Here is a 57,671-nt window from a genome sequence, read left to right on the forward strand (position 1 = left end):
CTTTGGCGAACGCATTGCCAGAAACCAATTGTTGTTATTAAAGGAAGAAGGGTATTTCAACGAAGCTGCTGAAATCTCGGAAGGCACCTATTACATTGAATCGTTGACGAAGCAATTGGCGGAAAAAGCCTTGGCGCTTTTCAAACAGTTGGAAGCTTCCGGAGGATTTTTGGATGCGTTGAAAAAAGGGACCATCCAACAAAAAATCAAGGAAAGTGCCGCCAAAGAGCAAGAACTGTTTGATGAAGGCAAAATCATATCATTGGGCACCAACAAGTACCAAAACTCACAGGACCGCATGAAGGATGACCTGGAATTGTATCCTTTCATAAAGACCCTGCCCAGAAAGACCATCATTGTGCCCATTATAGAAAAGCGATTGGCGGAAGCTACCGAACAAGAAAGGATTAAAAATGAACAATATGGATGAGTTTTCACAAAAATACTGGTTCATCGGATTTATTCTCATCAGTATAGGTTTATTGTATTTTGTTTTTGAAGGGAAGAATCTATTTAACTGGCTACAAGACAAAGATTATATACTGGCTTCCAATTCGATAAAAAAATTTGGAGCATCAATTATTTTGATAGCCGCAGGATTAGTGCTAATTAATCAAAAACTCGGATTAATATGAGTAGAAAAGACCTTCAACAATTGGAACTTATCCAAGAGTCAAATACCAGCGAATCCCAAAACCTCGGTCACGAAAACTTCGCCGCCGGAATTTCCCCTTTTCTTAGAGGGCCCTACTCCACCATGTATGTCCGGAGACCATGGACCATCCGACAATATGCCGGGTTTTCCACCGCCGAGGAGAGCAACGCCTTTTACCGTAGAAATTTGGAAGCAGGCCAAAAAGGACTTTCGGTAGCCTTCGACCTTCCTACTCACCGGGGCTATGATTCCGACAATGACCGAGTTGTAGGAGATGTAGGCAAGGCAGGGGTAGCCATCGATTCTGTGGAGGACATGAAAATCCTTTTTGATGGCATTCCGTTGGATGAAATGTCCGTTTCCATGACCATGAACGGGGCCGTAATCCCAATCATGGCCTTTTACATTGTGGCTGCCGAGGAACAAGGCGTGCCCATGGAAAAATTGGCGGGAACCATCCAAAATGACATTCTGAAGGAATTCATGGTGCGGAACACCTACATCTATCCTCCTACCCCTTCCATGCAGATTGTGGCCGATATTTTTGAGTTTACCAGCAAAAAGATGCCCAAGTTCAACAGTATTAGTATTTCGGGCTACCACATGCACGAAGCAGGTGCCCCTGCGGCCATGGAACTGGCTTACACCTTGGCCGATGGTATCGAATACATCCGAACCGGAATCAAGGCAGGATTAAAAATTGATGAATTTGCACCGCGACTTTCCTTCTTTTGGGGTATTGGGATGAACCATTTTTCGGAAATCGCAAAAATGAGAGCGGGCCGTATGCTCTGGGCCAAATTGGTAGAACAGTTCGAGCCACAAAGTGACAAATCGCTGATGCTTCGCACCCATAGCCAGACCAGTGGTTGGAGTTTAACGGAGCAGGATCCCTTCAACAATGTGGCCAGGACCACAATCGAAGCCATGGCCGCCGCTTTTGGCGGAACCCAAAGTCTGCATACGAACGCTTTGGATGAGGCCATTGCCCTACCTACAGATTTTTCGGCAAGGATTGCCAGAAACACCCAGATTTTCCTTCAATTGGAGACCCACATCACCAAAACCGTGGATCCTTGGGCAGGTAGCCATAAAGTGGAAAAACTAACCCATGACATTGCCGAGGAAGCTTGGAAACTTATCCAAGAAGTGGAGAAATTGGGAGGTATGACCAAGGCTATCGAGGCAGGTATCCCCAAAATGCGAATCGAGGAAGCCGCGGCCAGAAAACAGGCCCGAATCGACAGTGGACAGGATGTTATCGTGGGCGTGAACAAATATCAATTGGAAAACGAGGACGACCTCCAGATTTTGGAAGTGGACAACGCCAAAGTGCGCAAACAGCAGATGGAGCGACTTCAGCAAATCAAGTCCACCAGAAATACAAAAGCGGTGGAGCAGGCCTTGGAAGAGATACGGATAGTGGCCAAAAAAGCGACCCAAAATACAGCCGACCGGGAAAATTTGCTAGCTTTAGCCGTACAAGCTGCCAAAGAACGTGCCACTTTGGGCGAAATCAGTGACGCCATGGAAAGTGCCTTTGGCCGATATAAAGCAAAAATCCAATCCTTTACCGGCGTGTATTCCAAAGAGATCAAGAACGACGAAAGTTTTGAAAAGGCCCAAAAATTGGCCGATGAATTTGCCCTACAGGAAGGGCGAAGACCTCGAATCATGGTGGCCAAAATGGGTCAGGATGGGCACGACCGTGGTGCCAAGGTAGTGGCCACTGGCTATGCCGATCTAGGCTTTGATGTAGATATCGGACCCCTTTTCCAGACCCCAGCCGAAGTGGCCAAACAGGCCGTGGAGAACGATGTACACATTTTGGGTATCTCTTCCTTGGCTGGTGGGCACAAGACATTGGTACCCGAAGTGGTACAAGAACTGAAAAAACTGGGTCGGGAAGATATTATGGTCATCGTTGGCGGTGTCATCCCAAAACAGGATTACAAGCACTTATTGGACCATGGAGCAGTGGCCGTTTTTGGACCCGGTACCAAGATTGCGGATGCAGCCATGGAAATCTTGAACATTTTGATGGATTGAACCCGCTTAACTAGCTTGTAAATACAACTTTAACTTTCTTTAACGCATAATAGCGGGTTTATTCACCCACTGTTAACAATTTACATTTTTTAGCATCTTAAATAATCGTATTTTTAGCACCTAACTTACTATGAAATGGGCAAGATTATTGCTATTGCAAACCAAAAGGGCGGTGTGGGAAAAACGACCACTACGGTAAATCTCGCGGCCTCTCTTGGTGTATTGGAAAAGAAAGTTTTATTGATCGATGCCGACCCCCAAGCCAATGCAACATCCGGCTTAGGTATCGATGTGGATTCCGTGGAGCAAGGAACCTACCAACTGCTCGAACATACGATGAGTGTGGATGAAGTCATCATTCCGACCGATTCCCCCAATGTGGACCTTATTCCGGCACATATTGACCTTGTGGCCATTGAAATCGAATTGGTGGACAAAGACAATAGGGAATATATGTTGAAGGAGGCCCTGAAAGGTCTTGGTGACCGATATGATTTTGTACTGATCGATTGTGCCCCTTCCTTGGGTCTTTTAACGTTGAACGCCCTTACCGCTGCAGATTCTGTGATGATACCCATCCAATGTGAATATTTTGCGCTTGAAGGTTTGGGAAAACTGTTGAACACCGTAAAAAGTGTCCAAAAAATACACAACAACGACCTGGATATCGAGGGCATGTTATTGACCATGTACGATTCAAGGCTACGCCTATCCAACCAAGTTGTTGAAGAAGTGAAAAAACACTTCGCGGATATGGTTTTCGATACCATCATCCAAAGAAACGTAAGGCTGAGTGAAGCACCAAGTTATGGGGAAAGCATCATAAAATACGATGCCAGCAGCAAGGGTGCCTCGAATTATCTTAACTTGGCCAACGAAATTTTGAAGAAAAACAAGGAGAAAGTTTAAATGGCGAAAGCAACAAAAAAACAGGCTTTGGGTAGAGGCCTGTCCGCTCTTTTGAAAGACCCCGAGAACGATATCCAATCGGTTTCGGACAAGAATGCGGACAAGGTCATCGGGAATGTAGTGGAATTGGATATCGAATCCATAGAGATGAACCCCTTTCAGCCGCGTTCCAATTTTAATGACGAAGCCCTTGAAGAACTGGCCAGTTCCATTCGTGAGCTCGGCATCATACAACCCATAACCGTTCGCAAGCTCGATTTCAACAAATTTCAGTTGGTTTCGGGCGAACGTAGGTACCGTGCCTCCAAGTTGGTGGGACTTACAACCATTCCAGCCTACATCCGTATTGCCAACGACCAGGAATCCTTGGAAATGGCCTTGGTGGAGAACATCCAAAGGCAGGACCTTGACCCCATTGAAATTGCACTGTCTTATCAACGCCTGATCGATGAGATTCAGATCACACAGGAAAAATTGAGTGATCGCGTGGGTAAAAAACGTTCTACCATCACCAATTATCTGAGACTATTGAAACTGCATCCGATCATTCAAACCGGAATGCGAGATGGGTTCATCAGTATGGGTCATGGCAGAGCCTTGATCAACATCGACAAGAAAAAGGACCAAATCGCCATTTACGAAAAAATTGTTTCCGATGGCCTTTCCGTTCGCGATACCGAAAGGATCGTGAAGGATTATAAGGAACCTTCGGACAATCCTGGTGTAGAAAAAAACAAGAATGGCAAGCCCGCACAAGTGCCCAGCTTTGTTTCCAACGGAATCGATGCCTTAAAAGATTATCTTTCCACCAAAGTGGATGTAACCGCATCCAGCAACGGAAAAGGAAAAATTGTGATTCCCTTCCATTCCGAGGAAGAGTTCAAGCGTATCAAAAAACTATTGACAGGTGAGTAAAAACCTTCTTTTTTGGTTCTTTTCCATATTGTTCCTTCACATTGGCTTTTCCCAGGAAAAACAAGAAAACCCGGAAAAAGAACAACCTCAGACCAAAGAAGTGGATTCCTTGACCCAAGGTTTGAACGGAGAGGGTATCACCTTTGAGGAAGTGAGCAAAAGGGAAAGCGTAAACCCTCTGGCTCCCAGTAAGGCTGCCTTTTACTCCGCTATTCTACCAGGCTTGGGGCAAATCTACAACAAGCGATACTGGAAGGCACCGATCGTGTGGGGTGCCATGGGTACGGCCATTTATGCCTATTCCTACAACAACACCGAGTATAGGAGGGCAAGAAATGCCTTTAAACGTAGGCTGGCAGGATTCACGGACGATGAATTTTATGGCGATGGAACTACACCACGTATATCAGACGATGCCCTCCAAGAAGCTCAGGAAAGCACTCAACGTGACCGAGATCTATCTTTGGTCATCACCATTGCTCTTTATGCCTTGAACATCATCGATGCCAACGTGGACGCCCACTTGAAACAATACAATGTGGATGATGATTTGGTAATCGATTTTAAACCTTATTTGGAATTGAACCCCCTGACCAACCAACCCAACTATGGAATGGCCTTGGTCGTTAAATTTTAAGAAATGAACATTGGTCTTTTTGGATATGGTAAAATGGGAAAAATGATCGAGCATATCGCTCAGGAAAGAGGCCATACCATCGTTGCCAAAATTGATGCCGGTACGGAAAATATCGATTTCAAATCAATGGACGTAGCCATCGACTTCAGTACTCCCGATGCTGCGTTTGAAAATATTACGAATTGTTTTAAAAATGGCGTTCCCGTAATCAGTGGCACTACAGGTTGGTTGTCCAATTATGCCGATGCCGTGGAACTATGCCAAAAGCATGATGGAGGGTTCATCTATGCCTCCAACTTCAGCTTGGGCGTTAATATCTTTTTTGAACTCAATGCCCATTTGGCCAGAATGATGGCCGGGTTGGAACAATACAAGGTTTCCATGGAAGAAATCCACCATACCCAAAAATTGGATGCCCCGAGTGGTACCGCCATTACCTTGGCCGAAGGAATCATCAAAAATTCTTCCTATGAAAATTGGAAGTTGCACGAAACCGCAGATAAGGCCATTACCATAAATTCCATCCGCGAAGGTATGGTACCTGGAACCCACTGTATTTCCTACGAAAGTGCCGTAGACAAAATTGAAATAAAACACGTGGCACACAATCGCGAGGGATTTGCTCTGGGAGCTGTTATCGCTGCAGAGTGGATCAAGGGAAAAACTGGAGTTTTCACCATGAAGGATGTGTTAAACCTAAGCTAAAAAACGTAACAACAATTTAGGCATCAAGTCTAACTAAGAAACTTTTATATGGACGGAATACAATGGATCATTTTCATCTTGGTCATTCAAGTCATCCACTTTTTAGGAACCTGGAGGCTATATGTAAAGGCAGGTAGAAAGGCCTGGGAAGCTGCAATTCCGGTTTATAACGGCATCGTTTTGATGAAAATCATCAAAAGGCCATGGTGGTGGGTACTGTTGCTCTTCATTCCTATAATCAATTTATTGATGTTCCCCGTAGTTTGGGTGGAAACCATCCGAAGTTTTGGAAAACATTCCCTTTTAGATACTTGGTTGGTGATCCTTACCCTTGGGTTTTACATCTACTATATCAACTATTTTGAAGATGTAGCCTACATTGAGGATAGAAGCCTGAAACCACGCACCGGACTTGGGGAGTGGGTAAGTTCCATTGTTTTTGCCATTGTGGCCGCTACCTTTGTCCATACCTATTTTATTCAACCCTATGTAATTCCAACGGGCTCTTTGGAACGCACCTTGCGAATTGGGGACTTTTTGTTCGTGAGCAAGTTCCATTACGGCGCTAGGGTACCCATGACCACCTTGGCGGCACCCATGGTGCACGACACCCTTCCGATACTCAAGACACGTTCCTACTTGGCCGATGTGGACCCCGAGACCTACAAGACCTCATGGATCAACAAGTTGCAACTGCCCTATATGCGTTTGCCCGGCTTTGAAAAAGTCAAGAAAAATGATATTGTCGTTTTCAGTCTCCCATCGGATACCCTGTACCAGTTTTTTAAGGCGCAAAAAGCCGTAATGAAACCTGTCGACAAAAAATCCAACTACGTAAAACGGTGTGTGGGCACTCCGGGAGATTCCCTTCAAGTCATTGATGGGTATGTCTATATTAATGGGCAACAGTTAAAACTTTCCGACCGTGCCAAACCCATGTATGATTATGAGGTTTATGCCCAAAATGGCGTTTCCAGTAAGTATTTGGAAGATGTTGATGCCGCGGATTATCTACGAAAATATATTGCCACCAACATCAGCGAAAGTCAGGTCAATGCCCTTTCCCCTTATATTTTAGGAGGAAATAGAACAAGTGATGGCAAAATTGAACTCATCACTAAAGAAAAAGGAATCCCAACCGATGTTATTCGTCAATTAAGGCTTTCCTTGACAGAAGAGAAACCACGGTTTAGGGTTGCGAACATGACCGATGAAATGGTGGCACAACTCCGTGAGAACCCAGCCATAGATTCGGTCGTGAAGACCGAGGAGCCCAAAGGCGAATATGGAGGTGCATTCCCTCAAAAACCGAACCTATATCCTTGGAACAACGATTACTTTGGCCCCATTTACATACCCAAAGCAGGCACAACAGTAGAGATCAATGCCAAGACCATCCCACTTTACAAGAAAATCATAAGGGATTACGAACACAATGATGTAAAAATCACGGGGAATAAAGTTTACATTAACGGGCAGGAAGCCCATTCCTATACCTTTAAACAGGATTACTATTGGATGATGGGCGACAACCGCGACCATTCCGAGGACAGCCGAACTTGGGGCTATGTACCTGCCGACCACATTGTGGGCAAGCCCGTATTCCTCTGGATGAGTTTTGACAATTTCCAGGAAGGTATAGCCCATTGGAGGCCTCGTTGGGACCGAATCTTTACCACTGTGGGTGGGAGCGGCGAACCTGTGTCCTATTTCAAATATTTTGTGGCCCTGCTCATCGGTTGGTTCGTCTTCGATTTTTTCCGTAAAAGAAAGAAGAAGAAAACGGCATAATTCAAAATCGTTTCACTTTTGAAATTACTGCTTCATCCAACATATCTTCCCAACATCGCTACTTTTGCTGCCATAGCACAGCAAGAAGTGGTTTGGGAGGCGCATGACAATTTTCAGAAGCAGACCTACAGGAATCGTTGCTACATCTGCACGGACAAGGGCAAGCACATGCTCAATATCCCCATACAACATGTGGGTGGCGAGGAAGGTCGTCAAAAATATGCCGACGTGCTTATGGATAACAGCTACCCTTGGAAAAAACAGCATTGGCGCACCCTGGAAACCGCATACCGCACCTCTCCGTTCTTTGAGTTCTATGAGGATGATATCAGGCCTTTGTTCGAAGGTAACGAAGCTTCTCTATTGGAGTTTAACCTAAAGGCCATTGAGATTATAGGAGACTGTTTGGGAGTTCCATTAGCAGGGGAAAGAACGGACAAATATGAATTGAGCCCCAAGGGCGTGGTCGATACCCGTTTTTTGGTAGAGGCCAAAAAGGAAAGGAAAATGAATCTGGAATCTTACCCACAGGTATTTGAAGAAAGACATGGCTTTATTCCGAACCTCAGTATTTTGGACCTCCTGTTCAATGAGGGAACCAATGCACTCACCTACTTAAAAGAACAATCTTTGGATTTTTTGCATGATTAGGCACGGTATCCATTACGGAATCCATTTTATAGTTCCCATCTTCATCGCTTTCTATTTTTTGAAAGGAAACCGGATAGGAGCATTATTGATTTTATGGGCCGGTATTCTCATTGATATTGACCATTTTTGGGCCAATCCACTATTCGACCCAAACCGTTGCAGTATCGGCTTTCATCCGTTGCACTCCTATTGGGCCATTTTGGGATATTGTATCCTTCCGTTTTTTAAACCCACACGATTGATTGGCCTAGCCCTGCTCCTCCACATTTTTGCGGATACAATGGATTGCTTATTGATGTGAATCCAAGCGCAATGTGGCCATGACCGGAAAATGATCGGAAAGTCTTTCGTTGAAGTTTTGATGGGAAAGCACCTCAAATTCCGGGTCGGCTAAAATATAATCTATCCTGATGGGGAATTTGAACAAGTCATAAGTGCGACCAAAACCATTTCCTTTTTCCAAGAAAGTATCCAGCCTATCCCCTTTTATGATTTTATATATGTTTGAAAATTGGGTATTATTAAAATCCCCACAAACAATATTGGTATACGGGCTATTTTCTATATGATCTCTAAAAATTTTTGCTTGCTCCAACTGCTTTTTGAATGTACTTGTTAAGCGTTTAAATGTTCTCTCAGACTTCTCTCCATCAGCAAAAGACTCTGTGCTTGGTATAATACTAAATGACTGTAAATGAGTATTGTAAATCCGAAGAGTGTCTTTTCCAAATGCGATATCCACATAGATAATATTGTTGATCGTACCTGGTAAATCCAAAGAACCCTTTCCTATAATGGGGTACTTCGAAAATATAGCCTGGGTTGTCCTATGCGCCCCGTAAGGTGTTTCACTTCTATATGGATATTGTTGTAACTGTCTATATCTATTCCTATCATACTCTTGGAAACACAAGATATCGGGATCCTCATCTTTTATAAAAGCAATGATTTTATCTCCTACGTCAGACTCCTTTATCCAACCATTTTTGTTGAATCCCCAAGCATTAAATGTCATTACTTTTAAATCAGAAGGGCGTGGGTGTGACACATCAGCTTCATTTCCAACCCCGTAGAATCTTCCAAAGATCAAATACCCTAAAACCAATGCAAAAAAAGAAAGTAAAAATTTCCTCTTTCTTTTGATCAGCCAATATGCCACAAACAAAATATTGAGAATGAAAAGAAATGGAACAAACAAGCTCAAAACAGAAAGTATGGGAATTATTTGAAAGGGTACAAAAGAAAGGACCCCAACAAACAGAAGAAGTATGGCAATCAATAAATTGACTGCAAAAACCACCCTATCAAATATTGAGGTTGATTTATTCATTCATCAGTCTTCCTTACCCGCCTTGAACAAAAAATCCTTTTCTTCCTTGGACAGGCTCTCGTACCCCGACTTGCTGATCTTGTCCAAAATGATATCTATCTTTCGTTGTTTGGCCTGTTTGTCGTAATCCACTTTGTTGTTTGCCGTTGCACCCTTTCTATAAACCGTTTTCATGGGTGCCTTTTTTTCCCTTGGTTTAAAAAGACTTGTGATGGCATTTCTCAATTTGGTAAACCCAGAACCGATATCATTTCCCTTGAACAGCTGACGGGCATAGACATAGCCGAGTAACGCCCCTCCCAAATGAGCCAGCCTACCTCCTATATTTCCTCCATAAGGGATTTGGATCAAATCCATCAACACAAAAAACGCCCCTATATACCACAGTTTGATATTGAAGAAAAATACGCGGACCTCCTGGTTGGGAATATAGGCACAGACAAAGATCAGCACGGCCGTTACCCCAGCAGAGGCCCCTATCAATGCTGTGTTGGTATTCAACAAAGTTGGGAATACGTTATAGCTCAAAAGAAATACCAATCCACCCACAATGACCCCCAAAAAATATACATTGATGAACTTTTGGGCATCAAAAAGGTTCAAAAAGATACGGCTCGCAAAATAGAGCATGATCATGTTCCAAAAAATATGCATCAGCCCTGCATGGAAAAAGGAATAGGTCACCAAGGACCAGGGTTGTCCAATAAACTCCAAAAAATCCTTAGGCAATTGGAACCATGTGGAAACGGAATGCCCAAGTAAAGCCTTGGAAAGTCCATCCAGTAAAAAAACCAATACGTTCAGGGCTATCAACTTCTCCGCAATGGTCAGCCTAGCATATTGATATTGAAGTCCTCCACTAGCCATAGATCAATCCCATCTATTGTTTTTAAACTGGTTCTTTTTCCAGTACCACATCATTACAAATCCGATCAACGCACCCCCAATATGGGCAAAATGCGCCACCCCTGTATTCACGTTGCTAATACCAAATATCAAGTCACTGGCAATCAATAGGGGCACAAAATACTTGGCCTTGATGGGCACAGGTAAAAAGATGAGCATCAGTTTTGCCTCAGAATACATAAAGGCGAAAGCTACCAAAACACCATAAATAGCTCCCGAAGCTCCCACTGCAGGTGTATTGAATGCCGTAAGCATGCTGTCTATAGTACCTTTTGATGCCACATTGTACCAACCTGGACTATATTGTCCATTGGCCAAAATATCCAAAATCTGTGTCTTGGCAATGCCGGCTCCTTCCAAAGCATTGATTCCTTCGGTGAAAAGAAAATAATTGACCCCTGTGTGCAATGCTGCGGAACCCAATCCTGCCGAAAAATAGAAGAACAGGAACTTGTTCCTTCCCCAAATACGCTCCAATGGCGTACCAAATGCCCAAAGAGCGTACATATTAAAAACAATATGCATGAGGCTCCCGTGCATAAACATATGGGTCACCACCTGCCACCACTCAAAATTGGGGTTTTTGGGAAACCAAAGCGACATCCATTGGTACATTTGGTCCCCATATAATTGTGTGGCAAAAAACATGATCACATTAATGATCAACAAGTGTTTTACTGCCTCTGTCATTCTACCCATCTAGCTGAATTTTTTATCGATATCTCCTTCGGAGACAATGGTATACGTTATTTTTTGAAACGGACTAAGGGAAGGCTCCTTGCAGGCGAACAAATTGTTCACCAATGCCAATTGCGATTCTTGGTCCAAAACTTCCCCCGTTCTAATGGCCAGGTTTTTGGAAAGCACTTTGGCCAGGACCTCTGCCTGTGAAAGGGTTCCATCATTAAAACCTTCCATATAATCGGCAATCAAACGATCCAATACCGTGCCAATCCCACTTTCGGGCACTACCAAGGGCACACCTGTCACTTTTACAGTTTCATGCTCCAAACTTTCAAAAGCGAACCCGATATTTGTCAGGCTTTCCTTGATTTCGTTAAGAACGGCCAATTCTTGTTTGTTGAAAGTCAGTTCCAAAGGAAAGAGTAATTGTTGACTTACCCCTTCCTTTACGGTGATTTCCCCTAAAAATTTCTCGAACAAAATGCGTTCATGGGCCCTATTTTGATGGATGACCAACAAGCCCGATCGCACGGTGCTCATTACATATTTCCGTCTTAATTGAAAAGTGGCGGCCAAGCGTTCCTCCACCTCTTCATCGGTATATAATGTCCCTTGTACTTCACTTTCGGATTCGATTACCACACTGCTGAATTCCTCCACATCAATATCCTTGTCCAAGCCTTCATACATGCCTTCCCAACCTTTAACACTTGTTTTCTGAAAGGATTTACCCATTCCCTTGGATTCCGAAGTTTCCTTGAATGGATTGAAGGAAGCATCGACGGTAACCCTAGGCAAAATCGCATCTTTTTCCTTGTAGGCATAAGGCGTATCCAGATTGGGATCATGATCAAAATCCAAGACCGGGGCCACATTGAATTGCCCTAGACTATGCTTTACCGTGGAACGCAAGATGGCATACAAGGTGTTTTCATCATCAAATTTCACCTCGGTTTTGGTGGGATGTATGTTGATATCGATGGACGATGGATCTACTTCCAAATAAAGAAAATAACCTGGGTACATATCCGATTTGATCAAACCTTCAAAGGCGGCCGTCACGGCATGATGCAGATAAGGACTCTTGATAAAACGGTCGTTGGCGAAGAAAAACTGCTCGCCCCTGCTCTTTTTGGCAAATTCGGGTTTGCAGACAAATCCGGAAATTTTCACCACCTCCGTTTCCTCGTTCACGGGCACCAACCGGTCCTCCATCCTGTTGCCGAAAATATGGGCAATCCGCTGGCGGTGTTTTGTTTTGGGCAGATTGAACAGTTCCGACCCGTTGTTATAAAAATGGAATTCGATATTGGGATGTACCAAGGCCACCCGATGGAACTCATCGGTGATATGCCGTAGCTCCACTTGGTGGGATTTCAAAAAGTTTCTTCGTGCTGGAATGTTGAAGAACAGGTTTTTCACGGAAATGGATGTACCCTTGGGAGTGGCCACCACCTCTTGGGAAACGATCTTACTTCCTTCGATTTTGAGCTGAACGCCCACCTCGCTATCCTCTTTTCTTGTTTGCATATCCACATGGGCAATGGCTGCAATGGAAGCCAAAGCCTCACCGCGAAACCCTTTGGTATGTAGATTGAAAAGATCTTGGGCAGATGTGATCTTAGATGTAGCATGACGCTCAAAGGACAATCGGGCATCGGTCTCACTCATTCCCATCCCATCGTCAACGACTTGGATCAACGTCTTACCACCATCCTTGATGATCAATTTAATGGTACTGGCACCGGCATCTATGGCATTTTCCATTAATTCCTTTACCACGGAAGCAGGGCGTTGAACCACCTCCCCTGCCGCAATCTGATTGGCAACATGGTCCGGTAAAAGTTTGATGATGTCCGCCATTAGGAAGTCCAGAATATCGATAAATCGAAGTCTATGATGATGAGGAACAATAAGACCAAGATGGCCACTATTACAAGAAATCGAAGTTTCATGTTCTTGTCCCCTTCGTTTTTCAGGTCATCCATGGCCGAGGTAAACTTGTTCTTGATACCTCTATTGGTCTGTACCGTACTTCGGAATTTATCCAGTTTGTGTTCTATCTTATAAGGATTGCCCTCCCCCTTATAGTATCGCGGTGAATACTCAAAGCTCCTATTTTTCCTAAGTTTCAGGGGGTTTCGCATGATATCCTTCTCCTATATGTCCAAAGGTACTCAAAATAGAAAAAAGGGCTGGGGCGCCGTTCCCAAAAAATGTTAACAACCAATCCGTGGATTTTTGGACTGATGGGTTTTTGGATTGTTAGATTACTGGATTGTTGGAATATTGGAAGTCTGGAAAAACAGAATCGTTAGGCTCACACTTGAATCTCGAACTTATTCTTCGAACTTGAGCTTGAGTTTGATTCTTGAACTTAAGATTGTTCTATTTCCCCAACACCGCCATCTGGATGGCCGCTATGGCCGCCTCGGTTCCTTTGTTGCCGTGTTTGCCCCCGCTCCTATCCAAGGACTGTTGTAGATTATCGTCGGTAAGCACACAAAAAATGACCGGGACATCGTAAGCAACGTTCAAATCCTTGATGCCTTGGGCCGTTGCACTACATACGAAATCGAAATGGCTGGTTTCCCCTCTGATCACACTTCCAATGGCGATAACAGCGTCCACCTGTTGGGTACTGATCATTTTTTTACTGCCAAAGGTAAGCTCAAAGCTACCAGGAACATTCCAACGGATGATATTCCCTGGCAATGCTCCACAATCCAAAAGGGTCTCTTGGGCACCTTGGTAAAGGGCCTCGGTAATCTGTCCGTTCCATTCCGAAACAACAATCCCAAACCGAAGATCCTTCGCGTTTGGGATTTTATTTTTATCGTAAACGGATAAGTTTTTGTTCTCTGTGGCCATGTTTTAGTTTTGGGCCATCCCGATCAAGGCATCGATACCGATTCCTTCTTGGGAGTCAGGATATTTTTCTTTGATCTGTTCAAAATAACCCAATGCCTTTTCTTTTTGTCCAAGTTCAATGGCAACCACTCCGGCTTTGTACAAGAATCTTGGAGTTGTGAACTCGTTTTCGCTATGGGCAATGGCTTTTTGATAGTAATCCAAGGCATCTTCAGGCTGGTTCAATTGGGAAAAAGCATCCCCGATACCCCCTTTTGCCATAGCTCCCATGATGTCGTCATCGGATGAAAAGCTTTCCAATTGGGAAATAGCATCTTGGTATTGCTGAAGGTTCAAATAGGTCATCCCTGCAGAATATTTGGCAAGGTTGGCCGCTTTGGTACCACTGTATTCCTCGATGATGTCTAAGAAACCATATTTACCTTCGGCACCGTTCAAGGCCAAAGTGAACAAAGAATCCCTTTCGGTTTCGCTGTTCAAGGCTTGGTCAAAATATTGTTGTGGATAGAAAAGTTCGTTGGCGGCAGTAGCCTCCTTTGGTTTTTGGATGAACTGATGGTAACCCAAATAGGCCAAAACACCAACAGCAACAGCTCCAATAACGCCCAAAATATAGTTTTGGTTCTTCTGTACCCATGCCTCGGTGCGTGATGCACTCTCGTCCAACGTGTGGAATACTTCCGCTGTTGTACTGTCGTGATCGTCTAATTGAGCTTCCTCTTCTTTATTTTTTGGCTTGAAGCCTCTCTTCTTGTATGTTGCCATCCGTCATTAAATTGGTCGCGCAAAAATAAAGTTTTTATCCAAAACCAAAAGGTAATTTATTCGTTATTTTTGGAATCGCAAATTTGGGCACCAACCTGCAAAAATCCCATTGTTTCTCAAAAGCCATATGTTTTTAAGACATTTATCTTTAGTCAATTACAAAAATTTTGATTCCAAGGACCTGGAATTCGACCCGGTAATCAACTGTTTGGTTGGCGATAATGGTGTTGGAAAGACGAACATCCTCGACGCCATTTACCACCTTTGTTTTGGCAAGAGCTATTTCAATCCGGTTTCTACACAAAACATCAAACACGATACTGAATTTTTTGTGGTGGATGGGGAGTTTGAAAAGGAAGGCAGGAGCGAAAAAATTATCTGCAGCTTTAAAAAAGGCACCAAAAAAGTAATCAAACGAAATGGCAAACCGTATGAAAAGTTTTCGGAGCACATCGGTTTTTTACCCCTTGTGATCATTTCTCCTGCTGATCGCGATCTGATCTTGGAAGGCAGCGACACCCGAAGAAAATTTATGGACGGGGTCATTTCGCAATCGGACAAAGCCTATCTCAACAACCTCATCAAATACAATAAGGTGTTGACACAAAGGAACTCTCTTTTAAAATACTTTGTGGCCAACCATACTTTTGAAAAAGGAACTTTGTCCATTTACAACGAACAATTGCATGCCTTGGGCTCCGAAATCCATAAAAAACGGCTAGAGTTCATTTCTTCCTTTATTCCCATTTTCAAAGAGCAGTACGAGCACATTTCGGATAAAGAGGAACAAATCATGTTGTCGTACGAAAGTCAACTTGATGAAGGTAGTCTGCTTGATCTTTTGGAGGCCAACATCGATAAGGACAGGGCACTGCAATATACCTCTGTGGGCATTCACAAAGACGACCTCAACTTTACCATTGCCGAACATCCCATCAAAAAATTTGGAAGTCAAGGACAGCAGAAATCCTTCCTGATCGCCTTGAAATTGGCCCAGTTCCATTTTATAAAGGAACAGGCCAGCACTACCCCCATTCTATTATTGGATGATATTTTTGATAAGTTGGATGAGAATCGGGTTTCCCATATTGTGGGTTTGGTGAAGAATGACAATTTTGGGCAGATCTTTATCAGTGACACCCATGCGGAACGTACCGAAAATGTGGTGAAAAATATCCATCAGAGCTATAAAATCTTTACCTTGTAGCATCATGAAAAAATTCCTTTTTACCATAATCACTTTATTGATTTTTGCTTGCGAAAGTACCTCCGTCAAGGAAGCAGACCTTCATTATTTGAATGGCTATTGGGAGATTTCAGAAGTGGTTTTTCCCGATGGCTCCATCAAGGAATACGGTGTAAATCCAAGTATCGACTTTATTCAATTTGAAGACGGAAAAGGGTACCGGAAAAAAATGCAGCCCAAATTTGACGGCACATATGACACTTCTAACGACACGGAGTCTTTTACCCTAACAAAGGGAAACCAAAATTTTGTCCTTCAGTACAAAAACGAGTTCAGTGAGTGGGAGGAGAATTTGGTTGCAGTGGATTCCATGGGTTTCTCCGTGACCAACATGGATGGCATCCAATATACGTACAAGCGTTTCGAACCCATTAAAATTCCCAAATAATGGCCAAACGAAACAATGACCATATGGCTTTGGGTGATGCTTTGAGCGAATTCATCAAGGAAAACAACCTTCAAAAGGGTATGGACAAGGTGGATGCCCGCGAAGCTTGGACCAACCTGATGGGCAATGGGGTGAACAACTACACTACATCGGTAGAATTGAAAAATGAAACGCTTTACGTTTCGCTTTCCTCTTCGGTTTTGCGCGAGGAACTCAGTTTGGGAAAATCCAAGATCATCACCATGATCAATGAGGAACTGGGTAGGGAACTGGTCAAAAAATTGGTACTGCGATGATTTTGGCATATCGTTTATCATGTAAGTCATCCTCTCCACGGAACGGCTGATCATTTCTGAAGCGGCACTTTCCGATTCAACCTTTATCCTGGAATTGCTCAATAGTCCGTCATGGCTACAATTTATTGGTGACAAAGGGGTCAAAACCGAGGAAGATGCCAAAAATTACATCCGAAATGGCCTTTTAAACTCCTATAAAACCAATGGTTTTGGGCTATATAAATTAGTCTTGAAGGAATCCAAGGCACCTATAGGTCTTTGTGGCTTTTTGAAACGGGAATATCTAGCAAACCCGGATATCGGATTTGCCCTTTTACCTGAATTTGAAGGAAAGGGGCTTATGTTCGAGGCTAGTAATGCACTGTCGGAATATGCTAGATCGACTTTGGATTTTGATGAAGTTTTGGCCATCGTAATGCCTAAAAACAAAAGGTCCTGTCAACTGCTTGAAAAACTAGGGTTTTCAAGGAAGGACTTAATCTTACCTCCCGGCGGCAAGGAAGAATTGCTTTTATATTCCAACAAAAAAAGCCACTCTTTTGGAGCGGCTTCTTCTTAGTATTTTATTGTCCTTAGAAAATTTCCCTTCCAGAAAAGTGGAAAGCACCTTCAATGGCAGCATTTTCATCACTATCGGAACCGTGGACGGCATTTTCACCGATACTGGCGGCATACAACTTACGGATGGTACCTTCGGCAGCATCGGCAGGGTTGGTTGCACCGATCAAGGCACGAAAATCATCAACTGCATTGTCCTTTTCCAAAATAGCGGCCACAATGGGGCCTCTGGTCATAAAATCGACCAATTCGCCAAAGAATGGACGCTCTTTGTGGATGGCATAGAATTCCCCGGCATCCCTTCTGCTCAATTGTGTGTACTTCATGGCCACAATCTTGAACCCAGCAGCCGTTATTTTTTCCAAAATCGCACCGATGTACCCGTTTTCAACGGCATCAGGCTTGATCATGGTAAACGTTCTATTTCCAGTCATTTTCTTTAAATTTTGCGCAAAAGTACAGTTTTTCGAATAACGGACAAGGTTTAATAGGTTTGTTTTAACTCCTGAAGTACCGCCCCATTATCCCCCATAATTTTCATATCGGCCTCCTTATCCTTAAAATTTAGGTTGATGATCCCATAACTTTTATCAGAGACCACATCCCCTACTCTATATTTGTTTGGTTCCCCGCTATAACTAAAATAGGAATGGGTAAGACCGCTGCTCGTAAAATCAACCAAGGGATAAGCCAATCCCGGAAGGTTCGTTTTAGAGAATTCCGAAATATGCCTATCTCCGGACAAAATGATAACCCCTTTTGCCTCGGACTGCACAATCATATTTTCCATTTTTTCTACTTCCTTCGGAAAGTTGCCCCAAGATTCAAAACCGTGTTCCCCCGATAAAAATTGGATACTGGACATGATCAAGTTAAAGTCGGCATCGGAATGGGTCAACTCATTTTTCAACCACGCCCATTGGGCATCACCCAAAACAGTGGCATCATCAGCTATATTAGGTTTGTACCGTCTATTGGGGTCTTCATCCTTCACCAAGTCGCTTCTAAAATAACGGGTATCCAGTATGATGACCTTCAATTTTCCCGCTTCGGTCTGATAATCATGGGAAGCATAAACGCCTTCACGGGTCCTTCTTTCACTATCTTGAGGAACCCCCATAAAATCAAGGAACACTTGTTGACTTTCCTTTTTAACCGCAAAGCTGGCACCCCCATCGTTGACCCCAAAATCATGGTCGTCCCATGTACCGATAATCGGCACTTCAGTCTTTAATTTTGCATAATCGGATACCGTATCCTGCATGGCATAAATGGAACGTAACCTATCCATATCTTCGGTATCGGCATACACAATATCGCCGCCCCAGATCCATACATCGGGTTGTTCTGCTAAAATATCGTCCCAAAAAGGATTGGGTTCCTGCGGCATGTTGCAAGACCCGAAGGCAACAATAAAATCGGGTTTTGTTTCTTCTTGGATTACGGTCGGTTTTTCTTCCTTCTTTTTACATCCCATAATCAGGGCAACCAAAAGGAACAATACACTAAAGTGTCTCATGATTGGAATTTAGGTCTTCAAAAATAAGGATTATGCAAGTTAGCTCTATATTATATTATTGTATATTTGGCCGCATGAATCCAGAGGACATCACTACAGTAAAGTCGATACTTTCCCAACCTCAAAAAATAGCGATCATCCCCCATAAAAACCCAGATGGAGATGCCATGGGCTCCTGTTTGGCGCTATATGGTTTCCTAAAGGAAATGGGGCAGACCGCCTATGTGGTCGCCCCGAACGATTATCCAAAATTCCTGAAATGGATGCCGGAAAACGACTCTGTCATCAATTTTGAAAGGGAAAATCCAAAAGCCGTGCGATTGCTGGAAGAAGCCACGGTTATCTTTACTTTGGATTTTAATGACCTGTCCCGTGTGGGGCAAATGGAGACCACTCTGAAAGCGGTCACGGCCGATTTTATCATGATCGACCACCATCAGCAACCCAGTGATTATGCCAAGGTAACCTATTCCGATGTTACCATGAGTTCCACCTGCGAAATGGTGTACAATTTCATCCAGTATTTGGGTGAAACGGACGCCATTACCAAGGATATCGCGACCAATCTGTATACTGGGATCATGACGGATACGGGGTCTTTTAAATACCGATCTACCTCTAGTAAAACACACCGAGTGGTGGCCGAACTTATTGACAGAGGCGCGGAAAACATGGAGATACACCGTCAGGTTTTCGATACCAATTCCCCTTCAAGATTACATTTGTTGGGAGTGGCCCTGAGCAATATGGTCATTTTGCCGGAATACCGCACGGCCTATATCACCCTGACCCAGGAAGAATTGGATGCCTACGACTATAAAAAAGGGGACACCGAAGGTTTTGTAAACTACGGCCTTACTTTGGAAGGCATTATTTTTGCCTTGATCTTTATTGAAAACAAGGAAGAAGGCATCATCAAAATATCGTTGCGCTCCACTGGTGATTTTTCAGTGAACGAATTTGCCCGTAATCATTTCGACGGTGGTGGCCATACCAATGCTGCCGGGGGAAGAAGTGAATTGGGTATGGAAGAGACCATATCACGCTTTAACGACATCCTAAAAACCTATAAAAGCGAACTGAACCCATGAGAATTGCTTTCGTTTTTTTCCTGGCCCTTTTGTTCATCAATTGTGGCGGACCCGAACCTAGAAAACCCGTTGAGGTAAAAACGGGTAGTTTCTACAAGGAATCCATTGAACGCAACAAGAAATTGCTGGCAGAGGAAGAAAAGGCCATTCAGGATATCATCAAAAAAGATACGGTTCATGAATATTTGACCAGCCCCAATGGTTTTTGGTATTATTTTGAGACCAAGAACGATACAGCAATCTATTTGCCCAAGACCAATGATCAAATCTTGTTCTCCTACAATTTGATGACCTTGGACAATGACACTATATATACCGCCAAGGACATTGGCCCCGTGTCTCATGTGGTGGACAAACAACAATTGTTCCCGGGATTACAGAATGCAGTTAAATTACTCAAGGTGAGCGAAAAGGCAACCTTCATTTTCCCATCGCTCCAGGCATACGGATACCAAGGCGACAACAATGCCATTGGACCAAGGACCCCGGTAAAATCTTCGATAGAGTTACACACCATCATCATAAACAAGGACAGTTTAAACTAAATTTAAAATACAATGAAAAAATCCCTTTATATCTTAATCCTGATTTCCACGGTTTTCTTCGGATGTAAATCGAGCAAGTATGCCGATTTGGGAGATGGCATCTTTGCCAATATCCAGACGACGAAAGGTGACATCGTCATAAAATTGGAATACCAAAAAACACCCGTTACCGTGGCCAATTTTGTTTCGCTTGCTGAGGGCAACAACCCATATGTGAACGATGAATACAAGGACAAAAAATTCTATGACGGCATCATTTTCCACAGGGTCATCAAGGATTTTATGATCCAGGGCGGTGATCCATCGGGTACAGGAAGTGGAAACATTGGCTACACTTTCAAGGATGAGTTCAACGATTCCCTGAGACACTCCAAAAAGGGAATCATTTCCATGGCCAACCGTGGTCCGAAGACCAATAGCAGCCAATTCTTCATCACCCACAAAGAAACACCGTGGTTGGATGGCAAGCACACTGTTTTTGGGGAAGTGGTAAAAGGATTGGACGTGGTGGATTCCATTGCCAATGTAGAAACCGCCCCCGGCGACAGGCCCAAAACCGATGTGGTGATGAACCATGTGGAAATTGTTCGGAACGGAAAGGAGGCCAAAAAATTTGATGCGATAAAAATCTTGGGCGATTACTTTGAGGAAGAAAAAGCGGTTTCGGCAGCTTTTATTAAAATGAAACAAGATTTGGCAGCGGAGTTTACCGAGCAAATGGCAAAAGCCGAAGAAACCCCAACAGGACTAAAAATACTTAAATTGAAGGAAGGCGAAGGCGAGCAACCCGAAATTGGTCAAATGGCTTTGGTAAATTATGCTGGCTGGTTGATGAACGGGGAATTGTTTGATAGCAATATTCAAGAGATTGCCGAAAAATTCAATCAATTGAATCCTGGTCGTAGAGATCAAGGCGGTTATACCCCCTTCCCGATGAAGTACAGCCCCGATGCGCAATTGGCGGCAGGTTTTAGGGAAGCATTGTTGACCATGAAAGTGGGCGACAAACTTCGTGTGTTCATCCCACCACATCTTGGATATGGAGATTCTGACTATGGTCCTATCCCTGGTGGATCCACTTTAGTATTCGATTTGGAAGTAGTAGGAGTCATGGAATAATACCACCTAAAAGAAAATACAAAAAAGCCGTGCTTTTCCGTGCGGCTTTTTCTATTCGAACATGCCACAGACCTTGAGTTTATTTATGTAAATGGGACAAAGAACAAAAACCATTATCGCCCTCTTACTTCCGGCCCAAATTCTATTGGTCAGATGGTTGGCGAGCTACCCGGACGTAGTGGAAAACTATTACAGCAATGGCCTGTACATCTATATTTCCAGGTTTCTGAGAATACTGTTCGGATGGATCCCTTTCTCGTTTGGGGATCTGCTTTACACGGCCTTGTTTTTTTTGGCAGGCAGATACATTTACAAACATTGGAAAGTAATCAAGGCCAATCCCCTGCTCTTTTTAAAGAACGTGGTCGTGGTCCTCTCCATAGCTTATTTTGCTTTCCATTTGCTTTGGGGCATGAATTATTACCGTCAGCCCATCACATGGAAGTTGAACATCCAAAGGGAATATACCATGGAGGAATTGGTGGATTTTACCGAATATATTGTGGAAAAAACGAACCAGTACCAATACCAAATAACCCAGGATAGCCTTGCCCCGGTACACATCCCCTACTCCAAAAGGGAAATTTTTCAAAAAACCGAGGAAGCCTATACAATACTCAAAAAACAATATCCGGATTTTGAATACAAAAACCCGAGTCTGAAATCCTCCATTTACAGTCTGCCACTGACCATTATGGGTTATGGGGGTTATCTTAATCCTTTTACCAATGAAGCCCAAGTAAACGGGATAACACCTCTCTTTCGATTACCTATGGTAAGTGGCCATGAAGTGGGCCACCAATTGGGATACTCCGCCGAGGATGCGACCAATTTCATTGGCTATCTGGTCACGTCGAACAGTGATGATGCTTACTTCAAATACGCTTCCTATCATCATGCCTTGGGGTATTGCCTTTCCGATCTGTTTTACAAGGATGAAACCCAATACAATAGGATTTTGACCACCATTAATCCCGGTGTAAAGGAAAATTTTAAGGAATTGAACGATTTTTGGAAAAAATATGAGAATCCATTGGAGCCCCTGTTCAAATCCGTGTTCAACACATTTTTGAAGGTGAACAACCAAAAGGAAGGTATCAAAAGTTATAATTCGGTCGTGGGGCTCATGATCAATTACCAAAACAGGGTTTTTCAAGGTGGCTGAAACTTGTGCAATCTATGCACTTAGGTTATATTTAAACCAACTAATTCAATAATAACCTTATGAAAATTAAACTCTTGGCGCTGTCCCTCTTCATGGGCAGTGTTTCTTTGTTTGCACAGGATTATTTTCCCATAAATGACGGTGTAAAGGCAAAGAAGAACAACAATTACACGGCATTTACCAATGCCAAGATCTATGTTACCCCAACCCAAGTTATTGAAAAAGGTACCCTTCTGATCCAAAACGGAAAAGTGGTACAGGTCGGGAAATCCGTGAGCATCCCTAAAAATGCGGTTGTGGAGGATTTGGAAGGAAAATCCATCTATCCATCCTTTGTTGATATTTTCTCGGATTTCGGGGTAAAAAAACCTGAACGCGCCAGTGGTGGTGGACGTTCTGCACAATATGGCCCGGAAAGGGAAGGATTTTACTGGAACGACCATATCATGCCAGAAAATAACGCCATCAACGAGTTTAAATACGACTCCAAAAAAGCAGGTGAGCTTAGAAAGGCCGGTTTTGGAACCGTAAACGCGCACATCGAGGACGGAATTGCCCGCGGCACCGGATTGCTCGTTGCCCTTAATGACGAAGGCAGTGAGGCACAACGTATCCTGTCCGATAAATCGGCACAATACTTTTCTTTTACCAAGAGTGTTGCCAAAAGTCAATCCTATCCTAGTTCCCTAATGGGCGCCATGGCCCTTATGCGCCAAATGTACTACGATATGGATTGGTACAGCAAAGGCAACGTGGACACCAAGGACCGTTCTTTAGAAGCTTTGATTGCCAACAAGGGGTTGGTTCAAGTTTTTGATGCAGGCGATAATGGCAATGTGTTGAGGGCCGACAAAATCGGGGACCTCTTCGGAATCCAATATGTTATTTTGGCAGGAGGAGATGAGTATGAGCGAATTGACGACATCAAGGCCACCAATGCGAAGTTGATTCTCCCCTTGAACTTTCCAGATGCTTATGATGTTTCCAACCCTTATCAGGCTAAGTATATTGCCCTTAAGGATATGAGACATTGGAACTTGGCCCCATCCAACCCCAAAGTATTGGCGGATAACGGCATCGAGTTTACCATAACCCTTCACGGGTTAAAGTCCCCCTCGGACCTGAAAGAAAAACTGATGAAGGCCATTGCATATGGACTTCCCAAGACCAAGGCCCTTGAGGCATTGACCACTATTCCCGCAAGTATTTTGGGAAAATCAGGGCAAGTAGGTTCCTTACAGGCTGGAAGTCAGGCCAATTTCCTGATCACCTCCGGTGAAATTTTCGACAAGGGAACCATCCTTTATGAAAACTGGGTACAAGGAAGTAAGAACATCATCCAGTCCATGGACATTGTGGACATCCGTGGGGATTACAATCTTTCTGTTGGAGCGAATACCTATACCGTATCAGTGACCGGTTCCGTAGATAAACCAAAAGCCGAAATCAAAAAAGGTGATGAGACCTTGGAGTCCAAAATTGCTTACGATGACGATTGGTTGAACCTTGCCTTTTCTGAAGATGGCATGGGATCCTACCGCATGGTGGCCCATGTAATGCCAGGGTCACAAACCATTACCGGAAAGGTGATACTTCCCAATGGGGATGAGTCCACAGCAACCATGACCCAAACCAAACCCTTTGAGGAAAAATCAACCCCTGAAGAAACTGAAAAACCTGAATTGGTCGCCCTCACCTACCCCAATGTAGGATATGGCTACAAGACCAAGCCCAAGCAAGAAAATATTCTTTTCAAAAATGCTACGGTATGGACCGGTGAAGCTGTCCTGGAAAACACCGATGTACTTGTAAAAAACGGAAAGATTTCCAAAGTTGGTAAAAATCTTAAGGCGAGCGGTGCAACAGTGGTGGATGCAACAGGAAAGCATTTGACCGCAGGAATCATTGACGAACATTCACACATTGCCGCTTTGGCCATAAACGAAGGAGGACAAAATTCTTCGGCAGAGGTCCGTATGAAGGATGTTATAGATCCAAAGGATATGGGCATTTACCGAGACCTGGCAGGAGGTGTTACCACCATTCAGTTATTGCACGGTTCCGCCAACCCAATCGGTGGGCGTTCTGCTATTTTAAGGTTGAAATGGGGCGAAAATGCCGATGGCCTTATCTTCCCGAATTCTCCCAAATTTATCAAGTTTGCCTTGGGTGAAAACGTGAAACAGTCCAACTGGGGCAGTTACTCCCGTTTTCCACAGACACGGATGGGTGTAGAACAGGTATACACCGATTATTTCCAAAGAGCCAAGGAATACGATACCAAGAAAAAGAGCGGACAGCCTTATCGCTATGATGAGGAAATGGAAACCTTGGCCGAAATCTTGAACGGTGAACGATTCATTACCTGTCACTCCTACGTACAGAGCGAAATCAACATGATGATGAAAGTGGCGGAGAAGTTTGGTTTCCGCATGAACACTTTCACTCATATTTTGGAAGGATACAAACTCGCGGATAAAATGGCCAAACATGGTGTTGGGGGTTCCACCTTCAGCGATTGGTGGGCCTATAAGTACGAGGTGAACGACGCCATCCCGTACAACGCAGCCATCATGGCCAGTCAGGGTGTTACCGTGGCCATCAATAGTGATGATGCGGAAATGTCACGTAGATTGAACCAAGAGGCCGGTAAAACGGTAAAATACGGTGGTGTTTCAGAAATAGAGGCATGGAAAATGGTTACCCTTAACCCTGCCAAACTTTTGCATTTGGACGACCGCGTAGGAAGCATAGAGGAAGGTAAGGATGCCGATTTGGTCCTTTGGTCAGACCATCCATTGTCCGTATATGCCAAGGCAGAAAAAACAATGATCGAAGGAACTGTTTATTTTGATTTGGAAAAGGACAAAATGTTGCGTGAATCCGCCAAAAAAGAAAGGAACCAACTCATCGGTATGATGCTGAACGAGAAGAAAAAAGGCGGAAAGACCAAGACCCCGGTCCAAAGCAAGAAAGAACAATTTAATTGTGACACCCTATAAACCATACATCATGAAAAAAATATTTTTAATCATAGCCATAGCTTTAGGGGTTTCATTGAACGCACAACAAACCCCAGCGCCTCCGCAAACGGAACAAGTTGCCATTTTTGGCGCTACGGCCCATATCGGTAACGGGGAGGTCATTGAGAACTGTACCATCATTTTTAAAGATGGTAAGATCACCGCCATTGGTGCGGACCTTATGGCTCCGACTATTGGAACCATGATCGATGCCAAAGGAAAACATGTTTATCCCGGTTTTATAGCTCCTGCCAAACCTTTGGGCTTGGTAGAAGTGGATGCCGTAAGGGCCAGTGATGATCAAGATGAGATAGGCGAAATGATTCCCCATGTGAGGAGCATCATAGCCTACAACGCCGAATCGAAGGTAGTGGAGAGCATGAGGCCCAATGGCGTGCTGTTGGGACAGGTAACCCCACAGGGTGGAACTATTTCCGGAACCTCCAGTATTGTACAGTTTGATGCCTGGAACTGGGAAGATGCTGCCGTTAAAACCGATGATGGCATCCATATGAACTGGCCATCCTTCTTTAGGAGAGGTAGATGGTGGATGGGTGAAGAGCGAGGCTTTATTCCCAACAAAGACTATGGCGACCAGGTAGATGACATCAAAATGTTCTTCCTGAATTCCAGTGCCTATGGAAAAGCTGTTGAAAAAGAGAAAAACCTACCATTTGCTGCCATGGAGGGACTCTTTGATGGCTCCAAGCGTTTGTACATCCACGCAGATGGCGAAAAGGAAATGACAGATGCCGTGAACATGGCCAAGGAAGTCGGGGTGAAGCACATTGTGATCGTGGGGGGATATCGTGCCAATAAAATTGCCGATTTCCTTAAGGAAAACAATGTAGCCGTTTTGGTAGGACAGACCCATGCCTTGCCTGAATACGAAGACGACGATTATGACTTGCCATACAAATTGCCAAAACTTTTGGTGGATGCCGGCCTCTTGGTTGGATTACAAAATGAGGAAGCGGCCAACTTCCAGGCTAGAAACATGGCCTTTTATGCAGGTCAGACCGTAGGGCAAGGATTGGACAAGGAAAAAGCCTTGCAACTATTGACCAGTAACACGGCCAAAATTCTAGGTATTGATGACCAATACGGAACGTTGGAAGTAGGCAAGAGTGCCACCCTGTTCATCTCTGAGGGTGATGCCTTGGATATGCGCACCAACCAACTTTCCAAAGCTTATATCGATGGCAGGGACGTTTCCTTGGAAACCCACCAGACCAAGCTATGGCACCGGTATATGGACAAATATGAAAGAGAAAAAGCAGGACAATAGACTCCAAAAAAGAGAGCGGCGTTCAAATGAACGCCGCTTTTTTTAACTCTTCTTGATTTCAACAAAATCCGCTTCCTCCGGTTTTTCATAAAAACTATCGGGTTTGGGCTCCTTGCTCACCGAGGCATCTTCAAAGGTTACTGTATTACGGGCGTCCAAGATATTCCTGCCCTCATAATTATGCCATGTGATGGCTTTGGGCAATACTAGGCCACCAACATTTTGCCATTCACCATAATGTATCCATCTGAAATTATCCGAACTTTCTCCTGTTCGGTACGTGACCGTATAACCTAGCCATGCCATTTGGTGTGTATCTGGATCAAAGTGGATAAAATATTCGTCTTTGGAAGAAGCACCCACTCCAATATTATAAGAAATTTTAATTCCAGGATAATGCTTCCCTTCATACACCAAGTCTTCAGCCTCACCGTACACAATGCCATCATCGGCCAATACAAAGGGCATCCCATAAAAATAGAACATCAGGTTGTGGTAAAAGGCGGCATCTCCTTTATAGTTTTTATCAGTATCCAAAAGCCAAGCACTTTCCCCATCAAAACCCATGGAATACTTTTCCGTATCCACTCTATCTTTTCTTGACCATAGGTCAATAGTGTGGGTTTCGGGCGCATCGGGGTTGGGAAGCACAAAGGAAAGTGTCCGCATGGATTTCCAAAGATCTAGGCCACCGTGCGCCTCAAAAACCTTGGCTAAATTTTCTGGATAATTTGATTTAGGAATGCCCGACCCAATCGGTTCCGGCACTTGGGTCTCTTCTTTTTTTGAAGAAGGTTTGCAGGCCATTAGGGCCAAAAAAATCATTAGGATGGTTGTTTTTTTCATGGTCTATATTTTGGCAATTGGTCGAAAACCGCTTTTTTAGATTACAAGAAACGCTATTTTTACTTCGTGATGGAAGCCAAATCGATCAGCAGTGTCCAAAATCCCTTGGTAAAAAACATACTGCTATTAAAGGAAAAATCCCGTGAGCGGAAGAAGACCGGGCTTTTTGTGGTGGAGGGACACCGTGAGCTGGAACTTGCCCAAAAAGGAGGCTATACCCTGACCACCTTTTTGTATTGCCCAGAGATTTGGTCCGACCATCACCTGAAGGATATACTGATACATTCAAAACCTGAAATTATCCAGATTACCCGACCTGTTTATGAGAAAATTGCCCACCGGGGCACCACAGAAGGTGTTTTGGGTATCATGAAGGTCAAAGAACACGGATTGGAAAACATCCATTTCAAAAACAAAAAACCCTTGGTACTAGTGGCCGAAGCTCCTGAAAAACCAGGGAACATCGGTGCCTTGTTAAGAACCGCCGATGCTGCGGCCGTAGATGCCGTGTTGATTGCCAATCCCAAATCGGACCTGTACAACCCGAATATCATCCGATCCAGTGTGGGCTGCGTTTTTACCAATCAAATAGGGATGGGTTCCACGAAAGAAATCATCCAGTTTCTTCAATCGAACCAAATCAAGATTTACTGTGCCGCCCTAACTGCCTCCAAAAACTATGTGGATTGCGATTTTACAGGGGCCACCGCATTGGTCATGGGCACCGAGGCGACAGGGTTGACGGAAGATTGGCTCCAAAATTCCGACCAAAACATCATAATCCCGATGCAAGGTGAAATCGATTCCATGAACGTTTCCGTATCGGCGGCAATACTTATCTTTGAAGCCAAGCGACAACGCGGATTCTAGTCTATGGAAAAAACTTTACTCTTTTATGTTATTCTCGCCATCCTTGTTGTCCAATATTTGGTTCACCAATTCTTGGAATACCTGAATGCCAAACGATTTAAATCCTCTTTGCCTCCAGAACTTTCCGATGTTTTTGATGAGAAGGAATACCAAAAGTCGCAGGAGTACAAGCTTGCCAACTATCGTTTTGGGTTGCTTTCGGATGGATTTTCCCTTGTATTGACCCTATGCTTTCTGTGGTTCGGCGGTTTCGAGTGGATCGACCAATTGACGCGTTCCATAAGCCAGAATATTATCCCCATGGCCCTGATATTCTTTGGGTTGATCACCTTTGGCAGTGCCATCTTGGGATTGCCATTTTCTTATTACCGCACTTTTGTAATCGAAGAAAAATACGGCTTCAACAAGACCACTAAAAAACTGTTTTTTATGGATAAGATCAAAGGCGGTATACTGACTGCGATATTAGGTGGTGGTATCTTGGCCCTTTTTATATGGTTTTATCAATGGACAGGCCCAAAATTTTGGGTCTACACCTGGGTTATGGTTGGCGTTGTCATCCTTTTCATCAACCTGTTTTATAGTAGGTTAATCGTGCCCATGTTCAACAAACAGACGCCATTGAACGAAGGCAGTTTAAAAAATGCTATTGAAGGGTACGCCCAAAAAGTCGGTTTTGAACTCAAGAATGTTTTCGTGATCGATGGTTCCAAGCGTTCTACCAAGGCAAATGCCTATTTTTCGGGGTTTGGCAAGGAAAAACGGATTACGTTGTTCGACACCTTGATCCACGATCTGGATGAAGAGGAAATTGTGGCCGTTTTGGCACACGAGGTCGGTCATTACAAGAGAAACCACATCATTTTCAACCTGGTGTTGTCTTTGGCCGTAACAGGATTCACCTTGTATATCCTTTCCCTTTTCATCAATCACCCAGAAATTTCTAAGGCCATTGGAGTAACTACACCAAGTTTCCATGCTGCATTGGTGGGCTTTGCCTTGTTGTACAGTCCCATTTCGGAAATCACAGGTTTGGCCATGAACTATCTGTCCAGAAAGTTCGAGTTTCAAGCCGATGATTATGCCAAGAACACCTTTTCGGCAACACCTTTGGTCACATCGTTAAAGAAGTTGTCCAAGAACAGTTTGAGCAACTTGACCCCCCACCCTGCTTACGTTTTCGTACACTATTCCCACCCACCTTTGGTGGAGCGCATCCGAAACCTTAAGGCATAGTTTTTGTTGTTTACCTAATAAGATTGTAGTAATTTTAATATACTATGACAGCCGCTGCTATCGAAAAAGAAAACAAGGAGATTGCCAAGCAATACAAAGAATTGCTTCGCATCAGCTATCAGACCTTGACCGATGAGGACAAGAAACTGATACGCTCCGCTTTTGACGTGGCCGTGGATGCACATAAGGACCAACGGAGGAAATCGGGCGAAGCGTATATCTTCCACCCTATTGCTGTAGCCAAGATCGTTGCTTCCAAAATTGGGTTGGATGCGGTCTCCATAGCCGCGGCCCTTTTACATGATGTGGTCGAAGATACTCCCTATACCCTGGCCGATATTGAACGAATGTTCGGGGAAACCGTGGCCCGGATCGTGGACGGACTTACCAAGATCGCCCACCTTAAAAAGGACATGGACATCAGTCAACAGGCAGAGAACTTTAGAAAAATGCTGTTGACGCTGCACGATGATGTAAGGGTAATCATCATTAAAATTGCGGACCGTTACCACAATATGCTCACCATGGATTCCATGCCGGAGCACAAACAGGTAAAAATCGCATCCGAAACCCTATACATCTACGCCCCTTTGGCGCATAGGATAGGACTTTACAACATCAAGACGCATCTTGAGGACCTTGCCTTGAAATACACCGAACCTGAGGTATACAAGGATATTCAGGCCAAAATTGAAGATACGGAAGAAGAGAATTTGGCATACATCGAAGCCTTTTCTGATGTAATCCGAAATTCTTTGGACAAGGAAGGTCTCAACTATTACATCAAAGGTCGGATGAAGTCCATCTTCTCCATCCGAAGGAAGATGAAGGCCCAGAATGTTTCCTTTGACGAGGTATACGATAAGTTTGCCATTCGGATCATTTATAAATCCGATAGGAAGAACGAAAAATTCCTGGCTTGGAAGATATACTCCATTGTCACAGATCACTTCACCCCCAACCCTGTGCGATTGCGCGATTGGATTACCTCTCCGAAATCCACAGGATACGAGGCCCTTCACATTACAGTGATGGGACCCAAAGGCAAATGGGTAGAAGTGCAGATCCGCAGTGAGCGTATGCACGAGATTGCAGAAAAAGGATATGCTGCACACTTCAAGTACAAACATGGCGCTCAAAAGGAACAAGGTATTGAAGAATGGCTCAACAAATTGCAAGAAGCGTTGGAAAGTGCCAATGGCAATGCAGTTGACTTTGTGGAAGAATTCAAACTGAACCTGTACGCCAAAGAAATCTTTGTTTTCACACCAAAAGGAGATTTAAAATCCATGCCCAAAGGAGCCACGGCCCTAGATTTTGCCTTCAACATCCATACGGAAGTTGGTATGAAAACCCGTGGGGCCAAGGTCAATGGAAAATTGGTACCCCTAGGCACGCAATTGCGCAGTGGGGACCAAGTAGAGATCATGACTTCTGAAACGGCCAAGCCCAGCCAAAGCTGGTTGGACTATGCCAATACGGCCAGAGCTAGGTCCAAGATCAAATCCTCTTTGATGGAGGAGAAGAAAGAAGTGGCCGAGGAAGGTAAAGAGATTCTCCGAAGAAAGCTGAAATCGCAAAAGATCACGCTGAACGAGGATACCGTGAACAAACTGGTGAACTATTTTAAACTGAAGACCAGTTTAGACTTGTTCTACCGTGTCGGTATCGGTGTCATCGACAACGATAAGCTCAAGGATTTTGCTTCTTCCTACCACAATGCCTTTATCAATTTCTTCAAGAACAGGATCCGCAAAACCCCGGTTCCCAAGGATATTGACAAAGATGAAATCACCACCAAGTACGACATGCTCGTTTTTGGTAAAGAGGAAGAGCGCCTCAACTATAAATTGTCCCAGTGCTGCAATCCCATCCCAGGGGACGATGTTTTTGGTTTTGTAAGTGTGAACGATGGCATCAAGGTGCACAAGAAAAACTGCCCCAATGCCATTTCATTGCAATCCAATTATGCGTATAGGATCATCAGTGCCAAATGGATAGATTCCACCCAAGAAGAGTTTTCGGTGGATATCGAGATTACGGGCATCGACAACCTTGGGTTGGTGAAGGACATTACCAAAATCATCTCTGAAAACATGCACGTGAACATGCGCAACCTCAACTTTTCGGCAGATGGTGGAACGTTTAAAGGAAAAATCACTTTGGTAGTAAAAAACAACTCCATCCTTAAAAAGCTTATGGACAATTTAAAGCAGGTTGAAGGGATCGACAAAGTGACCAGAATTTAATTTTTAGCTGTACCTTTGTGCATTAGCTTAGGTAGAAAGCCATGGATAACAACAAAAATCAGGAAATTGTAAAAAATGTGTTCACCGCATTCCTCGAGGAAAAGGGACACCGCAAGACCCCTGAACGCTACGCTATTTTACAGGAAATTTACGAAAGTGACGACCATTTTGACGTGGAATCCCTCTACATCAAAATGAAGACCAAAAACTACAGGGTAAGCCGTGCCACCCTCTACAATACCATCGAGTTGTTGTTGGAGTGCAAATTGGTCCGAAAGCACCAGTTTGGTAAAAACCAGGCACAATACGAGAAATCCTATTTTGACCGTCAGCACGACCATGTCATCCTTACCGACACCGGTGAAGTAGTGGAGTTTTGTGATCCACGCATCCAATCCATCAAAAAAACGATTGAGGAGGTTTTTGATATCAAGATCAACAACCACTCCTTATATTTCTACGGAACCCGAAACAAAAAAGAAGAAAACCTAACCGAATAACCCACACATTTCATGGTAGATTTATTGCTTGGACTCCAATGGGGAGACGAAGGAAAAGGAAAAATTGTTGATGTACTGACCAAGGAATACGATATCATCGCCAGGTTTCAAGGAGGCCCAAATGCCGGGCATACTTTGGAATTTGATGGTATCAAACATGTACTGCATACCATTCCCTCTGGGATTTTCCATAAAAATGCCATCAATATTGTGGGTAATGGCGTGGTCATTGATCCCGTCATCTTTAAAAAGGAATTGGACAACCTTGGGAAATTCAATATCGATTTTGTATCCAAACTCCTTATCTCCCGAAAGGCCCATTTGATCCTTCCTACGCACCGATTGTTGGATGCCGCTTCGGAAGCTTCCAAGGGGAAGGCCAAGATCGGTTCCACGTTAAAAGGAATCGGCCCGACCTATATGGACAAGACAGGCCGTAACGGTATGCGTGTGGGCGATCTTGAATTTGACGACTGGAAAACGAAATACCGTGCCCTTGCCGATAAGCACGAGGCCATGATCGACTTTTACGATGTGGAGATCGAATACAATCTGGCCGAACTGGAAGCAGAGTTCTGTATTGGGGTCGAAGCTTTGAAGAAATTGACCTTTATCGATAGCGAAGAATATATTTTCAAGGCACAAGCAGAAGGCAAGAAAATATTGGCCGAAGGTGCCCAAGGTTCTTTACTCGATATCGATTTTGGCACTTATCCCTATGTTACCTCTTCCAATACCACCGCAGCGGGTGCCTGTACCGGTTTGGGCGTGGCCCCCAACAAAATTGAACGTGTTTTGGGTATTTTCAAGGCATATACCACCCGTGTGGGCAGTGGACCCTTCCCTACCGAGCTTTTTGATGAGGACGGTGCCACCATGGGTCGTGTAGGAAACGAATTCGGGGCGACCACGGGAAGACCCAGACGTTGTGGTTGGTTAGATCTGGTTGCATTAAAATATGCCGTACAGATCAATGGTGTTACTGAACTGATGATGATGAAGGCAGACGTGCTGAGCGGGTTCAAGACCATAAAAGTTTGTACTGCCTATGACTATAAGGGTGAAAAAATACAACACTTGCCCTATAATATTGAAAGTGAGTACGTAACACCGGTATACACCGAGATGAAAGGCTGGGCCAAGGATCTCACAAAGCTGACCAAGGCCGAAGAGCTACCCCCGGCCCTTAACGATTATATCTCCTTTTTGGAAGAGCAGTTACAGGTACCCATCAAAATAGTTTCCGTGGGTCCCGACAGACTCCAAACTATCCATAGGTAAACTTCAGTTATTGCTCATTTTTCAGTACCTTTAAGGGTAATTCGATACGGCTTTTTCAAACCGTACCACACATAAGAAATTATCCAAAAGCTACTAAAATGAACAAACTGCTGACCCTCCTTTTTTTGGTCGGGACATTGCTTTCCTGTACCGAAAAACCAGCTACTCTAACTGTATCATCGCCCAGCGGGAACAATTCCATAGATTTTCAGGTTACGGACGATGGTGCTCCAATTTATTTGGTGAACCATAAAGACAAAGTGGTCATTGACACTTCTTCCATGGGATTTGATTTTAAAGACCAAGAATCCATCAAAAATCATCTCAAGATCATTGGTAGTAGCACAAATACTGTAAACGAGACATGGGAAATGCCTTGGGGTGAACAAAAGGATGTGGTCAATCATTACAACGAGTTGAAGGTAGAACTGGAAGAGACCCAAGCACCGAACCGAAAAATCAACGTGTATTTCAGGGCCTATGATGACGGTGTCGGGTTCCGATATGAGTTTTTGCCACAACAAGGCATCGATAGCATCATCATTATGGATGAAAATACCGAGTTTCAACTGACGGAAGACTACACCTCGTTTTGGATACCCGGGGATTGGGATATTTATGAACATCTGTACAACACCTCCAAAGTTTCGGAAATCGATGCCATAGCCAAAAGGAACAATGCCGACCTGGCCCAGAGCAATATTCCTGAAAATGCCGTGAACACTCCGGTGACCATGCGTTCGGATTCAGGGCTACACCTTAGTTTCCATGAGGCCAACCTCACCGATTATGCGGGCATGACCCTAAAAGTGGACAATGAAACCTTGAAGCTGACCAGTGAATTGGTAGGTTCGGACCGTTTGGGATATAAAGTAAAGCGCGCCCTGCCCTTTAAAACACCATGGCGGACCATCCAGATTGCGGACAAGGCCACGGAGCTTATCGACTCCAAGCTCATCGTCAATTTGAACGAACCCAACAAAATTGGCGATGTGAGCTGGTTCAAACCGAAAAAATATGTAGGCATTTGGTGGGAAATGCACATTGGTAAATCAACATGGGATTATGCCGCTTCACAAGACATGAATTCCTTTACCACCGATGCCAAACCACATGGAAAACATGGGGCTACCACGGAAAACACCAAACATTATATCGACTTTGCGGCCAAAAACAACATTACTGGCGTACTGGTAGAAGGTTGGAACACCGGATGGGAGCATTGGATAGGTTTTGAGGACCGTGAGGGCGTCTTTGATTTTATCACTCCCTACCCCGATTATGACTTGGAAGAGGTGACCCGCTATGGAAAGGAAAAGGGAGTGGAACTGATCATGCACCACGAAACTTCCGCAGCCCCCCGCACCTATGAACAACAATTGGACACCGCGTATCAACTCATGCACAAATTGGGCATCCATTCCGTGAAAACCGGCTATGTGGGCAAAATTATTCCGAAAGGCGAATACCACCATGGACAATGGATGGTGAACCATTATAGAAAAGTGGTGGAAACGGGAGCCAAATACCAAGTGGCCGTGAACGCCCACGAACCCATAAAGGCAACTGGCCTCCGACGTACTTACCCCAACGTAATTGCTCGGGAAGGGCTTCGTGGACAGGAGTTCAATGCTTGGGCCTCGGACGGTGGTAATCCCCCGGAACATTTACCCATTGTAGCTTTTACTAGAATGTTGGCCGGTCCCATTGACTTTACCCCTGGTGTGTTCGACATTGCCCTGCCCACCAAACCCAACAATCAGATCAACACCACCTTGGCACAACAATTGGCCTTGTACGTGGTCATTTACAGCCCCATTCAAATGGCATGCGACCTCCCCGAAAATTATGAGAACCAGCCCGCCTTCCAATTTATTAGAGATGTGGGTGTGGATTGGGACAAAACGGTGGTATTGAATGGTGAGGTAGGAGATTTTGTGACCATTGCCCGTAAAGAAAGGGAAACGGGCAACTGGTTCGTAGGTGGCATTACCGACGAAAATGCCAGGGACATCGATATTGATTTCGACTTTTTGGATGATGGAGTCGACTATGAAGCAATCATCTATAAAGATGCTGCAGATGCAAATTATAAGGAGAACCCCACAGCAATATCCATTGAAAACATTGATGTGAAAAAGGGATCCACTTTGTCGGTTCATTTAGTAGAAGGGGGTGGTTTTGCTATCAGTTTGATAAAGAAAAACAAATCCTAGACACTTATACAGTGACCTAGGTCACTGTTCAAAAATGGGGGTATCCTTAACTTTGAATCAAATTAAAAAACGTATTTCAATAACATCAAAATAAACAACAATACAAATGTCAAATCATCTCAACAAAATAGGTCTAGATAAAAAAGCATCCCAAGAATTATCTGAAAAACTGAACGAGTTGTTGGCCAACTATCAGATTTTCTACATGAATGCCCGTGGATTCCATTGGAACATCAAAGGAGAAAAGTTTTTTGAACTTCATTTAAAGTTTGAGGAACTGTACAACGATTCCTTGATCAAAATTGACGAAATAGCAGAACGTATTTTAACCTTGGGATCCACTCCTTTGCACACCTATGGCGACTATTCGTCTTTTTCTAAAATAAAGGCTGCTAAAAATATTTCGAACGGCAAGGAAGCCATTCAGAAAATACTGGAAGGCTATGAGGTATTGCTTCCTTTGGAGCGTGAGCTTCTGGAAATGTCCGGTGATTCCAATGATGAAGGTACCAATGCCCTAATGAGCGATTATATCAGGGAACAGGAAAAATTGATTTGGATGTATTCGGCCTATCTGAACCAATAGACCAAAATAGTACAGTTTCCCTGCAATTCACAAACCTTTCTAAAGGATTGATGCCACTTTGCCCAAAAACCCTACTTTTGGGCAAAATTCCATGGATTTGAAAAGAATTTCTTTTTTGATACTGGTCCTTTCCTTTGTAGGAGCCATGGCCCAGCAAAAAGAACCAAAAACCGAAGGTAGGCAGATCAACATTGTCTATGGGGCCAATTTTACCAAGGATGAGGCCCAGTTCCCAGGTGCTTCCATATTTAGTCGGGATGATGAACGACAGGTACAGTTTGAACATCAAGGCGCCGACCTTTGGTGCGATATTGCCATTTTCTATACGGAAGAGAATAAACTAAAAGCTATTGGGAACATCCGAATGCAACAGGGCGATTCCATAGAAATGAACAGTGGCAAGATGGATTATGACGGTAACACCAAACTGGCCAAGGCTTGGGAAAAAGTGGATTTGACCAACGGGCAGATGACATTGACCACCGACACCCTGTACTTTGATCGAGAAAACCAGAAAGCCTACTACAATTCGGGTGGAAAAGTGGTGGATTCTGCCAATGTGCTGACAAGTAAAATCGGCACCTATTTTATGACACCAAAAAAGTACCAGTTTCAAAGGCAGGTACATATCGACAACCCGGATTATATTATTGATTCCGAGCAGTTGGATTATTATACCACCTCCAAAAATGCATACATGTACGGTCCGTCGACCATAACGGGAGAAGAATACAAAATCTATTGTGAGCGGGGCTTTTACGACACCAAGATCGAACAGGGATACGGCATCAAAAACACCCGTATCGACTACGACAACAAGATTATTGAAGGAGATAGCCTCTATTTTGACAAGGTCACGGAGTTTGCTTCGGCCACCAACAATATCAAGATAACGGATACCATAAACAATGGCGTAATCAAGGCCCATTATGCCGAGGTACATAAGGCCAAGGATTCTGTTTTTGCCACCAAAAGGGCCGTCTCCATCAGTCTGGTACAAAAAGATTCCCTTTATATGCATGGGGACACCCTAATGGTCACCGGCAAGGAGGAACACAGGATATTGAGGGCCTTCAGGAATGCCAAATTCTACAAGACCGATCTGAGCGGAAAATGTGATTCCATCCATTTTGATGAATCCACAGGTATTACCCAATTGATCAAGAACCCCATCCTCTGGAACGTGGACAACCAGATCACAGGGGACAGCATCCACCTGATTTCTGATATGGAAACCGAAAAACTGGACTCCTTAAAGGTCATCGAGAACGCATTCATCATTTCCCTCGATACCATTAGTGGTACAGGGTACAATCAAGCCAAAGGAAAGAACCTCTTTGGCAAGTTCATTGAAAATGAGCTAAAAATCATTGATCTGGTCAGTAATACCGAAGTCATCTATTACGTGTACAATGACGACGAGGAGTTGATCGGCATAGACAAGACCATTTGCAGTAAAATCCGGCTGTTGATGGCCAATAACGATATTGAGGACATTACCTTCTTCGTAAATCCGGATGGCGATATTTTCCCTGAAACGGATTTGCCCGTGGAGAGCAGAAAACTGAAAGGTTTTGTATGGCGTGGCGATGAACGGATCATGTCCAAGGATGAAATATTTGACGAGGATGACAACAACATCGAATTGGTCAAAATCCGGGGAATCGATAATCCCATCGATATTGATGCAGAGGAAGAAGAACGTCAAAACAACGAGAACGACCCCGTAAATGCCAAGGCAAATACAAAGGCCGTAAGACCCAAGCAGCCAACGGTCAAAAAAAAGGCGCAGACCCCATAAATGCAGAAAGAAGATTTTTTCACATACCAGGCACAGACTTCTTCACATCCCTTGGGCTTAGAGGTTTCCCGAGCCAGAGGAAGTTATATCTATGACCAAGATGGCAATGCCCATTTGGATTTTGTGGCCGGGGTATCCGCATGTGGACTGGGCCATTGCCATCCTAGGGTGGCAGAAGCCATCAAAAGACAAGTGGACCAATACATGCATGTGATGGTCTATGGGGAATATGTGCAGCAACCCGCTGTAGAGTTTGCCAAATTATTGGCTTCCCACCTTCCAAAAAAATTGGAGACCACCTATTTGGTCAATTCGGGTACTGAAGCCATGGAAGGGGCCTTAAAATTGGCCAGAAGGCATACGGGAAGATCTCAGATCATTGCGGCAAACCGAGCGTATCATGGCAACACCACCGGTAGTTTAAGTTTGATGGGGTTTGAAGAACGAAAAAGTGCCTTTAGGCCGTTGATACCGGATATTCGGTTTATCGACTTCAACTCCGAGCAAGATCTGGAAAAGATTACAGAAAAGACTGCTGGCGTTGTTTTGGAGACAATTCAAGGGGGTGCGGGATTCATCCTTCCACAAAATGGCTATCTGGAAAAGGTAAGAAAACGTTGTGACGATGTTGGTGCCCTGCTGATCTTGGACGAAATCCAGCCAGGCTTTGGCAGAACGGGCAAACTTTTTGCTTTTCAACATTTCAATTGCGTGCCTGATATTTTGGTCATCGGTAAAGGTATGGCGTCTGGATTACCTGTTGGCGCATTCGTGGCCAGCAAGGAAATGATGGCCGACCTGCAGGACCATCCCAAATTCGGACATATCACTACTTTTGGGGGAAATCCTGTCATAGCAGCTGCCAGTTTGGCAACTTTACGTGAGATTACCGAAACGGAGCTCATTCCACAGACCCTAGAGAAAGAAAAACTGTTTCGGAAGCTTTTGGTACATCCTTTGATTAAAGAGATTAGAGGCAAAGGATTAATGCTCGCTCCCATCATGGAAAGCAAGGAAGTGGCCGATTATTTGGTCCTTGAAGCGGCTAAAAATGGACTGATTCTGTTTTGGTTGTTATTTGAGACGAGAGCAGTACGAATATCGCCTCCATTAACGATTTCCATGAAAGAAATTGAGGAGGGTTGCGACAAAATACTAGCCATTTTAAACAGCTATAAACCCGACGCTGTTAACTAATTTGTTGATAACATACCCAAATTTTGGACTTAATAAGGTAGGCAAAGGGTTAATTTTAAGTCCATAGTTAAACCAAAAACGTTCCTATGGCGTTAGATTCTAACGAATATCCTGACAAATCCATTAGCAAATTCGAGTCCATGCTGAAGACGGATGACGTCTATTTCTTCGACGCGGAGGACTTTGAAGAGATTATTCATCACTACCTCAACAACGGTAAAATCTCCTTGGGAAAAAAGGCCATTCAAATTGGTTTGGAACAACACCCAAATTCCCTTGAACTTAAACTATTGCAGGTAGAGGTATTGGCCTTTGAGGACAAATTCGATGCTGCCGAAAAGTTATTGGACGAAATCCAAAACATCGATGCCCACAATGAAGAAATCTACATTCAAAGGGCAAACATCCAATCCAAACAGGACAACCACCAAGAAGCTGTAAACTTGCTCTTGGAGGCTTTGCATTTGACCGAAGATACGTTCGATATCCATTCCCTTTTGGGCATGGAATATCTGTTCATGGACGATTACGAAAGGGCCAAGACCAGCTTTATGAAATGTGTGGAGTTTGATGACAGTGATTATTCTTCGTTGTACAATGTGGTTTATTGCTTTGAGTTCCTTGAGGATTTTGATGGGGCCATCCATTACCTGAACGATTATTTGGAAAGAAACCCTTATTCCGAAGTGGCTTGGCATCAATTGGGGAAAATGTACTATGCCATGGACATGTACCCAGAGGCGCTCACTGCGTTTGATTTCGCTGTAATTTCCGATGATACCTTCATCGGGGCATACTTCGAAAAAGGCAAAGTATTGGAAAAATTGGGTCGCTATAACGAGGCCATTGAAAATTACGAATCCACCATTTCTATAGAAGACCCCACCTCCCATGCATTTCTAAGATTGGGGAAATGCCATGAGAAACTGGGCAACTATGATTTGGCCAAATACTATTACTACCATACAGTGCACGAAGATCCTCTATTGGACAAGGGATGGTTGGCCATTACCGATTTCCATTTTAGGCAAAAGAATTATGAAAAGGCATTGTATTACATCAACAAGGCCATAAATATTGACGGAGAAAACCCATTGTATTGGAAAAAAGCCGCCAAAATATATTTTGCCATGGACAATTTGGATGAGGCCGATTTTGCCTATAAACAAGCTGTGGACCTAGGCAACTATGAATTGGAAACCTGGAAGAATTGGTCGGAAGTCCTGAAGAGGATCGGTGATTTTGACTCATCCATACAGGTTTTGCTCCAAGGGCTGGAATTTTATCCCGACAGTGCCGTGCTCACCTATAAATTGGCAGGTATCCACCTCAAGAACAACGACATTGCCGAAGCAAAAAAAGCCTTGTCCGACGCCATGGAAATGGATATGGACAAATTGCAGTTGTTCGATGAAGAATTTCCAGAATTCAGCGAAGTAAAATGGGTAAAGGCATTGGTTTCCAAAATCAAGAAAACCGCCAAATAGGGCAGCCCATTTGTTTATCTTTGCCGCATGAAATCACGCCGTTTACTGGATTATATTTTCGTTACCCTTAAGGGTATGGCCATGGGTGCCGCTGATGTGGTCCCAGGAGTTTCCGGAGGTACCATTGCGTTCATCTCAGGAATTTATGAAGAGTTGATCACCTCCATCAACAACATTAATCTCTCATTGTTTACCATTCTCCGTAAAGAAGGCATTAAAGCTGCTTGGAACCAGATCAATGGTAACTTTTTGATTTCTCTTTTTGTTGGCATATTCATCAGTGTGCTCTCCTTGGCAAAATTTTTGAGTTGGCTTTTGGAAAACGAGCCTGTCCTGCTTTGGTCCTTTTTCTTTGGTTTGGTAGTGGCCAGTATTTTCTTCGTGGGAAAGGAAATCACCAAGTGGAACCCAGGAACCGTAATCGTTTTGATCCTCGGGGCCCTGTTGGCCTTTTTTATCACGGAACTGCCCGTAAGTGAGAATTCCGGTAGCCTCCCCTATCTGTTCATGTCAGGTGCCCTGGCCATTTGCGCCATGATCCTACCTGGCATCTCAGGAGCCTTCATTTTGGTACTTTTGGGCTCTTACAAAACCATTCTGGATGCTGTCCACGAAAGAGACATCAAGATTGTAGCAACGGTTGGCCTCGGAGCGGTTGTTGGACTGTTGAGCTTTGCCAGATTGCTGAAATGGATGTTCAACCATTATAAAAATATCACCTTGGCTTTGCTGACCGGCTTCATTTTGGGTTCCCTCAACAAAATATGGCCTTGGAAAAAAGTTTTGGAAACCAAAGTTTTTGGTGAAAAAGTTGTGGTGGTGGACGACATGAACGTATGGCCCGGTGCTTTTGAGGGGGACAACAAATTAATGCTCGCCATTATCCTAGCCATCATAGGTTTTTCACTTATTTTTATCCTGGAAAAGGCAGCTTCCAAAAAATAGGATAAACATAAGTGCCCATGCATCAACCTAGAACATTTCTGGACAATTTCTTTTTGGTCATCAAAGGGCTTTGTATGGGCGCGGCGAATAAAGTTCCCGGGGTTTCAGGTGGTATTGTGGCCTTTGTGGGCGGTTTTTACGAAGAGTTTATCTATTCCTTGCAAAAACTCAACTCCAAAGCCCTCAAATTGTTGTTCAACGGGCGTTTCAAGAGTTTTTATCAATACACCAACGCCCAGTTTTTGGCCCTCTTGATCTTTGGAATGCTGGTAAGCTATTTTAGCGTCTCCAGGATTTTGGATTATTTTTTGGACCGGAACGAGACTTTGGTTTGGGCCACTTTCTTCGGTATGGTAGTGGGGTCCATTTACCATATCGGAAAAGATTTTGAGCCTTGGAACCAACGGACCATCCCTGCCGGTATTCTTGGACTGATCATCGGGATATCCATCAGTTTTTTGAACCCTGCAAAGGAAAACGATAATTTGTTGTTCATCTTTTTCTGTGGGATCATCAGTGTCTCGGGAATGACACTCCCCGGGCTTTCCGGGTCGTTCATTTTGATTCTCCTTGGAAACTATGTGTTGCTTCTAGTAGATTCGGTCAACGCCCTTTATGATACCTTCTCCGATATTTTTTCAGGGGATTTTGGTTTTTTCAAGGACACCGAACGCATGCAGACCCTAAAGATTTTGGCCATTTTTACCCTGGGTTCCGCAACAGGTTTGGTCACCTTTTCGCATTTGCTCAGTTATGTACTCAAGCATTTCAAGGCCACAACCACGTCCGTGATCCTTGGTTTTATAACCGGGTCGTTGGGGGTGCTATGGCCCTGGAAACGAACCATTTTTAAAACGGACGGCACTGGTATCCCTTTGTTGGATTCCAATGGCGACAAAATTATACTCAACTACCAAAGGTACCTTCCCCATATAGGGGATGGCGAAACTTGGTGGGCCATACTTTTCATTTTCCTTGGAATTTTGGTATTATTGGTATTGGATTGGTATGGAAACAACAGAAAAGAAAACAAACAGGTTCGGGCTACTCGGTAGGAACATTTCCTATTCCTTTTCGCAAGGCTATTTCACCCAGAAATTCAAGGATTTGGGACTGAACGGATACAGTTACGAAAATTTCGATATCCAAAGGATAGAAGAATTGGAATCAGTGCTTTCCCAAAGTCACATCAAAGGCTTGAACGTGACCATTCCCTACAAAGAAGAAGTGATTCCCTTTTTGGATGAATTGGATGCCAAGGCAGGAAAAATAGGGGCCGTGAACACCATCAAGATTACTGAAAAAGGACTAAAAGGTTTTAACACCGATGCCTACGGTTTTCAGAAATCATTGGAGCCTTTTTTAAAATCCCACCACACCAAGGCATTGATCTTGGGTACTGGTGGTGCCTCCAAAGCCGTCCGGTTTGTACTGGATGAATTGGGCATAGCCAACACCTATGTTTCCCGACACAAAAAAGCAAGCCAGTTTTCCTATGATGAACTGGACAGGGAAGTCATTGAGGGCCACACCTTGATCATCAACTGCACCCCCTTGGGCACCTATCCCAACATTGCCGAAAAACCCAATATTCCCTATCAATTTCTCAACAAGGACCATTTGCTCTACGACTTGATCTACAACCCTGAAAAAACCACTTTTTTGGCCTTGGGCGAGGCAAGTGGGGCCAGCATTTGTAATGGGCTTCAAATGTTGAAGCTACAAGCCGAAAAAGCTTGGGAAATCTGGAACACTCCCTAAAAAAGTACGATCGATAAAAGGATTGGGCCAATCCGTACATCAAAAATCATAGGCAAAAGAAGAATCGGTACTTTTGCAATTAGACAATTTAATTTTGTTAAATTGGCTATAGATTACCATCAATCAACAGGAAAAGAGACTACTAATGCAGGAAAATGAACGCAAACTTCAGCAAGCTGAAGGTGGGAATGAGCAGACATCGGACAACATAAAAGCACATTTGGAGGAAAGCCCCAATTCCGAACCAAATGAGTCCCAAGATGCCATGCCTGAAAATACCGAAGAGCCCAAGTCGGAGACCACTCCTTCCGAGGCCAAGGATACCGAAAAAGAATCCAAACCCTCCGAACAGTCCGATGACTCCAATGAGGCCATTGATGAAATTGACGAATCCAACGCAGAGGATGCGGAGGATTCCGAAAATGAAAAACGGCACTACATCCCCATGCTGGACTATCATTCCATGCCACTAGAAAATTTGGTGGGGGAACTACAACGTTTGGTCAAAAATGAAAAGGTCCAGGCCATTGGCAGACATGTCAGTGCCATTAAATATGAGTTCGATCAAAAGTTTCAGGAATTCATCGAACAAAAGAAAGAGGAATTTGTCTCCAAAGGAGGCAATGAAATTGATTTCAGGTACAACTCGGTTGCCAAGCGACAATTTAACGAGGTGTACTCCGATTATCGTGAAAAACGTGATCAGTACTACAAACAACTGGAACAAAACCTCAAGAACAATCTTCACAATAGATTGCAAATCATTGAGGAGCTGAAAGGGCTCATCGACGTTGAAGAGGATATCAACACCACTTACAACAATTTTAAGGAGCTCCAGGAACGATGGAAAAATGCAGGTCCCATTCCACGGACCAACTATAACGATGTTTGGCGCACCTACCATCACCACATGGAAATCTTCTACGATTTTCTGCACTTGAACAGGGAGTTACGCGACCTCGATTTTAAGCACAATCTGGAAGAAAAACAAAAACTGGTGGAGCGGGCCGAAGCCTTGGCCGATGAACCCGATCTGGGAAAGGCATTCAGGGAACTCCAGACCTTGCACAAGATCTGGAAGGAAGACATAGGACCCGTGGACAAGGAACACCGCGAGGAAATCTGGGAACGTTTCAGCAATGCTACCAAGGCCATGCACCAGCGTAGGCAAGAACATTTCCAGGAATTGGAAAAAGTATTTGAAAAGAACCTGGAGAAGAAGCAGGAAATCATTGCTTCCATTGCCCATATAGCCGATCATGTTGCAGATAACCACAGAGGCATCCAAAAGCAGATCAAGGAAGTGGAGGCACTCAGGGATTCCTTTTTTAAGGCAGGCAAGGTGCCCCAAAAAGTGAACGAGGAAACCTGGAGTCATTTTAAAGATGCCGTTCGCAAGTTCAACAGAAGCAAGAATTCCTTCTATAAAAACCAGAAGAAGGACCAACAGCAGAATCTTGAAAAGAAAAAGGAACTGCTAGATCTGGCACTTTCCCTTAAAGACAGTGATGACTGGGCCACGGTTACCCCGGAAATGAAGCGCATCCAAAATGAATGGAAGAAAATAGGGCATGTGCCCCGAAAATATTCGGACAAGATATGGAACGAGTTCAAGGAGGCCTGCAACCATTATTTTGACCGATTGCATTCCGATAAGAATGACGCCCATAAGGAGGAATACGAAAACTTCGATAAGAAAAATGCCTGCTTGGAGCGCTTGAAGGAGTTTCAGTTAAGCGGCGATAAGAAAAAGGACCTTGAAGCCATCAAGGAATTTTTGGCCGAATGGAAACAATACGGCCGGATTCCCTACAACAAAAAGCACATCAACGGCAAGTTCAATAAAATTGTGGATGCCCTGCTCAAAAAGCTGGGGGTCGGCAGACACGAATCCGAACTGCTCAAATACGGCAACAAGGTACAGGAGTTGGCCAAAACCGAGGACAACTATGCCATTGGCAACGAAAGGGTCTTCATCAGACGTAAAATTGATGAGAGCAAATCGGAAATACGCCAATTGGAGAACAACCTCCAGTTTTTCTCAGGAGACTCCGAAGACAATCCCTTGGTAAAGGAGGTGATCAAGAACATCGACAAACAGAAAGAGGCCCTACAGACCTGGAAAGAAAAGCTTAAAAAGCTGAACATCCTTGAACATAAATTGAACAAAGAGGCCGAGGAAGAGGACGACAGCAGCGAAGAGGAATAAACCACTTTTCGCCTCCAACAAATCCCGTCGCATAAAACCAATTAAAGTTCCGCTGTTTACCAGTGAAAGTATCCTTATTTGTACAATTTTAAAAGGTACTTGATCAAATCCGTAGTGGTCACGATTCCTACAAGTTTTCCATCATCCACAACAGGCAATGCGTGGAATTCATTTGTGGCCAATAGTTGGGCCACTTCTTTGATGGTTGTCTTGGAAGTGACACTTACCACATCATTGGCCATCACTTGGGGAATGGAGAACATGTTGTACACAATGGTATCTACATATTCTTCATGTTCATCAATGGCATCGGCAAAACTGATCCGAAGAAGATCCGTATAGCTCAGCATACCCTTAATGACATCACCCTTCACCACCGGAATATGCCTGATGTGATGCTTTTTGAAAAGTCGCTCTGCGGTGACCAAATCATCTGTGGTCTTCAATGTGACCAACTTTTTGGTCATGATCTCGGAAACAGGAACCCCATTTTTCATCTTCGCTGCAGTTTAAAAATCCTTCTATGAAGTTACTTCAATCACCAAGGGGAAAGTATGATAATTGTCATCTTGGAGTCCTGTTCCACAATTAAGAAAGGAGTGTTTTCCGGTCAAAACCATACTTACACTTGCTATTTTTGACCATACACCCCAATTTTTTGCTTAACTCTGTTTGATAAACCATTTTTGACCACCAATCAACCACCAAAGTACCCCGATTATGAAAAATTTCATTGCCTTTTTGGCCATTGCTTGTTGTTCATTAATGACCAAGGCCCAAGATTATTACGAAACCAGTTGGATCAGCGGTGAAGTCAAATACACCGCCCTGATCATCTTCTACGAACAGGACCAAGCCATAGTACGTGTAAAATATTACGCAAACGGTGCTGATAAATTGGCCAGTTTTTTATGTACTTATGAAAACTTCACCAAATCGGATGGTTCCCAAGACAAGTTTTTGAACGGTGTGGACGCCGTAATCGTTCGGGGACCTGAAGGGTCCACCTACAGTGCGGACAATTTTTATTTGAAAGATTTGGGCAATGGCAATTTTCAGGCCTACACGGTGGACGATAATGGGTTGGCCGGTTCAGATATCACACAGTACATGAAACCCATGCTGTATTGGGTAAAAATGAATCCTGATGCCCTCACCAAGGGCTATTTGGATGATTACTACAATGAGGACGAACTATTGTTCAAACTGCTTACATACCTCAACAAAGGCGAAGTGGAGTACACTACCGGCAATACGGCCATTACATCCATTGCCCTGGGCATGGACCAGGAATATGACACTCCCCTTTGGTCGGTGGTCATGAGCAATCTGGGCAGCAAGGCCTATTCCGAGCAAAAAATCAAGGAAGCTGCGTTGTATCCCAGCGACTGGATCAAAGAGCAATGGGATTTGGGTTATTACATTACCGCAGTGGAGTACAATGCCGACAAAAACACTTATGTGGTGGTCATGAGCAAGGCATATGGCATGGGGCCTCAATCCTGGAAAAAATCGGATGTCTTTCCCAAGGATTGGATCACCACCAAATGGAACGACTATTACTACATCACAGAGATTGCCTGTGGAGGTGGCGAATGGTACGTGTTCATGGACAAGAACATTGGTTATACGGCTCAACGATGGAAAACAAGTTACGAACTGCCCAAAGAGTGGATTACCGAAAACTGGAACGATGGCTACTCCATAACCTCTGCCAACTACGGAAACGGGTTATGGGCCCTGAGCATGAGTGCTGGGTCCAATTTGGGCCTTCAAACCTGGAAGACCCAATACGAATATCCCATAGATTGGATCAGGGAGCAGTCGGACAACGGGTATAAAATTACCACAGTAGCCTACGGAAACGACATGTGGTTTGTGGTCATGTCCGATGGTTCCACACATGCCTCCAACAGGTCTACCTCCAACTACACGGAGCTTCCCCTGGATTGGATCATTAACAACGCCAACTAAGGGGAATAACTTCTATTTAGCTACGTTAACGGAACGTGTCTCACGGATGACCGTCACCTTAACTTGGCCAGGATAGGTCATGTCCGTTTGTATTTTCTGGGATATTTCAAAGGATAATTCGGCTGCTTTGTCATCGCTTACCTTTTCGCTTTCCACTATAACGCGAAGCTCCCTACCTGCCTGGATGGCATAGGCTTTTTGCACCCCATTGAACCCGAAGGCAATGTCTTCCAAGTCCTTCAATCGCTGAATGTAGGAGTCCAATACCTGTCTCCTTGCACCAGGACGTGCACCACTAATGGCATCACAAACCTGTACGATAGGGGAAATTAGGGTGGTCATTTCTATTTCATCGTGGTGGGCGCCAATAGCGTTGCAAACTTCTTTTTTCTCACCATATTTTTCGGCCCATTGCATACCCAAAATGGCGTGGGGCGTTTCCACCTCCACTTCTGCCATGGGCACCTTACCAATATCGTGCAACAATCCAGCACGTTTGGCAAGTTTGGGATTGAGTCCCAATTCGGCGGCCATTACCCCGCAGAGTTTGGCCACTTCCCTGGAGTGTTGCAATAGGTTTTGTCCGTACGAGGAACGATATTTCATACGACCCACTGCTTTGATCAGTTCCGGATGCAATCCATGGATTCCTAAATCGATTACGGTCCTTTTCCCGATTTCGGCAATTTCTTCGTTGATCTGCTTTTCGGTCTTTTTCACCACTTCCTCAATACGGGCAGGGTGAATCCTGCCATCGGTCACCAATCTATGGAGTGAAAGTCGTGCAACCTCCCTACGTACAGAATCAAAGCAGGAAAGGATGATGGCTTCCGGAGTATCGTCCACAATGATCTCTACCCCTGTGGCGGCCTCAAGGGCACGGATATTTCTTCCTTCACGGCCAATGATGCGTCCTTTTACATCATCGGATTCCAGATTGAAGACTGAAACACAGTTTTCCACTGCTTCTTCGGTTCCGATACGTTGGATGGTATTGATTACAATCTTTTTGGCCTCTTGTTGGGCTGTAAGCTTTGCTTCTTCCAGCGTGTTCTGAAGATAGGCCATGGCATCGGACTTTGCCGTTTCTTTCAGGGATTCCAACAACTGACTCTTTGCTTCCTCTGCGGAAAGTCCTGAAATGACCTCCAATTGCTGCACTTGGCTCTTGTGTAGTTTCTCGAGTTCGGATTGCTTTTTATCAAGGATATCACTTTTATAGTCCAATTCCTTGATCTGCTCCTGTAGTTGGTCGTTCAACTTTTTGTTCTTGGCCAGCTCACTGCTTACTTGCGACTCCTTGTCACGGGTGCGTTTTTCGGCCTCGGCAATTTTTTTGTCCTTATTGATGATGACCTTTTCGTGTTCGGCCTTTAGTTCCAAAAATTTCTCCTTGGCCTGGAATATCTTATCCTTTTTAATGCCTTCACCTTCCTTGTTCGCTTCCTTAATGATATCCGCTGCCTCTTTCTTTGCGTTGGCAATGGTTTTGGATGCCTTGCCCTTCTCCATCATCTTGGCAATTGCAAATCCTATCGCCAGCCCCACAACAGCCGCTACGATTATTCCTATGATAGTATCCATGTTTGATAGTGTTTAGTTAAAAAAAAAGCCCACATTGGCCGAAGTTTTGTACAAACTCCATATTACAGGTTTAGGGCTACCAGGCTGATCAAGGATCCCTATACAAGTAGGGCCTGCTTTTACAACCCAAACTCACCCTTTTGAATTATAATAGCGTTGAGTTTGTCAAAAAATATTTACCAATGTGGGCAGTAACAATATTTTATTTAAAAGAACTTATTCCCCCAATTTGGAATATACCAGTTCATCCAATGCCTTAAGACGCTCTAGGGCGGCCTCGGTATTTTCGGAACGATCTATTCCGCCTTGCTCAATTTTAGAAGCAAACTGTAGGGCACACATGGCCAAAACATCCTGTTTATCCCTGACCGCATAGTTCTGCTCGAACTTTTTGACCAGGTTTTCAATGTTTTTGGCGGCCTTACGCAAACCTTCCTCTTGCCGTGGATCTATCGTTAGCGGATATACCCTATCGGCAATGGAAAGCTTTATTTTGAGCTTCTCGTCCATAATTCTGGCACATGTCAATCCGCCAACTTGGCAATGCAAACATCCAGTTCGCGGATCAATGTATTTATCTTGAGCTTAGCCTCAGTTTTACTAGCATTACTACCCAGCATCGTGTTCGCCATCTTCAGGGAATTATACTTTTCTTCCCATTCTACCAGAGCTTCTTCCTTAAGCTTGCTTTCTTCCTTTATCAGGTCCAATTCTTCTTTCAACTTGGTGTTTATCTTGTGCAATAGCTCCATTTTGTGCAGCAGTTTGCTCACCTTGTTCTCCAAAGAATCCACAATCTCAACAAGTTCGCTCATAGATGCAAACAACAATACGTATTACACAAAGTTAACGATCCTAGGGTTACCTCGCAATACTTTTTGGATTAATTCTTAAAGCTTTGGTTTAAGTCCAAACCTCGGCAAATCCTTTTCCAAAAAACAAAACATTGGTTACTTTCGTAAGTAATTATAAATTACACTATGCGCCTTAATCTTGTAGTCTTCCTCTTTTTTTCCACTAGAATACTTGTCGCCCAAGACAATTATCCCCAGGATGCTTTTCAGTCGCCTTTGGAAATACCGTTGATTCTTGCCGGAACTTTCGGGGAACTACGTTCCGATCATTTTCATTCTGGGATAGACATCAAGACGCAGCAACGGGAGGGTTTACCTGTAATGGCCGTAGCGGATGGGACCGTTACACGGATCAAGGTCTCCCTTTGGGGCTACGGCAAGGTAATCTATGTGGCACATCCCAATGGGTACACTTCGGTATATGGGCATCTTAAAAAATTCGGTCCAGAATTGGAAGAGTATGTAAAAAAGGTGCAGTATGACAAGCAGTCCTATGAGGTGGAGATGTTTCCTGATTATGGGGAATTGAAAGTTACCAAAGGTGACGTGATAGCCTATTCTGGCAATACGGGTGGTTCGGCCGGTCCACACCTTCATTTTGAAATACGAAGCAGCGTATCCGAAAAACCGACCAACCCCTTGCTATACGGATACGAAGTGCGCGACGCCACCAATCCAACCGTTTTGGGCCTATTCGGATACCCCTTATCGGATGGTGCCCTGATAAACCAAAGTGCCAAAACCACCCAGATCAATTTTACCAAACAGCCCGACGGTTCTTTACTTGCCGACAAGGTATCGGCTTTGGGAACCATTGGGTTCGGCATTAACAGCTTTGACCGCCAAGATCTGGCCGCCAACAAGAATGGTGTGTACTCGGTAAAACAAACGGTTAACGGCAGGGTATATTCCGAATTCGATTTTGAAACCTTTTCCTTCGGGGAGACGCGTTACATCAACACCTTGATCGATTACCCTTATTTTTATAAAAACAGACAACGTATCCAAAAATGCTTCAAGGAACCCTATAACCATTTGGATATCTACAAATCCCTATACAACAATGGAAAAATCGACATTGAGGAGGGGATGTCCTACCAAGTGGAATTGCTTATCTCAGACATTGAGGGGAACATTACCAAGCTGATCATTCCGGTCGAAGGAAAACGGGAGCCTCAAAAAGTGGCCAAGGATGATAATCGGACGGATGATTTCATCATTGCCGACAAGCCTAACAATTTTGACCTTGGTGCGGCCAAAGTATATTTTCCGGCCAATACTTTTTACGAAGATTTTTACATCAACCTAAAAAAAGGAACCGATACCATTGCCATACACGATAACAGTGTGGCGGCCCATCGAAACTTTACCATCAGCTTTGACCCTTCCAAATATCCGTTGGAGGAAAGAAAACAATTATTCATTGCCCATTTGGACGAGGATCTGAGACCATCGTATTCCAAGACCTACAAAAGGGATGGATCATTCACTACCCGTACCCGCACCCTTGGCACCTATACTTTGGTGAGGGACAGTGTTGCACCCACCATTCGACCAAAAAACTTTAAGGAGAAACAATGGCTGAGCAACTACAGTTATTTGAGTCTCGACATTTCCGACGACTTGAGTGGGATAGACACCTACAGTGCCACTTTGAACGGCGAGTGGATCTTAATGGAGTACGAACCAAAAACCAATACCATTACCTATAATTTTGATGACAAGATCCTGAACACCAACGAATGTGAACTCAAAGTGACCGTAACGGACAATGTGGGCAACTCCAATACCTTTACCAGCACTTTTTTCAGGAAATAACCGTACTTTTGCAAGCGCAAATCAGTCAGCAACAGACCCGCCATATTATTTGTTGAAAACAATTTCGACCTCCCTTTGGGTTACGATTTGATTAAAATGATACTGATGAAAAAATTTGTCTTCGTTTTTGTTCTATTGACAAGCACCTTGGTTTCGGCACAAAAGAACATTTATGAGAACATGAAGTTCGATGAGCTTACCGAGGACCATGAAACACTGGCCATTATACCCTTCATTGCCTATCTGGAGCTGAAGAAAACCGTGGACCATGACGAATTGAAGGTCCTTGCAAAAAAAGAAGGCTACGCGGTACAGAACGCATTGGAAACTTATTTTGCCCGACGCAAGAAACGCAAAAAGTTCAATGTGGATTTTCAGAATATCCACAATACCAATGCCATTTTGGCCCAAAACGGAATTGATTACAATAATATAGACACCTACACCACCCAAGACCTATGCAAAATCTTGGACGTGGATGGCATCATCAGTGGCAATTTAAACCTGAACATCCTACTTTCAGAAGGTGTGCCCACAGATTTTAGTTTTATGGATTACTTCAGCGGGGATGCCAATTATGGTAGGATCGGATTGAAGATCAGTGATGGTGAAACCGGCAAGCTCCTCTGGAAATACGAAAACGTGATCACCAAAAAGACAGGCAAGAACACCAACGAACTCATTGATAAAATGATGAAGACGGCCTCCAGAAAATTCCCTTACGACAAGGAAAAGAAAAAGAAGAACAAAGACTAATCAGGAATTGGCATATTCCTTTAACACCTGCACTGTATAATCCATTTCTTCCTTGGTGTTGTACATGGAGAAAGAGAACCTTAGGGAAGGTTTATCCATTTCTTCCGGTGATAAAATCTCCGCAAGCACGTGAGAACCTTGATCACTTCCTGATTGGCACGCACTTCCTTTGGAGCAGGCAATTCCTTTCATATCCAAATGAAAAAGAAGCATCAAGCCTTTTTGCTTATCGAAAGGCAAACGTACATTGGCCAAGGTATAAGTGCTTTTTTCCAAATCAGCGGACAATCCATTGAAGAAAGCTCCAGGAATCTCCTGTTGTAACTTTTCAACAAAATAGCGCTTTAATTCCTTAACCGTATTGGTCTCTTCTTCCAAATGTTCGTAAGCCTTTACAAAGGCTTCTTCCAACCCTACAATATTATGGAACGGCTCCGTACCAGCTCGAAAACCCCTCTCCTGCGCTCCCCCGACAATCAAAGGTTTCAGTCCGGAATTTTTTCGGATAAAGGCAAATCCAATGCCTTTAGGTCCATGGAACTTATGGGCGGCAGCGGTCATAAAATCGATATGTACCGATTGCACGTCCCAAGCATAATGCCCGATGGACTGTACGGTATCGGAGTGGAACAATGCCCCATATTGCTTGCAAAGCTTTCCAACGGACGCGATATCCGTAATGTTCCCGATTTCATTGTTTACATGCATCAAACTGACCAGCTTTTTGGAACTATCCTTTTGCAAAAGGCTTTCCAAATGGTCCATTTTTGGATTTCCAAATTCGTCAAGGTCCACATACCAAACAGCAATGCCATACTCCTTTTCCAGTTCCTCCACGGTATGCAGAACCGCGTGGTGTTCTATTTTTGAGGTAATAATGGTCCGCACACCCAAATCGCGAACGGCACAGCGCAAAATCATGTTATCGGCTTCGGTCCCACCCGAGGTAAAAATAATCTCGGAAGGTTGGGCATTTAGGGTTTTGGCAATGGTTTTTCTGGCTTGCTCCACAGCTGTTTTTGCAGAGCGGCCAAAACTATGGGTAGATGAAGGGTTACCATAATGCACGGCCAGGGCTTCTTGCATTCTCGAAATCACCTCATCCCTTACCTGCGTGGTCGCCGCATTGTCCAGATACACTTTTTGCATGGTCCAGTCGTCATTTTTAACGGGGCAAAAATACGTGAAATAAAGTTAATTTCCTTTAAAGTCGCCTTTTGGATTGGGCTATTAAAAGGGAATTGCTTTAAATTTGGCGCATGGGAAAATATTTCTTTTTGGCCTTGTGCTCCTTGGCACTTTTTGCTTGCAGCGATGGCGACCTGCAGATAGAGACCATCGATTTTGACAGTGTATCGCTTCAATATTGTACGGCACCCGCAACAACCAGCAAGAATATTCTATTCAAGATCAATGACAACGAAGCCTTGATTTTGGAATTACAGAGCGGTGTATTGAATAAAGGGGTTGTAGGGGACACTATAGTCACGGAAAGTACGGTGCCCAGCCAATCCCAGGTTACTTATCGTATTTTTTCGGATGGCGTTAGCAAGAATTACTTCTGTGACGATATACCTACCGTAGATCCGGTGGTCGTGGATGAAGTGGAGGCACAAGATGGGATGGTGATCATTGAAACTTATGCAGATACCGAGGGTACCAACTTTGTACACAACATCAGCTTGAGTGGCATTTCTTTTGTAACAGGTAGCGGTGAACGTATTACCAACCTCAACATTAGTGCTTTCGGGGAGGTCACTACCGCCATTCCCTAAGAAACATTCTGAAAAATATAGACTTCGGTAGCCCCTAACCCATATTTTTGATAGTCGGCATCATAGTATTTGAGGTTGTCATATTTATTGAAAAGATACTGCAGTTCATCCTTTAGAACGCCCTCGCCCACCCCATGGATGAAAACCACCTTTTGAATGCGTTTTTGGATGGCAAAGTCCAGTTGGCGTTTGGCGGTTTCCAATTGAATGTTGAGCATGTCAAAATTAGTGAGTCCTTTGGTGGATCTTACCAATTGATGGATATGTAGGTCCACCTCCATTTTGGGCAAATTGCGTTCCTTTGGTTTTTTACTGACGGCCTTTTTCCTCCTTGGAACTTCCTTCTCTCCCATCATTTGGGAAACCTCAATATTGGAAACCGATATTTTCCCTTGAATCTTTACCAAATCACTGGCCGCGAACTTCATGGGAAAACCATCCTTGGTCATCAAGGTGACCGTATCCCCTTCTATATGTTGTACGGTACCCTTGATGGCTTCGTCCAGTACCTCTACCCTATCACCTATCGAAAATTTGCCCATATCCCTTTTACCGTTAAAAAAATGACCAAAAAGTTAAACCTGTAAACAAAAATAATAGTATTTTTCACCTATTACAGACTAAGATGCACCTACAACCAACCATATTTGCCCTCAGTTTAAAGGATTACATGTTGCCCTGTCTCAACAAGAAACTGTTCGGACTGGAGTGTCCTGGTTGTGGCATGCAACGATCTGTCGACTTGCTACTGCATGGTGAATTCTTGGCTGCCTTCAAAATGTATCCGGCCGTTTACACACTCATTCCATTGTTCGTTCTGCTGATCAGTAGTAAAGTATTCCAGGCGAAAGTGGACAACAGGTACATTATTTTCCTGAGCATTACAAGCGTAGCGTTGATACTCATTAACTTCATAATCAAATTGATACACTAAACATTTAAATCATGGAACAAAAAAATTTACCAAATGTAACGATAGCTATGGTGTTGGCCATTCTCTCATTTTTATGCTGCTGTTTTGGAGGCGTACCCGGACTTATTCTTGGTGGAATTGCCTTCTTGTTGGTCAGAAAAGATGAAAAGGCCTATACCGAAAACCCAGACCTTTATAAAAATTACAGCACCCTGAAAACCGTCAAGATCTTGGCAATTATAGGTATGGTTTTAGGTTTCCTTTACTTACTTTACACTATCTGGTCCATCAATCAAATGGGTGGCTGGGACGGCTATATGGAAAAGGTCAATGAAATGATGGAACAATATCAATAATTCAATCAATATATGAGCCAACAACCCTTACCTGGGGCAAGTACCGTGCTGACCATGGGAATCATTTCCATAGTCGGCACCTTGGTATGTTGCGGTCCATTCGGTGCCATTTTTAGCATCATCGCCTTGGTGAAGGCGAAGACCGCCAATCAGTTATACTTACAAAGTCCTGAAAGTTATACGGATTACAGCAATGTGAAGACAGGAAAGATCTTGGCCTATATCGGCCTGGCATTGGCCCTGATCTATCTGGTGCTGTTCATCCTTTATTTTGGATTTATCATTGCCATGATTACGGCAGGTGAGTGGAGTGGCAACTATTAGTTTGCCACTTCACTTATAAATTTGAGTCGGTACAACCGAAGCTCATCATCATCGTAGTCGCCATCAAATTCTTCAATGGCTTTTGTGATGGAATCGGTATCGGCTTCCAAAAAGTAGTCATGGATCTCTTCTTGCTGGTCCTCGTCCAGGATTTCGTCGATCCAGTAACCGATATTCAATTTGGTGCCACTGAAAACAATCTGTTCCATTTCCTTAATAAGTTCAGGGAGCTCCAACCCTTTGGCAGAGGCAATATCGTCCAAAGGTAATTTTCTGTCTATACTTTGGATCACATATAGTTTTAAGCCTGAATTGGCCCCTGTACTTTTCACCACAAGGTCATCTGGTCGGATGATTTCGTTCTCCTCAACATATTTGGTGATAAGGTCGATAAAAGGCTGTCCGTATTTTTTGGCCTTTCCCTCGCCTACGCCCTGAATGTTCAAGAGTTCATCCATGGTAATGGGATATTTGAGGGACATATCTTCCAAAGAAGGGTCTTGGAACACCACAAAAGGCGGCACCTCCCTTTTTCTGGCTTCATTTTTACGGAGGTCCTTCAATAATTTCAACAAGTTGTCGTCCGCCGATGCACCTCCCGATTTGCCTGCTTGGGTCACCGCATCGTTGGTGTCCTCCGAATACACATGGTCTTTGGTCATCATAAAGGATTCAGGATTTTCCAGATAATCCTCCCCGGCCTTGGTCAAGTGCAAAATTCCATACCGCTCAATTTCTTTCTTGAGCAATCCCGCCACAAGTACCTGTCTGACCAACGCCATCCAGTACGACTTGTCTTTTTCGGCACCGATTCCAAAAAATTCCTTCTCATCAGTCTTGTGTGACGAAATCATGGCATTGGTCTTGCCCACCAAAATCCTGACAATTTCCTTGGTCTTGAATTTTTCCTTGGTATCCCGAACCACACTCAGCAGTTTCACCACCTCGTCCTTGGCCTCTTCCTTGGGTTTCGGGTTTCTGGAATTATCGTCCATATCGGCCCCTTCCCCATCCACTTCATCAAATT

At 44.0% G+C, this 57,671-nt stretch carries 58 protein-coding genes and 1 other RNA gene (2 of these 59 cut by a window edge); 41 read left to right on the plus strand and 18 right to left on the minus strand.

Features of this window, described 5'->3' with window-relative positions:
• The 10 genes from D2U88_RS11550 to D2U88_RS11595 form a co-directional block, all read left to right on the plus strand.
• Positions 1-430 carry the end of a methylmalonyl-CoA mutase subunit beta gene (locus tag D2U88_RS11550; RefSeq protein WP_119640720.1) on the plus strand. The gene continues 977 nt to the left of window position 1, outside the view, so 430 of the gene's 1,407 nt are visible here — the last part of the coding sequence; its start codon lies beyond the left edge, outside the window; its stop codon occupies positions 428-430.
• Positions 423-635, plus strand: coding sequence for a hypothetical protein (locus tag D2U88_RS11555; protein ID WP_147378581.1), 213 nt, complete (start codon positions 423-425; stop codon positions 633-635). Before D2U88_RS11550 ends, D2U88_RS11555 begins: the two co-directional genes overlap by 8 nt.
• The gene (gene scpA, locus D2U88_RS11560) at positions 632-2,704 is read left to right on the plus strand and encodes a methylmalonyl-CoA mutase (RefSeq protein ID WP_119640722.1); all 2,073 of its coding nucleotides are present in this window, start codon (positions 632-634) and stop codon (positions 2,702-2,704) included. The genes D2U88_RS11555 and scpA overlap by 4 nt, the downstream gene beginning before the upstream one ends.
• 135 nt (positions 2,705-2,839) lie before the next feature.
• Positions 2,840-3,613, plus strand: a complete 774-nt coding sequence (locus D2U88_RS11565; protein WP_119640723.1) for a ParA family protein — start codon at positions 2,840-2,842, stop codon at positions 3,611-3,613.
• Positions 3,614-4,528 (plus strand): ParB/RepB/Spo0J family partition protein, encoded by a 915-nt coding sequence (locus tag D2U88_RS11570; RefSeq protein ID WP_119640724.1) that lies wholly within the window; start codon positions 3,614-3,616, stop codon positions 4,526-4,528.
• Positions 4,521-5,165, plus strand: a complete 645-nt coding sequence (locus D2U88_RS11575; protein ID WP_119640725.1) for a DUF5683 domain-containing protein — start codon at positions 4,521-4,523, stop codon at positions 5,163-5,165. Before D2U88_RS11570 ends, D2U88_RS11575 begins: the two co-directional genes overlap by 8 nt.
• 3 nt (positions 5,166-5,168) lie before the next feature.
• Positions 5,169-5,870: a 4-hydroxy-tetrahydrodipicolinate reductase gene (gene dapB, locus D2U88_RS11580; protein ID WP_119640726.1), complete on the plus strand. Its 702-nt coding sequence runs from the start codon at positions 5,169-5,171 to the stop codon at positions 5,868-5,870.
• Between the two features lie 48 nt (positions 5,871-5,918).
• A complete protein-coding gene (gene lepB, locus D2U88_RS11585; protein ID WP_119640727.1) occupies positions 5,919-7,661 on the plus strand; it encodes a signal peptidase I in 1,743 nt (580 codons plus the stop codon).
• A gap of 18 nt (positions 7,662-7,679) precedes the next feature.
• Positions 7,680-8,312: a WbqC family protein gene (locus D2U88_RS11590; RefSeq protein ID WP_119640728.1), complete on the plus strand. Its 633-nt coding sequence runs from the start codon at positions 7,680-7,682 to the stop codon at positions 8,310-8,312.
• Entirely contained in the window at positions 8,305-8,613 is a 309-nt protein-coding gene (locus tag D2U88_RS11595; RefSeq protein WP_119640729.1) for a DUF6122 family protein, read from the plus strand. The genes D2U88_RS11590 and D2U88_RS11595 overlap by 8 nt, the downstream gene beginning before the upstream one ends.
• Here the strand turns inward: D2U88_RS11595 and D2U88_RS11600 are convergent.
• The 7 genes from D2U88_RS11600 to D2U88_RS11630 form a co-directional block, all read right to left on the minus strand.
• Positions 8,602-9,642, minus strand: coding sequence for an endonuclease/exonuclease/phosphatase family protein (locus D2U88_RS11600; RefSeq protein ID WP_119640730.1), 1,041 nt, complete (start codon positions 9,640-9,642; stop codon positions 8,602-8,604). The two genes, D2U88_RS11595 and D2U88_RS11600, sit on opposite strands and share 12 nt — an antisense overlap.
• Positions 9,643-9,645: 3 nt before the next feature.
• Positions 9,646-10,509 carry a rhomboid family intramembrane serine protease gene (locus tag D2U88_RS11605; protein ID WP_119640731.1) on the minus strand — a complete coding sequence of 288 codons (864 nt, stop codon included), beginning with the start codon at positions 10,507-10,509 and terminating at the stop codon, positions 9,646-9,648.
• 3 nt (positions 10,510-10,512) lie between these two features.
• Positions 10,513-11,247, minus strand: a complete 735-nt coding sequence (locus D2U88_RS11610) for a rhomboid family intramembrane serine protease (protein WP_119640732.1) — start codon at positions 11,245-11,247, stop codon at positions 10,513-10,515.
• Positions 11,248-13,095 carry a DNA mismatch repair endonuclease MutL gene (mutL, locus tag D2U88_RS11615; protein WP_119640733.1) on the minus strand — a complete coding sequence of 616 codons (1,848 nt, stop codon included), beginning with the start codon at positions 13,093-13,095 and terminating at the stop codon, positions 11,248-11,250. It lies immediately after the preceding gene.
• Complete coding sequence (locus tag D2U88_RS11620; protein ID WP_119640734.1) at positions 13,095-13,379, minus strand: riboflavin synthase subunit beta; 285 nt, start codon at positions 13,377-13,379, stop codon at positions 13,095-13,097. The genes mutL and D2U88_RS11620 overlap by 1 nt, the downstream gene beginning before the upstream one ends.
• Positions 13,380-13,620: 241 nt before the next feature.
• Positions 13,621-14,103, minus strand: coding sequence for a 6,7-dimethyl-8-ribityllumazine synthase (gene ribH, locus D2U88_RS11625; RefSeq protein ID WP_119640735.1), 483 nt, complete (start codon positions 14,101-14,103; stop codon positions 13,621-13,623).
• 3 nt (positions 14,104-14,106) lie between these two features.
• A complete protein-coding gene (locus D2U88_RS11630; protein ID WP_119640736.1) occupies positions 14,107-14,868 on the minus strand; it encodes a tetratricopeptide repeat protein in 762 nt (253 codons plus the stop codon).
• A 127-nt stretch (positions 14,869-14,995) separates the two neighbouring features.
• Here D2U88_RS11630 and recF point away from each other — a divergent pair, with 127 nt between their 5' ends.
• The 4 genes from recF to D2U88_RS11650 are packed head-to-tail and all read left to right on the plus strand — an operon-like array spanning position 14,996 to position 17,357.
• Complete coding sequence (recF, locus tag D2U88_RS11635; RefSeq protein ID WP_119640737.1) at positions 14,996-16,075, plus strand: DNA replication/repair protein RecF; 1,080 nt, start codon at positions 14,996-14,998, stop codon at positions 16,073-16,075.
• Between the two features lie 4 nt (positions 16,076-16,079).
• Positions 16,080-16,502 (plus strand): hypothetical protein, encoded by a 423-nt coding sequence (locus tag D2U88_RS11640; RefSeq protein ID WP_119640738.1) that lies wholly within the window; start codon positions 16,080-16,082, stop codon positions 16,500-16,502.
• A complete protein-coding gene (locus D2U88_RS11645; protein ID WP_119640739.1) occupies positions 16,502-16,798 on the plus strand; it encodes a DciA family protein in 297 nt (98 codons plus the stop codon). The genes D2U88_RS11640 and D2U88_RS11645 overlap by 1 nt, the downstream gene beginning before the upstream one ends.
• Before the next feature lie 52 nt (positions 16,799-16,850).
• Entirely contained in the window at positions 16,851-17,357 is a 507-nt protein-coding gene (locus D2U88_RS11650) for a GNAT family N-acetyltransferase (protein ID WP_262696598.1), read from the plus strand.
• A 13-nt stretch (positions 17,358-17,370) separates the two neighbouring features.
• Here the strand turns inward: D2U88_RS11650 and D2U88_RS11655 are convergent, their stop codons facing one another.
• The gene (locus D2U88_RS11655; protein ID WP_119640741.1) at positions 17,371-17,790 is read right to left on the minus strand and encodes a nucleoside-diphosphate kinase; all 420 of its coding nucleotides are present in this window, start codon (positions 17,788-17,790) and stop codon (positions 17,371-17,373) included.
• Positions 17,791-17,840: 50 nt separating this feature from the next.
• Positions 17,841-18,875, minus strand: coding sequence for an alkaline phosphatase D family protein (locus D2U88_RS11660; RefSeq protein WP_119640742.1), 1,035 nt, complete (start codon positions 18,873-18,875; stop codon positions 17,841-17,843).
• 74 nt (positions 18,876-18,949) lie between these two features.
• On the opposite strand from D2U88_RS11660, the gene D2U88_RS11665 reads away from it, so the two are divergent.
• The 6 genes from D2U88_RS11665 to D2U88_RS11690 all read left to right on the plus strand — a co-directional run bounded on the left by D2U88_RS11665 (position 18,950) and on the right by D2U88_RS11690 (position 27,106).
• Positions 18,950-19,966 (plus strand): DHH family phosphoesterase, encoded by a 1,017-nt coding sequence (locus D2U88_RS11665; protein ID WP_119640743.1) that lies wholly within the window; start codon positions 18,950-18,952, stop codon positions 19,964-19,966.
• Complete coding sequence (gldI, locus tag D2U88_RS11670; RefSeq protein WP_119640744.1) at positions 19,963-20,511, plus strand: gliding motility-associated peptidyl-prolyl isomerase GldI; 549 nt, start codon at positions 19,963-19,965, stop codon at positions 20,509-20,511. The genes D2U88_RS11665 and gldI overlap by 4 nt, the downstream gene beginning before the upstream one ends.
• A gap of 12 nt (positions 20,512-20,523) precedes the next feature.
• Positions 20,524-21,630 carry a peptidylprolyl isomerase gene (locus D2U88_RS11675; RefSeq protein ID WP_119640745.1) on the plus strand — a complete coding sequence of 369 codons (1,107 nt, stop codon included), beginning with the start codon at positions 20,524-20,526 and terminating at the stop codon, positions 21,628-21,630.
• A gap of 91 nt (positions 21,631-21,721) precedes the next feature.
• On the plus strand, positions 21,722-22,795 hold the full coding sequence (locus tag D2U88_RS11680; RefSeq protein WP_119640746.1) for a DUF3810 domain-containing protein: 1,074 nt from the start codon (positions 21,722-21,724) through the stop codon (positions 22,793-22,795).
• A gap of 59 nt (positions 22,796-22,854) precedes the next feature.
• Positions 22,855-25,797, plus strand: a complete 2,943-nt coding sequence (locus D2U88_RS11685) for an amidohydrolase family protein (protein WP_119640747.1) — start codon at positions 22,855-22,857, stop codon at positions 25,795-25,797.
• A gap of 10 nt (positions 25,798-25,807) precedes the next feature.
• Positions 25,808-27,106 carry an amidohydrolase family protein gene (locus D2U88_RS11690; protein ID WP_119640748.1) on the plus strand — a complete coding sequence of 433 codons (1,299 nt, stop codon included), beginning with the start codon at positions 25,808-25,810 and terminating at the stop codon, positions 27,104-27,106.
• Positions 27,107-27,148: 42 nt separating this feature from the next.
• Here the strand turns inward: D2U88_RS11690 and D2U88_RS11695 are convergent, their stop codons facing one another.
• Positions 27,149-27,952 (minus strand): DUF6503 family protein, encoded by an 804-nt coding sequence (locus D2U88_RS11695; RefSeq protein WP_119640749.1) that lies wholly within the window; start codon positions 27,950-27,952, stop codon positions 27,149-27,151.
• A gap of 69 nt (positions 27,953-28,021) precedes the next feature.
• Here D2U88_RS11695 and D2U88_RS11700 point away from each other — a divergent pair, with 69 nt between their 5' ends.
• The 14 genes from D2U88_RS11700 (at position 28,022) to D2U88_RS11765 (ending at position 46,290) form a co-directional block, all read left to right on the plus strand.
• Positions 28,022-28,822 carry a TrmH family RNA methyltransferase gene (locus D2U88_RS11700; protein ID WP_119640750.1) on the plus strand — a complete coding sequence of 267 codons (801 nt, stop codon included), beginning with the start codon at positions 28,022-28,024 and terminating at the stop codon, positions 28,820-28,822.
• 3 nt (positions 28,823-28,825) lie between these two features.
• The gene (locus D2U88_RS11705) at positions 28,826-30,058 is read left to right on the plus strand and encodes a M48 family metallopeptidase (protein ID WP_119640751.1); all 1,233 of its coding nucleotides are present in this window, start codon (positions 28,826-28,828) and stop codon (positions 30,056-30,058) included.
• A gap of 44 nt (positions 30,059-30,102) precedes the next feature.
• Positions 30,103-32,307 carry a RelA/SpoT family protein gene (locus D2U88_RS11710; protein WP_119640752.1) on the plus strand — a complete coding sequence of 735 codons (2,205 nt, stop codon included), beginning with the start codon at positions 30,103-30,105 and terminating at the stop codon, positions 32,305-32,307.
• Positions 32,308-32,348: 41 nt separating this feature from the next.
• Positions 32,349-32,807 carry a Fur family transcriptional regulator gene (locus D2U88_RS11715; RefSeq protein ID WP_119640753.1) on the plus strand — a complete coding sequence of 153 codons (459 nt, stop codon included), beginning with the start codon at positions 32,349-32,351 and terminating at the stop codon, positions 32,805-32,807.
• A gap of 12 nt (positions 32,808-32,819) precedes the next feature.
• Positions 32,820-34,088, plus strand: coding sequence for an adenylosuccinate synthase (locus D2U88_RS11720; RefSeq protein ID WP_119640754.1), 1,269 nt, complete (start codon positions 32,820-32,822; stop codon positions 34,086-34,088).
• 98 nt (positions 34,089-34,186) lie between these two features.
• Positions 34,187-36,304 carry a glycoside hydrolase family 97 protein gene (locus D2U88_RS11725; protein WP_119640755.1) on the plus strand — a complete coding sequence of 706 codons (2,118 nt, stop codon included), beginning with the start codon at positions 34,187-34,189 and terminating at the stop codon, positions 36,302-36,304.
• Between the two features lie 106 nt (positions 36,305-36,410).
• Complete coding sequence (locus D2U88_RS11730) at positions 36,411-36,890, plus strand: Dps family protein (protein ID WP_119640756.1); 480 nt, start codon at positions 36,411-36,413, stop codon at positions 36,888-36,890.
• Positions 36,891-36,981: 91 nt separating this feature from the next.
• The gene (locus tag D2U88_RS11735) at positions 36,982-38,691 is read left to right on the plus strand and encodes an OstA-like protein (protein ID WP_119640757.1); all 1,710 of its coding nucleotides are present in this window, start codon (positions 36,982-36,984) and stop codon (positions 38,689-38,691) included.
• A complete protein-coding gene (locus D2U88_RS11740) occupies positions 38,692-39,888 on the plus strand; it encodes an aspartate aminotransferase family protein (RefSeq protein ID WP_119640758.1) in 1,197 nt (398 codons plus the stop codon).
• Between the two features lie 86 nt (positions 39,889-39,974).
• Positions 39,975-41,375 (plus strand): tetratricopeptide repeat protein, encoded by a 1,401-nt coding sequence (locus tag D2U88_RS11745; protein ID WP_119640759.1) that lies wholly within the window; start codon positions 39,975-39,977, stop codon positions 41,373-41,375.
• 27 nt (positions 41,376-41,402) lie between these two features.
• Positions 41,403-42,320 (plus strand): polyprenyl-phosphate transporter, encoded by a 918-nt coding sequence (locus tag D2U88_RS11750; protein WP_119640760.1) that lies wholly within the window; start codon positions 41,403-41,405, stop codon positions 42,318-42,320.
• A gap of 17 nt (positions 42,321-42,337) precedes the next feature.
• Positions 42,338-43,375, plus strand: a complete 1,038-nt coding sequence (locus D2U88_RS11755; protein WP_119640761.1) for a DUF368 domain-containing protein — start codon at positions 42,338-42,340, stop codon at positions 43,373-43,375.
• On the plus strand, positions 43,329-44,081 hold the full coding sequence (locus D2U88_RS11760) for a shikimate dehydrogenase family protein (RefSeq protein WP_119640762.1): 753 nt from the start codon (positions 43,329-43,331) through the stop codon (positions 44,079-44,081). Before D2U88_RS11755 ends, D2U88_RS11760 begins: the two co-directional genes overlap by 47 nt.
• A 145-nt stretch (positions 44,082-44,226) precedes the next feature.
• A complete protein-coding gene (locus D2U88_RS11765; RefSeq protein WP_119640763.1) occupies positions 44,227-46,290 on the plus strand; it encodes a DUF349 domain-containing protein in 2,064 nt (687 codons plus the stop codon).
• Between the two features lie 74 nt (positions 46,291-46,364).
• Here the strand turns inward: D2U88_RS11765 and D2U88_RS11770 are convergent, their stop codons facing one another.
• On the minus strand, positions 46,365-46,787 hold the full coding sequence (locus D2U88_RS11770) for a CBS domain-containing protein (protein ID WP_119640764.1): 423 nt from the start codon (positions 46,785-46,787) through the stop codon (positions 46,365-46,367).
• Positions 46,788-47,010: 223 nt separating this feature from the next.
• Between D2U88_RS11770 and D2U88_RS11775 the strand changes: the two genes are divergently transcribed.
• Positions 47,011-48,264: a DUF7477 domain-containing protein gene (locus D2U88_RS11775; protein ID WP_119640765.1), complete on the plus strand. Its 1,254-nt coding sequence runs from the start codon at positions 47,011-47,013 to the stop codon at positions 48,262-48,264.
• 12 nt (positions 48,265-48,276) lie between these two features.
• Here the strand turns inward: D2U88_RS11775 and rny are convergent, their stop codons facing one another.
• From rny to D2U88_RS11795, 4 genes are all read right to left on the minus strand, one after another.
• A complete protein-coding gene (gene rny / locus D2U88_RS11780) occupies positions 48,277-49,848 on the minus strand; it encodes a ribonuclease Y (protein ID WP_119640766.1) in 1,572 nt (523 codons plus the stop codon).
• A 52-nt stretch (positions 49,849-49,900) separates the two neighbouring features.
• Positions 49,901-50,010: non-coding RNA, 6S RNA (ssrS, locus tag D2U88_RS11785), on the minus strand.
• Positions 50,011-50,064: 54 nt separating this feature from the next.
• Complete coding sequence (locus tag D2U88_RS11790) at positions 50,065-50,358, minus strand: cell division protein ZapA (RefSeq protein ID WP_119640767.1); 294 nt, start codon at positions 50,356-50,358, stop codon at positions 50,065-50,067.
• Positions 50,359-50,372: 14 nt separating this feature from the next.
• Positions 50,373-50,663 carry a hypothetical protein gene (locus tag D2U88_RS11795; protein WP_119640768.1) on the minus strand — a complete coding sequence of 97 codons (291 nt, stop codon included), beginning with the start codon at positions 50,661-50,663 and terminating at the stop codon, positions 50,373-50,375.
• Positions 50,664-50,828: 165 nt separating this feature from the next.
• On the opposite strand from D2U88_RS11795, the gene D2U88_RS11800 reads away from it, so the two are divergent.
• Positions 50,829-52,520 (plus strand): M23 family metallopeptidase, encoded by a 1,692-nt coding sequence (locus tag D2U88_RS11800; RefSeq protein ID WP_119640769.1) that lies wholly within the window; start codon positions 50,829-50,831, stop codon positions 52,518-52,520.
• A 105-nt stretch (positions 52,521-52,625) separates the two neighbouring features.
• Positions 52,626-53,276, plus strand: a complete 651-nt coding sequence (locus D2U88_RS11805; protein WP_119640908.1) for a hypothetical protein — start codon at positions 52,626-52,628, stop codon at positions 53,274-53,276.
• Here D2U88_RS11805 and D2U88_RS11810 read toward each other — a convergent pair whose 3' ends face one another.
• Entirely contained in the window at positions 53,277-54,425 is a 1,149-nt protein-coding gene (locus tag D2U88_RS11810; protein WP_119640770.1) for a cysteine desulfurase family protein, read from the minus strand.
• A gap of 110 nt (positions 54,426-54,535) precedes the next feature.
• Between D2U88_RS11810 and D2U88_RS11815 the strand changes: the two genes are divergently transcribed.
• A complete protein-coding gene (locus tag D2U88_RS11815; RefSeq protein WP_119640771.1) occupies positions 54,536-55,051 on the plus strand; it encodes a hypothetical protein in 516 nt (171 codons plus the stop codon).
• On the opposite strand, the gene D2U88_RS11820 is transcribed toward D2U88_RS11815, so the two are convergent.
• Positions 55,048-55,593, minus strand: coding sequence for a Smr/MutS family protein (locus D2U88_RS11820; protein WP_119640772.1), 546 nt, complete (start codon positions 55,591-55,593; stop codon positions 55,048-55,050). The genes D2U88_RS11815 and D2U88_RS11820 overlap by 4 nt on opposite strands.
• Before the next feature lie 83 nt (positions 55,594-55,676).
• Here D2U88_RS11820 and D2U88_RS11825 point away from each other — a divergent pair, with 83 nt between their 5' ends.
• From D2U88_RS11825 to D2U88_RS11835, 3 genes are read left to right on the plus strand one after another with little or no spacing between them, the layout of a single operon-like run.
• Positions 55,677-55,985 (plus strand): DUF2752 domain-containing protein, encoded by a 309-nt coding sequence (locus D2U88_RS11825; protein WP_119640773.1) that lies wholly within the window; start codon positions 55,677-55,679, stop codon positions 55,983-55,985.
• 11 nt (positions 55,986-55,996) lie between these two features.
• Positions 55,997-56,320 (plus strand): CCC motif membrane protein, encoded by a 324-nt coding sequence (locus tag D2U88_RS11830; protein ID WP_119640774.1) that lies wholly within the window; start codon positions 55,997-55,999, stop codon positions 56,318-56,320.
• 12 nt (positions 56,321-56,332) lie between these two features.
• Entirely contained in the window at positions 56,333-56,644 is a 312-nt protein-coding gene (locus tag D2U88_RS11835; RefSeq protein WP_119640775.1) for a CCC motif membrane protein, read from the plus strand.
• On the opposite strand, the gene recQ is transcribed toward D2U88_RS11835, so the two are convergent.
• On the minus strand, positions 56,641-57,671 hold the final stretch of the coding sequence (recQ, locus tag D2U88_RS11840; RefSeq protein ID WP_119640776.1) for a DNA helicase RecQ. Its footprint extends 1,171 nt past the window's final position; the window shows 1,031 of its 2,202 coding nt (coding positions 1,172-2,202); the start codon falls outside the window, past its right edge; the stop codon is at positions 56,641-56,643. The two genes, D2U88_RS11835 and recQ, sit on opposite strands and share 4 nt — an antisense overlap.

The sequence above is a fragment of the Flagellimonas aequoris genome (assembly GCF_003584165.1).
Classification (GTDB): domain Bacteria; phylum Bacteroidota; class Bacteroidia; order Flavobacteriales; family Flavobacteriaceae; genus Flagellimonas; species Flagellimonas aequoris.

Excerpts from the sequence above, each read along its gene's own strand:
- D2U88_RS11570 (WP_119640724.1), top strand. The coding sequence starts at position 3,614 with ATGGCGAAAGCAACAAAAAAACAGGCTTTGGGTAGAGGCCTGTCCGCT.
- D2U88_RS11630 (WP_119640736.1), bottom strand. The coding sequence starts at position 14,868 with ATGGCAACATACAAGAAGAGAGGCTTCAAGCCAAAAAATAAAGAAGAG.
- D2U88_RS11835 (WP_119640775.1), top strand. The coding sequence starts at position 56,333 with ATGAGCCAACAACCCTTACCTGGGGCAAGTACCGTGCTGACCATGGGA.
- D2U88_RS11715 (WP_119640753.1), top strand. The coding sequence starts at position 32,349 with ATGGATAACAACAAAAATCAGGAAATTGTAAAAAATGTGTTCACCGCA.
- D2U88_RS11610 (WP_119640732.1), bottom strand. The coding sequence starts at position 11,247 with ATGGGTAGAATGACAGAGGCAGTAAAACACTTGTTGATCATTAATGTG.
- D2U88_RS11730 (WP_119640756.1), top strand. The coding sequence starts at position 36,411 with ATGTCAAATCATCTCAACAAAATAGGTCTAGATAAAAAAGCATCCCAA.
- D2U88_RS11825 (WP_119640773.1), top strand. The coding sequence starts at position 55,677 with ATGCACCTACAACCAACCATATTTGCCCTCAGTTTAAAGGATTACATG.
- D2U88_RS11605 (WP_119640731.1), bottom strand. The coding sequence starts at position 10,509 with ATGGCTAGTGGAGGACTTCAATATCAATATGCTAGGCTGACCATTGCG.
- D2U88_RS11680 (WP_119640746.1), top strand. The coding sequence starts at position 21,722 with ATGGGACAAAGAACAAAAACCATTATCGCCCTCTTACTTCCGGCCCAA.
- dapB (WP_119640726.1), top strand. The coding sequence starts at position 5,169 with ATGAACATTGGTCTTTTTGGATATGGTAAAATGGGAAAAATGATCGAG.
- D2U88_RS11710 (WP_119640752.1), top strand. The coding sequence starts at position 30,103 with ATGACAGCCGCTGCTATCGAAAAAGAAAACAAGGAGATTGCCAAGCAA.
- mutL (WP_119640733.1), bottom strand. The coding sequence starts at position 13,095 with ATGGCGGACATCATCAAACTTTTACCGGACCATGTTGCCAATCAGATT.
- D2U88_RS11700 (WP_119640750.1), top strand. The coding sequence starts at position 28,022 with ATGGAAGCCAAATCGATCAGCAGTGTCCAAAATCCCTTGGTAAAAAAC.
- lepB (WP_119640727.1), top strand. The coding sequence starts at position 5,919 with ATGGACGGAATACAATGGATCATTTTCATCTTGGTCATTCAAGTCATC.
- D2U88_RS11800 (WP_119640769.1), top strand. The coding sequence starts at position 50,829 with ATGCGCCTTAATCTTGTAGTCTTCCTCTTTTTTTCCACTAGAATACTT.
- D2U88_RS11830 (WP_119640774.1), top strand. The coding sequence starts at position 55,997 with ATGGAACAAAAAAATTTACCAAATGTAACGATAGCTATGGTGTTGGCC.
- D2U88_RS11665 (WP_119640743.1), top strand. The coding sequence starts at position 18,950 with ATGAATCCAGAGGACATCACTACAGTAAAGTCGATACTTTCCCAACCT.
- D2U88_RS11745 (WP_119640759.1), top strand. The coding sequence starts at position 39,975 with ATGGCGTTAGATTCTAACGAATATCCTGACAAATCCATTAGCAAATTC.
- D2U88_RS11655 (WP_119640741.1), bottom strand. The coding sequence starts at position 17,790 with ATGACTGGAAATAGAACGTTTACCATGATCAAGCCTGATGCCGTTGAA.
- D2U88_RS11660 (WP_119640742.1), bottom strand. The coding sequence starts at position 18,875 with ATGAGACACTTTAGTGTATTGTTCCTTTTGGTTGCCCTGATTATGGGA.
- D2U88_RS11805 (WP_119640908.1), top strand. The coding sequence starts at position 52,626 with ATGAAAAAATTTGTCTTCGTTTTTGTTCTATTGACAAGCACCTTGGTT.
- D2U88_RS11595 (WP_119640729.1), top strand. The coding sequence starts at position 8,305 with ATGATTAGGCACGGTATCCATTACGGAATCCATTTTATAGTTCCCATC.
- D2U88_RS11795 (WP_119640768.1), bottom strand. The coding sequence starts at position 50,663 with ATGAGCGAACTTGTTGAGATTGTGGATTCTTTGGAGAACAAGGTGAGC.
- D2U88_RS11765 (WP_119640763.1), top strand. The coding sequence starts at position 44,227 with ATGCAGGAAAATGAACGCAAACTTCAGCAAGCTGAAGGTGGGAATGAG.
- D2U88_RS11790 (WP_119640767.1), bottom strand. The coding sequence starts at position 50,358 with ATGGACGAGAAGCTCAAAATAAAGCTTTCCATTGCCGATAGGGTATAT.
- D2U88_RS11695 (WP_119640749.1), bottom strand. The coding sequence starts at position 27,952 with ATGAAAAAAACAACCATCCTAATGATTTTTTTGGCCCTAATGGCCTGC.
- D2U88_RS11820 (WP_119640772.1), bottom strand. The coding sequence starts at position 55,593 with ATGGGCAAATTTTCGATAGGTGATAGGGTAGAGGTACTGGACGAAGCC.
- D2U88_RS11755 (WP_119640761.1), top strand. The coding sequence starts at position 42,338 with ATGCATCAACCTAGAACATTTCTGGACAATTTCTTTTTGGTCATCAAA.
- D2U88_RS11600 (WP_119640730.1), bottom strand. The coding sequence starts at position 9,642 with ATGAATAAATCAACCTCAATATTTGATAGGGTGGTTTTTGCAGTCAAT.
- D2U88_RS11675 (WP_119640745.1), top strand. The coding sequence starts at position 20,524 with ATGAAAAAATCCCTTTATATCTTAATCCTGATTTCCACGGTTTTCTTC.
- D2U88_RS11740 (WP_119640758.1), top strand. The coding sequence starts at position 38,692 with ATGCAGAAAGAAGATTTTTTCACATACCAGGCACAGACTTCTTCACAT.
- D2U88_RS11775 (WP_119640765.1), top strand. The coding sequence starts at position 47,011 with ATGAAAAATTTCATTGCCTTTTTGGCCATTGCTTGTTGTTCATTAATG.
- D2U88_RS11685 (WP_119640747.1), top strand. The coding sequence starts at position 22,855 with ATGAAAATTAAACTCTTGGCGCTGTCCCTCTTCATGGGCAGTGTTTCT.
- ribH (WP_119640735.1), bottom strand. The coding sequence starts at position 14,103 with ATGGCCACAGAGAACAAAAACTTATCCGTTTACGATAAAAATAAAATC.
- rny (WP_119640766.1), bottom strand. The coding sequence starts at position 49,848 with ATGGATACTATCATAGGAATAATCGTAGCGGCTGTTGTGGGGCTGGCG.
- recF (WP_119640737.1), top strand. The coding sequence starts at position 14,996 with ATGTTTTTAAGACATTTATCTTTAGTCAATTACAAAAATTTTGATTCC.
- D2U88_RS11720 (WP_119640754.1), top strand. The coding sequence starts at position 32,820 with ATGGTAGATTTATTGCTTGGACTCCAATGGGGAGACGAAGGAAAAGGA.
- D2U88_RS11750 (WP_119640760.1), top strand. The coding sequence starts at position 41,403 with ATGAAATCACGCCGTTTACTGGATTATATTTTCGTTACCCTTAAGGGT.
- gldI (WP_119640744.1), top strand. The coding sequence starts at position 19,963 with ATGAGAATTGCTTTCGTTTTTTTCCTGGCCCTTTTGTTCATCAATTGT.
- D2U88_RS11620 (WP_119640734.1), bottom strand. The coding sequence starts at position 13,379 with ATGCGAAACCCCCTGAAACTTAGGAAAAATAGGAGCTTTGAGTATTCA.
- D2U88_RS11640 (WP_119640738.1), top strand. The coding sequence starts at position 16,080 with ATGAAAAAATTCCTTTTTACCATAATCACTTTATTGATTTTTGCTTGC.
- D2U88_RS11810 (WP_119640770.1), bottom strand. The coding sequence starts at position 54,425 with ATGCAAAAAGTGTATCTGGACAATGCGGCGACCACGCAGGTAAGGGAT.
- D2U88_RS11565 (WP_119640723.1), top strand. The coding sequence starts at position 2,840 with ATGGGCAAGATTATTGCTATTGCAAACCAAAAGGGCGGTGTGGGAAAA.
- D2U88_RS11690 (WP_119640748.1), top strand. The coding sequence starts at position 25,808 with ATGAAAAAAATATTTTTAATCATAGCCATAGCTTTAGGGGTTTCATTG.
- D2U88_RS11770 (WP_119640764.1), bottom strand. The coding sequence starts at position 46,787 with ATGAAAAATGGGGTTCCTGTTTCCGAGATCATGACCAAAAAGTTGGTC.
- D2U88_RS11555 (WP_147378581.1), top strand. The coding sequence starts at position 423 with ATGGATGAGTTTTCACAAAAATACTGGTTCATCGGATTTATTCTCATC.
- D2U88_RS11760 (WP_119640762.1), top strand. The coding sequence starts at position 43,329 with ATGGAAACAACAGAAAAGAAAACAAACAGGTTCGGGCTACTCGGTAGG.
- D2U88_RS11735 (WP_119640757.1), top strand. The coding sequence starts at position 36,982 with ATGGATTTGAAAAGAATTTCTTTTTTGATACTGGTCCTTTCCTTTGTA.
- D2U88_RS11815 (WP_119640771.1), top strand. The coding sequence starts at position 54,536 with ATGGGAAAATATTTCTTTTTGGCCTTGTGCTCCTTGGCACTTTTTGCT.
- scpA (WP_119640722.1), top strand. The coding sequence starts at position 632 with ATGAGTAGAAAAGACCTTCAACAATTGGAACTTATCCAAGAGTCAAAT.
- D2U88_RS11705 (WP_119640751.1), top strand. The coding sequence starts at position 28,826 with ATGGAAAAAACTTTACTCTTTTATGTTATTCTCGCCATCCTTGTTGTC.
- D2U88_RS11725 (WP_119640755.1), top strand. The coding sequence starts at position 34,187 with ATGAACAAACTGCTGACCCTCCTTTTTTTGGTCGGGACATTGCTTTCC.
- D2U88_RS11645 (WP_119640739.1), top strand. The coding sequence starts at position 16,502 with ATGGCCAAACGAAACAATGACCATATGGCTTTGGGTGATGCTTTGAGC.